Origin of the sequence: Streptomyces sp. WAC04114, assembly GCF_019733245.1 — a bacterium.
GTDB classification, from domain to species: domain Bacteria; phylum Actinomycetota; class Actinomycetes; order Streptomycetales; family Streptomycetaceae; genus Streptomyces; species Streptomyces massasporeus_A.
Window position 1 is genome coordinate 1 of record NZ_JAIGQA010000035.1, and the last position, 53,011, is coordinate 53,011.

Genomic DNA, 53,011 nt, shown 5'->3' on the forward strand with positions numbered 1-53,011 from the left:
GGCCCGCCCGCCCCACCCGCCACCGTCGACCGCCGGCGCATCCGGCTCGCCCTGGGCATCTCCCTCGGCGCCGGGCTGCTCCAGTACGCCGCTCAGGATCTGCGCCCGCTCTCGCTGCTGCCCGGCGCCCTCGGCGTGGCCCTGCTCGTGCCGGCCGTGCTCGGGCTGCTCCCGCGCGGCACCTACCGGGCCGCGCGCGGGCTGCCGTCGGTCGTGCTGCTGCGCGGTGTCGCCGCCGGGTCCTTCATCGCCGCGGAGTCGTTCGTGCCGCTGATGCTCGTCACGCAGCGCGGGCTCAGTCCGACGCTGGCCGGGTTCTCGCTCGCCGCGGGCGGGGTCACGTGGGCCCTGGGTTCGTGGGTGCAGTCGCGGTCGCGGATGGAGCCGTACCGGGAGCGGCTGACCACGGTCGGGATGCTGCTGGTGGCCGCGGCCGTCGCTGCCGCGCCGAGCGTGCTGATCGAGTCCGTGCCCGTCTGGACCCTGGCCGTCGCCTGGGCCTTCGGCTGCTTCGGGATGGGACTCGTGATCTCCTCCACGAGCGTGCTCCTGCTCAAGCTCTCCGCTCCCGAGGAGGCCGGCACCAACTCCGCCGCCCTGCAGATCTCCGACGGCCTCTCCAACGTCGTCCTGCTGTCCGTCGGCGGCGCCGCCTTCGCCGCGCTGGGCGGCGGCGCGGTGTCCCACACGGCCACGCACGCCTCCGGCTCCCACCCGGCCGCCTTCACCGCGGTGTTCCTGCCGATGGCGGCGGTGGCCCTCGTCGGTGCCTGGGTGTCGACCCGGCTGCGGGAACACCGGCCGTAGCGCGGCGGAGCAGCTCGCCGTCGCGCCCCGGACTGCTGTGACGTCGGTCCCACCCACCGGTGACCCGGCCCGGTCCGCGCGTCGACTCGCTCGGGGCGCCGGTAGGGTGGCCCGGTTGTCATACGTAGCCGAGCCGTCAGGCTCCCTCGCACGAGCCGCCCGACCCCCAACGGAGACCGTGACTACCACCGCCGGCACCAGTTCCGCCTCGCACCACCTGTCCCCGGCGTTCCCCGGCCGCGCCCCCTGGGGTACCGCAAGCAAGCTGCGTGCCTGGCAGCAGGGCGCGATGGAGAAGTACATCCAGGAACAGCCGCGGGACTTCCTCGCGGTCGCCACCCCCGGCGCCGGCAAGACCACCTTCGCGCTGACGCTGGCCTCCTGGATGCTGCACCACCACGTCGTGCAGCAGGTGACCGTCGTCGCCCCGACCGAGCACCTGAAGAAGCAGTGGGCCGAAGCGGCCGCGCGGATAGGGATCAAGCTCGACCCGGAGTACAGCGCCGGGCCGCTCAGCCGGGAGTACCACGGAGTCGCCGTGACGTACGCCGGTGTCGGCGTCCGGCCGATGCTGCACCGCAACCGTGTCGAGCAGCGCAAGACGCTCGTCATCCTCGACGAGATCCACCACGCCGGTGACAGCAAGTCCTGGGGTGAGGCCTGCCTCGAGGCCTTCGAGCCCGCGACCCGGCGGCTCGCCCTGACCGGTACGCCCTTCCGGTCCGACACCAATCCCATCCCCTTCGTGACGTACGAGGAGGGGAACGACGGGATCCGGCGGTCCGCCGCCGACTACACCTACGGCTACGGCAATGCCCTCGCCGACAACGTCGTGCGGCCGGTCATCTTCCTCTCCTACAGCGGCAACATGCGCTGGCGCACCAAGGCCGGTGACGAGATCGCCGCCCGGCTCGGCGAGCCCATGACCAAGGACGCCATCAGCCAGGCCTGGCGGACCGCGCTGGACCCGCGCGGCGAGTGGATGCCGTCCGTGCTGCGGGCCGCCGACCAGCGGCTGACCGAGGTGCGCAAGGCCATCCCGGACGCGGGTGCGCTCGTCATCGCCGCGGACCAGGACTCCGCCCGCGCCTACGCCAAGCTGATCCGCGAGATCACCGGCAGCAAGGCCACCCTCGTGCTGTCCGACGACGCCGGCGCGTCCAAGAACATCGACGAGTTCAGCGGCAACAACGACCGCTGGATGGTCGCGGTGCGGATGGTGTCCGAGGGCGTCGACGTGCCGCGGCTGGCCGTCGGGGTGTACGCCACCACCATCTCGACGCCCCTGTTCTTCGCGCAGGCCGTCGGGCGTTTCGTGCGGTCCCGGCGGCGCGGCGAGACCGCCTCCGTGTTCCTGCCGACCGTGCCCGACCTGCTCTCCTTCGCCAACGAGATGGAGCGCGAGCGCGACCACGTCCTCGACAAGCCCAAGAAGCAGGGTGAGGAGGACCCGTACGCCGAGTCCGAGAAGGAGATGGACGAGGCGAACCGGGAGCAGGACGAGGACACCGGCGAGCAGGAGCAGTTCTCCTTCGAGGCGCTGGAGTCCGACGCCGTCTTCGACCGGGTCATGTACAACGGCGCCGAGTTCGGCATGCAGGCCCACCCGGGCAGCGAGGAGGAGCAGGACTACCTCGGCATCCCGGGGCTGCTCGAACCCGACCAGGTGCAGCTGCTGCTCCAGAAGCGGCAGGCCCGCCAGATCGCGCACAGCCGCAAGAAGCCGGACGAGGAAGCCGACCTGCTCGAAGTGCCCGCCGAGCGGCGGCCGGTGGTCTCCCACAAGGAGATGATGGAGCTGCGGCGGCAGCTCAACACGATGGTCGGCGCCTACGTCCACCAGAGCGGCAAGCCGCACGGGGTGATCCACACGGAGCTGCGGCGGGTGTGCGGGGGGCCTGCGGCGGCGGAGGCGACGGCGGGGCAGTTGCGGCAGAGGATCACCAAGGTGCAGGAGTGGGCTACGCGGATGAAGTGAACTCCCGTGGTCTATCGGCTGCGGCTTGTGTGTGGCTGGTCGCGCAGTTCCCCGCGCCCCTATGGGGGACGCTCATACCGCCGCAAATTCGAGCAGTACACCCCGCTCCCTGCCCGGATTCTGGACGGAGCCTTCCGCTCAGCGAACCTGCTTCGCTACTGTCCGGCTACGCACACGCCCCGTGGCAGCGCCGCCGCGGAGCGCAGCCGTGAAGCGACGCGGTCCGGACAGGCCGGGCCGCCGACCGATCGGCGGCCTCTGAAGCGCGTTGCCGACGGGACTCGGTGACGCATCCGCCGACCGAGGGGCCGCCGACCTCACCACTAAGGAGTGGGCGTCGTGACCGCGGAGACCTCTCAGACGCTCGACCGGGGACTGCGTGTCCTCAAGCTGCTCGCCGACACGGACCACGGGCTGACCGTGACCGAACTGTCCGTCCGGCTGGGCGTGAACCGGACCGTCGTGTACCGGTTGCTCGCCACGCTGGAACAGCACGCCCTCATACGCCGTGACCTCGGCGGACGTGCCCGCGTCGGGCTCGGGGTGCTGCGGCTGGGACGGCAGGTCCACCCGCTCGTACGGGAGGCCGCGATGCCGGCGCTTCGGTCACTGGCCGAGGACATCGGCGCGACGGCGCACCTGACCCTGGTCGACGGGGCGGACGCGCTGGCCGTGGCCGTCGTGGAGCCGACCTGGACGGACTATCACGTCGCCTACCGCGCCGGGTTCCGCCATCCCCTGGACCGCGGCGCCGCCGGCAAGGCGATCCTCGCGGCCCGGCAGCACCCGATGACCGACCCCGGCTACATGCTGACGCACGGCGAGCTGGAGGCCGGCGCCTGGGGAGCGGCGGCGCCGCTGCTGGGCGTGACGGGCGTCGAGGGCAGCGTGGGTGTGGTGATGCTGGCGGAGGCGGTACCGGAACGGGTCGGCCCGCGGGTCGTCGACGCGGCCCGGGAGGTCGCGGAGGCGCTGCGCTGAGGGCCGGCGGGCTCCGGGCAGGGGCCCCGGACGCCCTGGTCCCGGCCGTGCCCTCCGCCCGCGTTAGATTGATCCCGTGTTCTCTCGCCTCACGTGCCCCCAGGCCATCGCCGTCTGCGCCCTGCCCGTCGCGGCCCTGCTCGCGACGGCGGTGCTGGCGCCGCTGCCGTTCTCGGTGGCGCAGCCGGGGCTGACGGCGAACGTGCTCGGCGAGAACAAGGGCACGCCGGTGATCACCATCTCGGGTGCGCCGGTCCGGGACACGCGGGGTCAGCTGCGGATGACCACCATCGAGGCGACCTCCCCGGACACCCGGGTCTCGCTCCCCGACGTCATCGACAGCTGGTTCCGGACCGACCAGGCGGTCATGCCGCGCGACTCCGTCTACCCGAGCGGGGACAACGTCAAGGAGATCGAGCGGCACAACGAGGAGCAGATGAAGGAGTCCCAGGACGCGGCGACGCAGGCCGCGCTGGGGTACCTCGACCTGGACGACAAGAACATCAAGGTCAGTCTGAAGCTCGCGGACGTGGGCGGGCCCAGTGCGGGGCTGCTCTTCTCCCTCGGGATCATCGACAAGCTCGACGGCGACGGCACCGGCGGGGACCTCACCGGCGGCCGGGTCATCGCCGGCACGGGCACGATCGACGCGGCCGGCCGGGTCGGTGCGGTGGGAGGCGTCGCCCTCAAGACCCAGGCCGCGAAGCGGGACGGCGCGACGGTGTTCCTGGTCCCCAAGGCGGAGTGCGGCGACGCCCGCGCCGAGCTGCCGAAGGGCCTGCGGCTCATTCCGGTGACCACGCTGAAGAGCACGGTGAGTTCACTGGTGGCCCTGGAGACGGGGAAGGGCTCCGTGCCGAGCTGTTAGTGGGCCGTTGCCGTTCCGGGCCGGGCTGCGAGTCTTAAACCCACTTCCACGAGGGCCCATCCCAGACGCGTACGGAGGTCGGGACGGCACGCCGGACGGGGGCCGGCCTCGGCGCGGAGTTCGGCGGCTCGGGCGTGATGCAGGGCGAGGTGGATGTCCGGGTGCATGGGTGATGGCCTTTCACGGCGTCGTCTGGCTGGGGAAGACGTGCGTGTGGACGCGTACGGTCTCGGCGTCCGGGGCGCCCTCGGCCAGCGGACGGTAGCTCTGGACGAGGTCGTGCATCCTGGCGACCAGCTCACGGGCGAGTTCGGGAGTGAGTCGCAGGGTGAAGTCACTGAGGTCCGTGGCACCGTCCCATTCCTCGCCCCACTCACTCGTGTTGCCGAGCCAGGTCGCGACTTCCCGGGTGTGCACGTTGGCGAGCTCGTACCGGAAGAGGGCGACGGCTCCCCGCACGGCCGGGTCCGGGTCCTTGATCAGGGTCTCGTCGAGTTGCACACCTTGGTCCACCGCCTTCCACCAGCGCTCCCGTCCCTTGCCTCGTTCCGGGTCGTCGGCGACGAAGCCGTGCGCGGCGAGTTGCCGTAGGTGGTAGCTGGTCGCACCGCTCGACTCGCCCAGTTTCTCGGCCAGTCGGGAAGCGGTCGCGGGCCCGCCGCGGCGCAGGGCGATCAGCAGCTGCATCCGCAGGGGATGGGCCAGGCCGCGCAGGGAGCGGGCGTCGAGAAGGCGGGGTGCCGGTTCGTCGGGCATGCATGCAAAGGTAGCGTTGCAAAGCTTCCTTTGCAACGCCTTCTTTGTAACTCACTCCTTGACGAACCCCTCCTGCACCAGCCAGTCCAGCGCCACCTGGTGGGGATCCTCGCCGTCGACGTCCACCTTCGCGTTCAGCGTCTGCGCCACGGAGTTGTTCAGCTTCGCCGTCACCGGGTTCAGGACCTCCGCGATCGCCGGCCACTCCTTGAGGGACTTCGCGTTGATCATCGGCGCGACGTTGTAGTTGGGGAAGAACTTCTTGTCGTCGTCCATCACCACCAGGTTCATCGACTTGATGCGCCCGTCGGTGGTGAACACCTCCCCGTACGTGCAGTTGCCCTTCGCGGTCTGCGTGTAGATGATCCCGGTGTCCATCTGCGTGATGTTCCGCGCCGGCACGTTCATGCCGTAGGCCTTCTGCATGCCCGGCAGCCCGTCCGCCCGGTTCGCGAACTCGACCTCCACGCACAGCTTCACGGCCCCCGGGTCGGACTTCGCCAGCTTCGCCACGTCCGACATGGTCTTCGTGCCGTACTTCTTCGCGTTCTCCTGGTTCATCGCCAGCGCGTACGTGTTGTCGAGCGTCGACGGCGGCAGCCAGACCAGCCCGTTGCCCGCGTCCTCCTTCTTCACCGCCTCCCACTGCTCCTGCGGATCGGTGATCGGCTTGCTGTGCCCGAGGTACGTGATCCAGGCCGTGCCCGTGTACTCGTAGCCGGCGTCCGCGTCGCCCTTGCGGACCGCCTCGCGGCTGCCGATGGAACCCTGGATGCCCGTGCGGTCGATGACGTCCGCCCCGGCCGCCTCGAAGGCGATGCCCATGATCGAGCCGAGGATCAGCTGCTCGGTGAACGACTTCGACGTCACCGTCAGCTGCGCGCCCTTCAGCGGCTCACCCTGGCCGATGGACCCCGGCTCCACGTCGTCTGTCAGTGGAGAGCCGCTGGTCAGGCCGCAGCCGGCCGCCGCGACCAGCAGGCCCGCCACCACCAGGCACCCACAGCGTCTCATTGCTGCAACCCCCGCGGCCGCAGCAGCAGTTCGGCGAGCGACGCCAGCCAGTCCACCAGCAGCGCCAGCACCACCGTGAGGACCGACCCCAGCACCAGCACCGGCATCCGCTGGTTGGTGATGCCGGTCGTGATCAGCACGCCGAGGCCGCCGCCCCCGCCGAACACCGCCAGGGTCGCCGTACCCACGTTCAGGACGAGGGCGGTGCGCACGCCCGCCAGGATCAGCGGGACCGCGAGCGGGAGTTCGACCCGGGTCAGCACCCCCCTGGGGGACATGCCGATGCCGCGGGCCGCCTCCAGCAGGGTCGGGTCGTTCGCCTTCAGGCCCGTGATCGTGTTGGAGAGCACCGGCAGGATGGCGTAGATGATGATGCCGATCAGGGCGGCCCTGCGGCCGATGCCCAGCCAGATCACCAGAAGGGCGAGCAGACCGATCGCCGGGGTCGCCTGACCCATGTTGGCGAACGCCATCGCCACCGGGGTGGCCCGGCTCATCACCCCGCGGGTCAGCAGGATGCCCAGCGGGATCGCGATGATCAGCACGAAGAACGTGGAGATCGCGGTCAGCTGGATGTGCTGCCACAGCGCCTTGGTGACCTGGCCGCCCGACAGCGCGTTGCGGGTGAGCGCGTCCAGGTCGGCCTGCGCGAACCAGAGCCAGGTGACGAACAGCACGACGATCAGGGCCACCGGCAGGAACGTCAGCTTCTGCCAGGTGAGGCGGGACGGCCGGGGCTCGGGTGGGGGCGCCTCGGTCTCCTCCGCGGGCTCGGAGGTCTCCTCGACCTCTGTGGCCGTCACCGTTCTCCTCCCGGGCCGTGCACGCCTGCCGGGCCTGAGGCCCCCTCCTGCTCCGCGTGCGTCTGCGAGGCGCGCAGCGAGTCCAGTTCGTGCTGGTGCTCCATCGCGTCGAGCCGGTCGGCCTCCAGCAGTTCGTGCACGGAGTTGATGAGCGTCTCCATGTCGACGACGCCCGTGTACTCGCCGCGCCGTCCGGTCACCGCCACCCGCCCCGCGTTGTCGGTGAGCACCGCCTCCAGCGCGTCCCGCAGGGTGGCGTCCCGGCTGACCGTGGCCTGCACCAGGGTCCCGGCGCGGGCCAGTGAGCCCCGGGCCCGCATCAGATCGCCGCGCCGCAGCCACTTGTAGGGGCGGCGGCGCCGGTCGAGCAGCAGGATCTCGTTGCTGCCGCTGGTCCGCAGCAGGTTGAAGATCTGCTGCAGCGGGTCGTCGACCGTGGCCGTCGGATAGTCGGTGATCTCCACGTCCCGTACCCGGGTCAGGTTCAGCCGCTTCAGCGCCGCACCGGCGCCCACGAAACCGGACACGAAGTCGTCCGCCGGGTTCGTCAGGATCGCCTCGGGGGTGTCGAACTGCGCGATGTGCGACCGCTCGCGCAGCACGGCGATCCGGTCGCCGATCTTGATCGCCTCGTCGAAGTCATGGGTGACGAAGACGATCGTCTTGTGCAGCTCGTACTGCAACCGGATCAGCTCGTCCTGGAGGTGGTCCCGGGTGATCGGGTCCACCGCGCCGAACGGCTCGTCCATCAGCAGCACCGGGGGATCGGCGGCCAGGGCCCGGGCCACGCCCACCCGCTGCTGCTGCCCGCCGGAGAGCTGGCGCGGGTAGCGGCCCCCGAACTCCGCGGGGTCGAGGCCGACCAGGTCGAGGAGCTCCTCGGTGCGCTCCCGGATCCGCGGCTTCGACCAGCCGATCATCTTCGGGACGATCCCGATGTTCTGCGCGACCGTCATGTGCGGGAAGAGCCCGGCGGACTGGATGGCGTAGCCGACCTTGCGGCGCAGCTTGACCGGGTCCATGTCGGTGACGTCCTCGCCGCCGATGCGGATGCGGCCGCCGGTCGGCTCGATCAGGCGGTTGATCATCTTCAGCAGGGTCGACTTCCCGCAGCCCGAGGGGCCGACGAGGACGACGACCTCGCCCGCCTTGATCTCCAAGCTCACGTTGTCCACGGCCGGCTGCGGACTGCCGGGGTAGTGCTTGGTCAGGTTCTCCAGCTCGATGGAGGCGCCGTGGTCGCCGGTCTCAGGCACGGATCCCCCTGGGGATGGTCAGCCGTCCGATCAGGACGTACGCGGCGTCGAACAGCAGGGCCAGGACGATGATGCCGAGCGTGCCCGCGAGGACCTGGTTGAGCGCGTTGGCACTGCCCAGCGAGGCGAGGCCGCGGAAGATGACGTTGCCGAGACCGGGGCCGGAGGCGTAGGCGGCGATGGCCGCGATGCCCATCAGCATCTGGGTGGAGACCCGGATCCCGGTCAGGATCGGCGGCCAGGCCAGCGGCAGCTCGACCCGCAGCAGTCGGGCCGGCCGGGACATCCCGATGCCCGTGGCCGCGTCCACCAGCGTCGGGTCGACCCCGCGCAGCCCGACGATCGCGTTGCGCACGACCGGCAGCAGCCCGTACAGCGTCAGCGCGACCACCGTGGGCGGCACGCCGAGGCCCACGAGGGGGATGAGCAGACCGATCAGGGCGAGCGCCGGCACGGTCAGGATCGTGGCGGTGGTGGTGGTCGCGAGGTTCCCGGCCCACTCGCTGCGGTAGCTGGCGACGGCGATCAGCACCCCGAGCACGGTCGCCACGACCATGCACTGAAAGACGGCGCTCGCGTGCTGGTAGGCGTCCGTGAGCAGTTGCTGGTGCCGGTTGACCAGGTACTCCCAGAAGTTCACACGCGCTCACCCCTACACGTCAGGTCTCCTCCGCGGCCTGCTCCACGAGCGGGATGATCCGCAGTGGAACGGGGTTTTCCATGACGATCGCCGTCGAGGCCCGGACGATGCCATCAAAACCGACGACCCGGTCGATCACACGCTGGAGATCGGCGTTGGAGCGGGCCACGAGCCGGCACATCATGTCTCCGCTGCCGGTGGTGGTGTGCAGCTCCAGCACCTCCGGCACGGTCGCCAAGTGAGCGCGGACGTCGGGCCCTTGACCCTGCCGGATCTGCAGCGTGGCGAACGCCGTGACGGGGTAGCCGAGCGCGGCCGGATCGACTTCGGGGCCGAATCCGCGGATGACTCCGTTCGACTGAAGCCGGTCCAGCCGGGCCTGCGCGGTGCCCCGGGCCACCCCGAGCCGCCGGGACATCTCCAGCACCCCGATCCGCGGCTCCCTCGCGAGCAGCAGGATGATCCGGCCGTCCAGATGATCGATCGCCACGGCAGCCTCCCGGCATGGTCATCATGTACAGAAAGGCCGATGATACGGCCGTATTGCTGAACAGATTGCCCAGTCGAAACAGAAACTATTGCGCACCTTGCCGAGCGGGGAGACCCTGCGGCTATGACGCAGACCACACACCACACTCCCGACACCGCCCGGCAGGCCGACCCCTTCCCGGTCAAGGGAATGGACGCGGTCGTCTTCGCCGTGGGCAACGCCAAGCAGGCGGCGCACTACTACTCCACCGCCTTCGGCATGAAGCTGGTCGCCTACTCCGGACCGGAGAACGGCAGCCGCGAGACCGCTGCGTACGTCCTGGAGAACGGCTCCGCCCGCTTCGTCCTCACCTCGGTCATCAAACCCACGAGCGACTGGGGCCACTTCCTCGCCAAGCACGTGGCCGAGCACGGCGACGGCGTCGTCGACCTCGCCATCGAGGTCCCGGACGCGCGCGCCGCCTACGCCTACGCCCTGGAGCACGGCGCCCGCTCGGTCGCCGAGCCGTACGAGCAGAAGGACGAGCACGGCACGGTCGTGCTGGCCGCCATCGCCACGTACGGCGAGACCCGCCACACCCTCGTCGAGCGCTCCGGCTACGACGGCCCGTACCTGCCCGGCTTCGTCGCGGCCAAGCCCATGGTCGAGCCGCCCGCGCAGCGCACCTTCCAGGCGATCGACCACTGCGTCGGCAACGTCGAGCTCGGCAGGATGAACGAGTGGGTCGGCTTCTACAACAAGGTCATGGGCTTCACGAACATGAAGGAGTTCGTGGGCGACGACATCGCCACCGAGTACAGCGCGCTGATGTCCAAGGTCGTCGCCGACGGCACGCTCAAGGTCAAGTTCCCGATCAACGAGCCGGCCATCGCCAAGAAGAAGTCCCAGATCGACGAGTACCTGGAGTTCTACGGCGGCGCGGGCGTGCAGCACATCGCGCTCAACACGAACGACATCGTGCAGACGGTCCGTACGATGCGGGCGGCCGGCGTCGAGTTCCTCAACACGCCCGACTCGTACTACGACACCCTGGGGGAGTGGGTCGGTGAGACCCGCGTCCCGATCGACACCCTGCGCGAACTGAAGATCCTCGCCGACCGCGACGAGGACGGCTACCTGCTGCAGATCTTCACCAAGCCGGTCCAGGACCGCCCGACCGTCTTCTTCGAGATCATCGAACGCCACGGCTCGATGGGCTTCGGCAAGGGCAACTTCAAGGCCCTGTTCGAGGCGATCGAACGCGAGCAGGAGCGCCGCGGCAACCTGTAGCCGCCGACGATCGCGGGCGTGCGGGTGTCACGGGGCACCTGCACGCCCGGGGCGCCGCCCCACGCGGGCCCGTGCCTCGCCGGGCGGGCGGACCGGTCGCGACGGTATGCCCCGGCCGTACCCGGCTACCCCGCCCCGTCGTCCATCACCGGCACCCCCTCGTCCGGCGGCTCGCCCAGCGCGTCGAGCGCCGCCCGTGCCGCTGGTGCGTGCAGGGGGGAGAAGTGGGGGTTGATGCGCAGGGCCTCCGTCAGGTGCCGGCGGGCCGCGCCGTAGCGCTTCAGGGATCGCTCGATCATGCCCCGGTGGTACATGGACGCCGCGTCGAGCGCCCCGCCCCCGGGCTCGGTGGCCGTCGCCGTCAGCGCGAAGCGCAGGGCCTGCGCCGGTTCCCCGGCCCGGTACAGGGCCCAGCCCAGCGCGTCGGCGACCGCCGTGCCCGGCTGGCGTTTCCACTCCGCCCGCAACCGGCGCACCGCCGCCTTCGGATCGCCGTGGTCGGCCTCGAAACGGCCCAGCACCAACTCCTCGTCGGCCCCGCCCGCGGCAGCGCGCCGCACCCGCTCCCGCAGCACGCCGTACCGCACCCGGGCCGCTTCCGGCATGCCCAGCGATTCGTACAACTCGCCCAGCTCCAAGGCGTACTGCGGGCACGGCTGCGCGGCGAGAGCCGCCCGGTAGGCGTTGAGGGCCTGCGTCGTCCGGCCGAGGGCCGCCAGGGTCCGGCCCTGCCCGGCCCGCGCGGCCCACTGGTCGGGGTCGAGGCGGACCGCTTCCCGGAAGTGCCGCAGCGCGACGTCCGGATCCCCGCGTTCGAACGCCAGTTGCCCGGCCCGCTCCAGATAGGCGGCCCGCTCGACGGGGACCCGCGCGCCCGCCGCCGCGTCCGCCAGCGAGGCCGCCGCGTCCTCCCGCCAACCCCGGTCCCGGTACACGGCCGCGGCCCGCGCCAGCACGGCGGGCCCGGAGCGCAGCCCGGTCAGCCGGTCCAGCGTCCGCTTGGCCGCCTTGTACTCGCCGAGCCCGCTGTAGGCGTCGATGAGCAGCGGATACGTCGTCCACCGCCGCGGCTCCAGCTTCAGCGCCGCCTCACCCCACCGGCGCGCCGCCCGGAAGTCCCGGCGGGCGTTCGCCAGCGCGGCGAGCCCCGCCAGGGCCGGGGTGTTGCGCTCCGGCCGCACCGACAGCGACGTGCGCAGCGCCTTCTCCGCCCGCGGGTAGGACGCCGGGTCGGACAGACGCCGCCCCCGCTCCACGTAGGCCGCCCCGAGCACCGCCCAGGACGTCGCGTCCCGCGGGCGCGTCCGCACGGCCTCCCGCCGCTCCTCGATCAGCTCCTCCAGACCGGGCAGCGCGGCCGGCACCCCGCCGCCGACCGCCTCCCTCGCCGGCGCCCCCGGCGACGGCGGAGCCGGCCCGGCGGACCGCGGCAGCAGCACCAGCACCCCGCCCAGCACGGCACACCCCGCGACGGAGGCGATCAGCACCCGGCGGCGTCCCAGGCTTCTCTCCCGCCGCACCGGACCTTCCTGCTTGTTCTCCATGGCGCTCACTGTGCGTCAGCACGACGACCCCACCCGGGCAGGCGAAGGCTGCCGCCGACGGGGTTCACACCGATGGCCCCGGGTGCGAACCTGTGATCATGAGCCGTATCGAAGCGCCCAGCTCCGAGGACACCGCAGCGACCGGCGACCTCGTGGACCTGCTGCTCAGCGGCCTCCCGGCCGAAGCGGTCCTCACCGACCCCGACGTCACGGCCTCCTACGCCAACGACATGGCGAGCTTCTGCCCGGCCGGCACCCCGGCCGTCGTCGTGCTGCCCCGCACGACCGAACAGGTCCAGCACGTGATGCGCACCGCCACCGCCCTGCGCGTCCCCGTCGTCCCCCAGGGCGCCCGCACCGGACTGTCCGGCGCCGCCAACGCCTCCGAGGGCTGCATCGTGCTGTCCCTGACGAAGATGGACCGGATCCTGGAGATCAACCCGGTCGACCGCATCGCCGTCTGCGAACCAGGTGTGATCAACGCCGCCCTGTCCCGGGCCGTCGGCGAGCACGGCCTGTACTACCCGCCGGATCCCTCCAGTTGGGAGATGTGCACCATCGGCGGCAACATCGGCACGGCCTCCGGCGGCCTGTGCTGCGTGAAGTACGGGGTCACCGCCGAGTACGTGCTCGGACTGGACGTGGTGCTCGCCGACGGGCGGCTGATGTCCACCGGCCGCCGCACCGCCAAGGGCGTCGCCGGCTACGACCTGACCCGGCTGTTCGTCGGCTCCGAGGGCTCGCTCGGCATCGTCGTACGGGCCGTCCTCGGACTGCGTCCCAAGCCGCCCGAGCAGCTGGTGCTGGCCGCCGAGTTCGCCTCCGCCGCCGCGGCCTGCGACGCCGTCTGCCGGATCATGGAGGGCGGCCATGTGCCGTCACTCCTCGAACTCATGGACCGTACGACGGTCAAGGCCGTCAACGACATGGCGCAGATGGGCCTCCCCGAGAGCACCGAGGCGCTGCTCCTGGCCGCGTTCGACACCACCGCCCCCACTGCCGACCTCGCTGCCGTCGGCGCCCTGTGCGAGGCGGCCGGGGCCACCCAGGTCGTCCCCGCCGACGATGCTACGGAGTCCGAACTGCTCCTCCAGGCGCGGCGGTTGTCGCTCACCGCGCTGGAGGCGGTCAAGGGCGTGACGATGATCGACGACGTGTGCGTGCCCCGCTCCCGGCTCGCCCAGATGCTCGACGGGGTCGACCGGATCGCCGAGAAGTACCAGCTCACCATCGGTGTCGTCGCCCATGCGGGCGACGGCAACACCCACCCGACGGTCTGTTTCGACCCGGCGGACCCCGACGAGTCCCGGCGCGCCCGCGAGTCCTTCGACGAGATCATGGCCCTCGGCCTGGAACTCGGCGGCACCATCACCGGCGAGCACGGCGTCGGCGTCCTGAAGAAGGAGTGGCTGGCGCGCGAGATCGGCCCCGTGGGCATGGAGATGCAGCGGGCCGTCAAGCAGGCCTTCGACCCGCTGAACATCCTGAACCCGGGCAAGCTCTTCTGAGTCCCGGGCCCTCACTGGGCGAGCAACTGGGCCAGTTCGTCGTCGAGGCCCAGCTGTTCGTCCTCCGTCCCCGGCGGCACCACCCGCAGCGTCCGCTCCAGCCAGGCCGACAGCGCCGCCGCCGGGGCCTCCAGCAGGGCGTCCCCGTCGGGTGAACTCAGCGCCATCAGCACCACGCAGCGCCCCTCGCTCTTCGTCGGCCACACCCGCACGTCCCCCTGCCCGCACGGCCGGAACACGCCCTCCACCAGCAGGTCCCGGGCGAACGTCCAGTACACGGGGTGCTCGGTGTCGATGTGGAAGGTGACGTGGACGGCGTAGGGGTCGTCGGTGAGGTACCCGAGCCGGGCCGGCACCGGGACCCTGCGCTCCGGCGACAGGACGAGTTTCAGCTCCAGTTCCCGCTCCACCACGGTGTGCATGGCGGTGTTCCCTTCTCCAGACGGCTGCCCGCGAGGGCCGGTCGAAGGAGAGAGCGGGCCGCGGCCGGGGCATTACGCGGCTTGCCGGAAGTTTCTTCGCAGGGGACCCCCGGAGCGGCACGGTGCGTAGCACATCGGTGCTCGAAAGGGGCGGGTCCGGTGGGAGCGGCGGTGGGGCTTGCGCTCGTCTGATAGATGTGGAGGCCCCCATTTGGCCCCCGAGCAGATACGGGACGACGGACATGAGCGCCCCAACCCCGGCCCCCGGTGACGACAGGCCCCGCGAAGGGTATTACCCGGACCCGTCCATTCCTGGATATGTCCGGTACTGGAACGGATCCTCCTGGGTGCCGGGCACCAGCCGTCCGGCGCCCAAGGACGGCGAGTCGCTCGCACCGCCGCCCGGAGCGGGGGCGGGGCAGTCCGGCGCCGCCGCCTCGGTCGAGGAGACCGGCCCGCACTTCTTCGACGAAGACCCGGTCGAGGAGCCGTCCGCCGCCGACGCGCAGCACGGCAGCCGTCCCGAACCGGCCTCCGCCTGGGGCGCCGACCGCTCCCGCCAGTCCGGCTTCGGCGGCGACCAGGACCGCCGGGTCTCGTGGGGCGCGCCGCAGGGTGCGCCGGGCGGCGACCCGAGGGTGGCGCGCGCCGACCAGCGGCCCGAGGGAGAGTCCGCCCGTACCGACGGCACGGCGAACACCCCACCGGCCGGCCGGGAGGCGAACTCCGCGGCGGGGGGCGGCACGTTCGTGTTCCGCCGTCCGACGGGGCAGGCCGGGGGAGGGGCCGCCGCCGAGGCTCCCGACGACGGCACGATGACGTTCCGCGCTGTGTCCTCGCGCACGGGCCCGGGCGGCGGTGGTTCGAAACCGGCCGGGGGACAGGACGGTCCGGGCCGTGGGGCGGCGGGCCCGGGCGGCGTCTCCGTTGGCTCCGGCGGCAACGCCGACGGGTCCGGCTTCGGGCCGGCGGGCTCGAGCGGCCCGGCGGCCTCCGGTTTCGGCGTGCAGGGCGCGCAAGGCGTGCAGGGTGTGCAGGGCGTACAGGGCGCGCAAAGTCTTCAGGGCATGCAAGGCCCGCAGGGCGGTCAAGGTGCTCAAGCCGGGGCCGCGGGCGCCGGTTTCGGACCGGCAGGGTCCGGCGGCGACCAAGCGGCGTCCCCCTTCGGCGGGCAAGGCGGTGCGGCCGGCGCCGGTTCCGGCTTCGGGCCGGCGGGCTCGGGCAGCGGTGCGGCGGCGTCCGCCTTCGGCCCGGCCGCGTCGGGACCCGCCTTCGGCCCGCAGGCCGGGCCGACCGGTTCCGGAAGCGGCTCCTCGGGACCCGGCTTCGGCGCAGGGAAGGCCGCCGCCGCCCGGGCCTCCGCCGCGCAGGTGGGAGCCGGGAGCGCCGCCGCACAGGCCTCCGGCGCCGCCCCGGGCGCGCTGTCCGGCCCCCAGGCGGCCCCCACCGTCCCACCGCAGTCCGCGGGACCCGGCAGCGCCCAGCCCGGTGCCGCCGCCTCCTCCGGTACTCCCCTCAGCGCGGGCCCGGGCGGCGGTCAGTCCTCCTGGGCGCAGCAGGTGCACCGGCTCGCCGGAGCCGGTGGAGGAGACGAGCAGCCCGTAGCGCCCTGGAAGCCGCCGGTCGAGGACGTGTTCCAGGCGGCCGCCCGGCGCCAGGCCGAGGCCCGCCCCGCGGGACTGGGCAAGCGGCTGGCCGCCCGGCTGCTGGACACCGTCGTCCTCGCCGCCCTCACCGCCGCGGCCGCCGTGCCGCTCGGCACCAAGGCGATCGACCACGTCAACGAGAAGATCGACGCGGCCAAGCTCTCCGGCGAGACCGTCACGGTCTGGCTGCTCGACGGCACGACCTCGATCTACCTCGGCATCATCCTGGCCGTCCTGCTGCTCGCCGGGATCCTGTGCGAGGTGTTGCCCACCGCCAAGTGGGGCCGCACCCTCGGCAAGAAGCTGATGGGTCTGGAGGTGCGCGACATCGAGGCCCACGACTCACCGGAGTTCGGCGCGGCCCTGCGCCGCTGGTTGGTGTACAGCGTGCCCGGGCTCCTCGTCGTCGGGATCGTCGGCGTCGCCTGGTGCCTCTTCGACCGGCCGTGGCGCCAGTGCTGGCACGACAAGGCGGCCCACACCTTCGTCGCGGGCTGAACGGGCTGAACGGGCGGACGGGCTGAGCGGGCTGACGGGCTGAACGGGCTGACGGGCTGAGCCGACTGAGCGGGCCGGGCTCCCTCGGACGGCTGTCCGCCGGGTGCGGAGACCGGTGGTTCGCGGTCGACTCGGGCCATGAGCAGTGAACCGCCCCCCGGCTCCGGTCAGCAGCCACCGGACGACGACCCGTTCCGGAAGCGCCCCCCGGACGAGCCGCCCGCTGAGGGCACGGGCCCGCCCCCCGGCAGCGAGCCCCCGCCGTACGGGGGCGGCGGCGCGGGTGGTCCGGGCGGTCCGGGCGGTCCGAGCGGCCCGGGCGGTCCCGGCGGTGGCCCCTACGGCGGTGACCCGTACGGCGGCGGCCCCTACCCCACCGACCCGCTCGCCGGTATGCCCCCGCTCGGCGACAGCGCCATGCGCACGCTCGCGCGCATCATCGACATGATCCTGGTGGGTGCCGTCGTCTGGCTGATCACGTGGGGCTTCGGCGTCAACGAGTACGACGTGGACAGCGACCGCATCGAGATCAGCAAGTCGTTCTGGCAGGCGGCGGTCGCCGCCGTCCTCTACATCGCCTACGACACCGTCCTGACCGCGCGGACCGGCCAGACCCTCGGCAAGAAGCTGCTGCACATGCGGGTGGCCAACCTGGACAACGGGGCGACGCCCTCCGTGCAGAACGCGCTGGCACGCGCCGCGGTGCTGTGGATCCCGTTCGCCTTCTGCTGCGCCTGTGTCTGGACCGCGATCTGCGGCGGCTGGAGCTACTTCGACCGGCCCTACAAGCAGGGCCTGCACGACAAGGCGGCGAAAACGGTGGTGGTCAGCACGAAGCAGTGAGGCGCGGAAGAATCGACTGGAGCGCGACGGGCGGTCAGGAGGCCGCCCGTTCGCGTACCGGCTCCGGGGCCGGTGCCGGGACCGAGGCCCGCAGCGGCGCCTGGGGCGCGGGCTGTTCCACCGTGGCCGGGCGCTTCCCGGGCAGCGGCACCGTCATGGCGACCAGCAGTCCGAGGGCGAGCGCCGCGACGCAGATGACCGCGATCCCCGCACCCGAACTCGTCTGAGACAGCAGCAGCATGGCGAGGGTCGAGAAGATCACGGTGCACGAACCGTAGGCGAGCTGTGCGGCAGTCGGACGGGGCATGGCCATCATGTCCTCGAAAGTGGGGGTCCACGGGGGGTGTCGGCCCGGCTTCACGCCGGCTTCCGGGCGTTCCGCCAACCGACATTCTCACCGCCAGGGTGCCCGACCGGAACCGGCGGTAAGCGTGACCTAATCAACAAGGGCGGTGCACAGGGGGCGCACGGAGTCATGACGTCCACCTAGTGGACATGTGCACGCGCCCGCACGGCCGGCGGGGAGGGCCGGGAGACAACTGTTTGGTTGTCCGTAAAACGAACATTGCCTCCGCATAGTGCACTTGACTTGTGCAAGTCAAGGTCTGTCTTTTCTTCTAAACCTCTAGTCAAATGACGTCACTTGACTACACGCGTTGATCACGCGCGCGCGGATTTCCATGACCGGGACCCTGCCTGCCGCGCGCCCGAACGCGGGGGAGGATCTCAAGTGACCAGTAGACCCTGGACGTTCAGAGCGGCCGCCATAAGCGTGGCGCTCGCGGCGGCCACCACCACCGCAACGACGTACGCGGTGGCCGACGACGCCTCGGCCCCCCGGTCCACCACCGTGGACCGGCATGACCCGGCGGACCGTCACCACGACGAGCACGATCTCGAAGGCCCGCTGAGCAAGACGCAGGACGCTCAGCGCCAGGAAGCCCTCAAGCAGGTCATATCGGGCAAGAGCAAGGTCAAGAACCGCGACGGCTCGAAGGTCGTCCAGCTCAAGAGCAAGAAGGGCGACGCCAAGTACGTCGAGCTAGGCCGCGAGAAGACCGACAAGATCTTCACGATCCTGGTCGAGTTCGGGGACAAGGTCGACAGTCGCTACGGCGGCACCCCCGGCCCCCTGCACAACACCATAGCCAAGCCGGACCGCAAGAAGGACAACTCCACGGCGTGGAGGGCGGACTACGACCGGGAGTACTTCCAGGACCTGTACTTCGGTCACGGCAAGGGCGTCGACTCGGTCAAGACCTACTACGAGAAGCAGTCCTCGGGCCGCTACTCCGTCGACGGCGAGGTCTCCGACTGGGTCAAGGTCCCCTACAACGAGGCCCGTTACGGCAACAACGCCTGCGGTGACACCAACTGCTCCAGCGTGTGGAACGTCGTCAGCGACGGTCTGAACGCCTGGGTCGCGCAGCAGAAGGCGGCCGGCCGCACCGACGCGCAGATCAAGGCGGACGTCGCCCGCTTCGACGAGTGGGACCGCTACGACTTCGACGGCGACGGCGACTTCAACGAGCCCGACGGCTACATAGACCACTTCCAGATCGTGCACGCCGGCGAGGACGAGTCCGCGGGCGGCGGCGCCCAGGGCACCGACGCGATCTGGGCCCACCGCTGGTACGCCTTCGGCACCGACGCCGGCGCCAGCGGCCCCGAGCAGAACAAGCTCGGCGGCGCGCAGATCGGCTCCACCGGCATCTGGGTCGGCGACTACACCGTCCAGCCGGAGAACGGCGGACTCGGCGTCTACGCCCACGAGTACGGCCACGACCTCGGCCTGCCGGACCACTACGACACCTCCGGCGGCGAGAACTCCACCGGATTCTGGACCCTGATGTCCTCCGGCTCCTGGCTCGGCAAGGGCAAGAACGAGATCGGCGACCTGCCCGGCGACATGACCGCCTGGGACAAGATGCAGCTCGGCTGGCTGAACTTCGACAAGGCCAAGGCCGGCGTCAGCTCCTGGCACAAGCTGGGCCTCGCCGAGTACAACACCAAGCACAAGCAGGCTCTGGTCGTCGACCTCCCCAAGAAGGCGGTCACCACCGAGGTCGTCACCCCCGCCGAGGGCAAGACCCAGTGGTGGAGCGGCAGCGGTGACAACCTCAAGAACACCCTGACCCGTTCGGTCGACCTGACCGGCAAGTCGAAGGCGCAGCTGACCCTCGACGGCTGGTACGACATCGAGGCCAACTACGACTTCCTCTACACCGAGGTCTCGACCGACGGCGGCGCCAACTGGACCGCTGTCGACGGCACGGTGGACGGCCAGCCGATCCAGCGCGACGCCGGCGACAAGCCGGTCCTGACCGGCACGGTCGACGGCTACAAGAAGCTCGCCTTCCCGCTGGACGCCTACGCCGGCAAGAAGATCGACCTCCGCTTCCGCTACCAGACCGACGGCGGCGTGGCCCAGAAGGGCTTCGCGGCCGACGCGATCACGGTGACGGCCGACGGCGCGACCGTCTTCTCCGACAACGCCGAGACCGCGGACGAGGCGTGGAAGAAGAACGGCTTCTCCCGCATCGGCGCGTCCTTCACCAAGGACTACGCGCAGTACTACATCGCCGAGAACCGGCAGTACGTGTCGTACGACAAGACGCTGAAGACCGGCCCGTACAACTTCGGCTTCACCGCGCGCCCGGACTGGGTGGAGCACTACGCGTACCAGAACGGCCTGTTGATCTGGAAGTGGGACACCTCCCAGGTCGACAACAACACCAGCCAGCACAAGGGCACCGGTCTGGTCCTGCCGATCGACTCGCACCCGGACGCGCTGAAGTGGGCCGACGGAACCCTGATGCGCAACCGCATCCAGTCCTACGACTCGCCGTTCAGCCTCTACCGCACCGACGGCATGACGCTGCACAAGGCGGACGTGGCGAAGTACATCCCGGGCTCGAAGGGCGTCTCGGTCTTCAACGACCGGAGGAACGACTACTACGACGAGTCGAACCCGACCGCGGGTGTCAAGATCACTGACACCAACACGAAGATCAAGATCCTCAAGGAGGCCAAGGACGGCTCGACGATCGAGCTGGAGGTCGGCGCCGCGGGTAGGTAATCCGCATCCTTGCAGGTCAGAGTGTGTTCGGCGGTGACCCACTGGCGGGTCGCCGCCGATCCGTGTTTAGGTGCGTCCTGTGGCTCTCTTATTGACACCGACCGACACGGGGGGATGAGCGCATGGCCGCAGGAGGCTTCTGCAAGCTGCCGAACGGCACGGTGGTGGTGGCACTGAACCTGCCCAGCCCCGCCGTCGACGGCCCCGGCGCCGTCCGCGTCCTCGTCCACTCCGTGAACCGCGCCCGGGCCCTGACCAGGCTCCGCAACCTCGGTCTGCGGTCGGTCTACCTGCGCGGCAACGCGGCCCCGCCGACCCCGGACGAGATCACCGCGGTCCTGCACCACCCCGACGGCCTGATATGGCGCACCGCCCCTGACAACGGTGTCGCGTCCAGCCCGGAGCTGGTCCAGGAGCTGTGGCGCCCGATCCGGGCCCTCCTCAGGCGCCCGACGGCCCAGACCTGACGCGCGATGCGCGCCGGGAGCCGCTCGGCTACTGCACGACCGGCTTGCCCGACAGCTCCACGCCCGCCTCGCGCAGCTCCTCCAGGGCCCGCTCGGTGCTCTCCTGGGCCACCCCGGCCGTCAGGTCCAGCAGGACCTGCGTACGGAAACCCTCCCGGGCGGCGTCCAGCGCCGTGGCGCGTACGCAGTGGTCCGTGGCGATGCCCACCACGTCGACCTCGGTGACGTCGCGGGAGCGCAGCCAGTCGGCCAGCGGCGTGCCGTTCTCGTCCGCACCCTCGAATCCGCTGTACGCCGCCGAGTACGCCCCCTTGTCGAAGACGGCGTCGACCGAGCCGGAGGCGACGGCCGGGGCGAAGTTCGGGTGGAAGCCGACGCCCTCGGTGCCGGCCACGCAGTGCGCGGGCCAGGAGCGGGCGTAGTCCGGGTTCGTGGAGAAGTGGCCGCCGGGGGCGATGTGGTGGTCGCGGGTGGCCACGACGTGCTGGTAGCCGGACCCGGCCGCCTGTCCGATCAGCTCGGTGACGGCGGCGGCCACATCGGCACCGCCGGACACCGCGAGGCTGCCCCCCTCGCAGAAGTCGTTCTGCACATCGACGACGATCAAGGCGCGGCGCATGGTCGGTGTCCTTCGGCTAAGAGGTCGGCAAGCCCGGCCGGTGAACCACCGAGCCTATTGACAAGGGGGAGCGGACGGGAGGGGGATCGGGTCGGCGCATCACGGCACACCCCCTAGCTACCCGAGCTCTCGTGCAGGTACTCCGTGGGAAGGACGGGCTCCCCGCGTGAGAGCTGCGTGGCCGACATCGGGAGACCCGCGCGCGCCTTCGTGTGCCGCTCGCGCGCCGCGTCCAGGGGCTCACGTGCCACCACCTCGCCTCCCTTGACCAGCTCCACCAGCAGCTGCCGGTCCGCGAGCGCGGCCGGCACCGGCCCGGTGCCGAGCACCTCGGCCTCGGCGACCCCGTAGGAGTCCAGCCGCCGCGCGGCCCACTTGCGTCCCCCCACCGACGTCTTGCCGCCGGTGGACTTCTTCGCCACCGGCACCAGCGGTGCCTTCGGGTCGGTGGACTCGGCCCGCGCGACCAGCTTGTAGACCATGGAGGAGGTCGGGTGGCCGGAGCCGGTCACCAGCTGCGTACCCACGCCGTACGCGTCCACCGGTGCCGCCGCCAGCGAGGCGATCGCGTACTCGTCCAGGTCCGAGGTCACGACGATCTTCGTGTCTCTCGCGCCCAGCTCGTCGAGCTGCTGGCGTACCCGGTGCGCCACCAGCAGCAGGTCGCCGGAGTCGATCCGCACCGCGCCCAGCTCGGTCCCCGCGACCTCGACGGCCGTGCGGACCGCCTCGGCGACGTCGTAGGTGTCCACCAGCAGGGTGGTGCCCCGGCCCAGCGTGTTCACCTGGGCCTGGAAGGCGTCCCGCTCGCTGTCGTGCAGCAGGGTGAAGGCGTGCGCGGAGGTGCCGACGGTCGGGATGCCGTAGCGGAAGCCCGCCGCCAGGTCGGAGGTGGTGGCGAACCCGCCGACGTACGCGGCCCGGGAAGCCGCCACCGCCGCCAGCTCGTGGGTGCGCCGGGCGCCCATCTCGATCAGCGGCCGGTCACCGGCGGCCGCCGACATGCGCGAGGCGGCCGCGGCGATCGCGGAGTCGTGGTTGAGGATCGACAGGATCACGGTCTCCAGCAGCACGCACTCGGCGAAGGTGCCCTCCACCCGCATGATCGGCGAGCCCGGGAAGTACACCTCGCCCTCGGGGTAGCCCCAGATGTCGCCGCGGAACCGGTAGCCGGCCAGCCACTCCAGGGTCTCCTCGTCGACGATCTCCCGCTCGCGCAGGAAGCTCAGCACCGCCGGGTCGAAGCGGAAGTTCTCCACCGCGTCCAGCACCCGTCCGGTGCCGCCCACGACGCCGTAGCGGCGCCCGTTCGGCAGCCGCCGGGTGAAGACCTCGAACACGCTCCGCCGCTCGGCCGTGCCCGCCTCCAGAGCGGCCCGCAGCATCGTCAGCTCGTACTGGTCCGTGAAGAGCGCGGTCGACGGAACATCCACCGGCAGCCCAAGGTCCGCTGTGTTCATGGTGAGGAGCGTACCCCCATTTCGTCAATCTGACGATTGCGGTCCCGCGTGACGCGATCGCCTTGCGGCCAGGCCCGTTTGTGCGACCACCCCCCTCGGGTGGCAGCATGGGCAGTGTGACGTCACCCGCGCCCCTGGAGATCGAACGCACCGAGTCGGCGGAGGAGGTCTTCGCCGTACCCGAGCCGGATGTCCCGTGGGTCACCATCGTCCACAACGACCCGGTCAACCTCATGAGCTATGTGACGTACGTCTTCCAGTCGTACTTCGGCTACTCCAAGGACAAGGCCACCAAGCTCATGCTCGACGTCCACCACAAGGGCCGGGCGGTCGTCTCCAGCGGCAGCCGCGAGGAGATGGAACGCGACGTGCAGGCCATGCACGGCTACGGCCTGTGGGCCACCCTCCAGCAGGACCGCAAGTAGCCAGCTCCCCGCCCAGCAGTGAAAAGGCGTTCATGCCCGGAACCTTCGAACCGCTCCCCGGCGGCGGCGCGGCCGTCGCCCTCGACGACGTCGAGATCTCCATCATCCGGTCGCTGGCCGTCCAGCTCCTGGAGCTCATCGGCCCCGGCCCCGCCGAGGACACCCCCGACGACCCGCTCGCCGAGCTGTTCGCGGAGGGCCCGAGCGAGCCGCCCACCGACCCGGTGCTGCGGCGGCTCTTCCCGGACGCCTACAGCGACCCCGAGCAGCCCGCCTCGCCCCGGGACGCCGAGGAGCAGCGGGCGCACTCCGCGGAGTTCCGGCGGTACACGGAGAACGACCTGCGGGCCGGCAAGCGGGACAGCGCCCTCGCGGTGATCCGCTCCCTCGACGCGCTCTCCTCGTCCGCTGCCGGCGAGGGCGGCGCGGTGCTGAAGCTGTCGCCCGCGGAGTCGCAGCAGTGGCTGGGCGCGCTGAACGACCTGCGGCTCGCGATCGGCTCGCGGCTGGAGATCACCGAGGACGAGGACACCGACCTCCTCTACCGGCTCCCGGACGACGACCCCCGCAAGCCGATGGTGATGGCCTACCTCTGGCTGGGTGGACTCCAGGAGACGCTGGTCGGAACCCTTATGGCCTGATCAGTGCAGGTTTTGTGACCGGTGGGTGACCGATCGGTGTTCGCTCAGAGGACACTCAAATCCGGATAACGATCACGTCACCGCACCCGTCTTCTATGGCCCCCTCGAAAGCGTTTTGTCCGCTTCTTCCTGTGCGGTGTGCCACATCCTCCCCCCGTGATCAGTGTTGCGGCCGTGATAAATCTTCACGACCGCCCGGCAGAACACCACCCGAATGTTCCGCCGGGTGCGCCACCGAGCCGGCAACCGCCGGCCAGGCACGAGCGGGCTTGCGGGCCCGCTCAGCTCCATCATTCCGGGGGGATCGAGACCCGATCCGAGGCCGACGAAGGCCCGGGTCGGCATGGAGAAAGGCGCACCACACATGACCTCTGCGCAGGTCGAATCGGAAAACGTGTCCGAAGAGGGGTACGAGCGCGGACTCGGCAGCCGCCAGGTCCAGATGATCGCGATCGGCGGCGCCATCGGCGTCGGCCTGTTCATGGGCGCCGGTGCGAACATCGCCAAGGCCGGCCCCAGCATCATCCTCATGTACGCCCTCGCGGGCGTCGTGATCTTCTTCATCATGCGGGCGCTGGGCGAGCTGCTCCTCTACCGGCCCGTCTCCGGCTCCTTCGCCGAGTACGCCCGCGAGTTCCTCGGCCCGTTCTTCGGGTTCGTCACGGGCTGGACGTACTGGCTCATGTGGGTGGTGACCGGCATGGCCGAGCTCACCGCCGCCGCGATCTACATCCATTTCTGGTTCCCCGAGATCCCGCAGTGGGTCAGCGCCCTGGTCTTCCTGGTGGTGCTCTTCGGTGTGAACCTGATCTCCGTCAAGATCTTCGGCGAGGTCGAGTTCTGGTTCTCGATGATCAAGGTCACGGCCATCATCGGCATGATCGTCATCGGTCTCGGCGTGCTCACCCTCGGCTTCTCCGACGCCGGTGACACCGCCGCCGTCTCCAACCTCTGGGCGCACGACGGCTTCTTCCCGAACGGCATCGGCTCCAGCCTGATGACGCTCCAGGGCGTCATGTTCGCCTACCTCGCCGTCGAGCTCGTCGGCGTCACCGCGGGCGAGTCCGAGAACCCCGAGAAGACCCTGCCCAAGGCCATCAACACCCTGCCCTGGCGCATCATCGTCTTCTACGTCGGCGCCCTGCTGGTCATCCTGTCCGTCGTGAAGTGGACCGAGTTCTCCGCGGGCGAGAGCCCCTTCGTCCACGCCTTCGGCAAGATCGGCATCCCGCTCGCCGCGGGCATCGTCAACTTCGTGGTGCTCACCGCGGCCCTGTCGTCCTGCAACTCGGGCATGTACTCCACCGGCCGCATGCTGCGCGACCTGGCCGCCAACAGCGAGGCCCCGCAGGCGTTCGGCAAGCTGAATTCCCGCAAGACGCCCGCCGTCGGCATCACGGTCTCCGTCGCGCTCATGGGCATCGGCGTCGTCCTGAACTACGTCGTCCCGGAGAAGGCGTTCCTCTACGTCACCTCCGTCGCCACCGCGGCCGGCATCTGGACCTGGATGATGATCCTCGTCAGCCACATCCGCTACCGCGCCGCGGTCGACGCGGGCCGGCTGCGCGCGTCGTCCTTCCCTGCTCCGGGCGGTGCGCTCTTCAGCTGGGTTGCGCTCCTCTTCCTCATCGGCGTGACCTGCATGATCGCGTACGACAAGGACGCGCGGGTCTGCCTGTACGTCGCGGCCGGCTGGGCTGTCGCCCTCGGCGTCGGCTGGAGGGTCCTCAAGAGCCGCAACCCGCAGATCACCGAGCGCCGCGGCGACGCGGAGTTCGAGAAGGTCGGCTAGACGCTTCGCTGGAAGGACCTGTGAGGCGGGTGCCGGGGAAGGCCGGCGGCTGACCGCGGCATCGTCGTGGCTGGTCGCGCCCCGCGGCTGAGCCGCAGATCGACACCGCCCCGCGCCCCTGGCGGCACTGCCGACAGCCTCTCCCAGGACGCCCAGCGGCGGGGAGTACTCGTGGCACTCCCCGCCGCTGCCGCTCAGGGCGTCCGGCATCTGGGCCGTTCCGTACCATTCCTCGGTACGGAACGGCCCTTCTGCTTATCCTTGCCGGCATGCTGACCATCACCCAGGCCCTCGTCGACCAGATCGTCGCCCACGCGCGCAAGGACCACCCCGACGAGGCGTGCGGCGTCGTCGCCGGACCGGCGGGCTCGGACCGTCCCGAGCGCTTCATCCCGATGCTCAACGCGGCCATGTCGCCCACGTTCTACGAGTTCGACTCCGGCGACCTGCTCAAGCTCTACCGCGAGATGGACGACCGCGACGAGGAGCCGGTGGTCATCTACCACTCCCACACCGCGACCGAGGCCTACCCCTCGCGCACCGACATCTCCTACGCCAATGAACCCGGCGCGCACTACGTCCTCGTCTCCACCGCCGACACCGACGGAGCCGGCGAGTTCCAGTTCCGCTCCTTCCGGATCGTCGAGGGTGAGGTCACGGAGGAGGAGGTCCGGGTCGTCGAGGCCCACTGAGGACGTCTGAGCAGGGAGGTCTCACTCTCCGGCCCGAAAGCGTCCGCAATGTGGGATCACATTCCAGGACCCGGACCGGGAATCGATACGATGAGCCCATGGTTTTCCATGACGTGAGCGAAAAGACGCCGGGCGATCTGCTCGTGGCGCGGCTGCACGTCGACCTGTGCAGGCTCGCCAGCGCCATCTGTTGACGCCGTCCCTGCCGCCGAACGGCCGTGAGCCGCGGCGCTGCACACACGCACCACCCGCTGTTCCTGCGCTGCCGCGCGCCCCGACCGACTACTCCCGACAGGAGCCCTGAAGCCATGGCCATCGAGGTCCGCATCCCGACCATCCTCCGCACCTACACCGACGGTCAGAAGGCAGTGGAGGGCAAGGGAGACACCCTCGCCGAGCTCTTCACCGACCTCGAGACCCGGCACCCCGGCATCCAGGCCCGCATCGTGGACGGCGACAGCCTGCGCCGCTTCGTCAACGTCTACCTGAACGACGAGGACGTCCGCTTCCTCGACGGCATCAACACCAAGCTGTCGGACGGCGACAACGTCACGATCCTGCCGGCCGTGGCCGGCGGCATGGTCTGATCAACCATGCGCTACGACTCCCCCCTGGCCGCGGTCGGCAACACCCCCCTGGTGCGCCTGCCGCGGCTGTCGCCGTCCGCCGACGTCCGCATCTGGGCGAAGCTGGAGGACCGCAACCCGACGGGATCGGTCAAGGACCGTCCGGCCCTGCACATGATCGAGCAGGCGGAGAAGGACGGCCGGCTGACCCCGGGCTGCACCATCCTCGAGCCGACGTCGGGCAACACCGGCATCTCCCTGGCGATGGCGGCGAAGCTCAAGGGCTACCGCATCGTCTGCGTGATGCCCGAGAACACCTCGCAGGAACGCCGGGACCTGCTGGGCATGTGGGGTGCGGAGATCATCTCCTCCCCGGCGGCGGGCGGCTCCAACACGGCCGTGCGCGTCGCCAAGGAGCTCTCGGCCGAGCACCCCGACTGGGTGATGCTCTACCAGTACGGCAACCCGGACAACGCGGGCGCCCACTACGCGACGACAGGCCCCGAGATCCTCGCCGACCTGCCCTCCGTCACCCACTTCGTGGCGGGCCTCGGCACCACCGGCACCCTCATGGGCGTCGGCCGCTTCCTGCGCGAGCACAAGCCGGACGTCCAGATCGTCGCCGCCGAGCCGCGCTACGACGACCTGGTCTACGGCCTGCGCAACCTGGACGAGGGCTTCGTCCCCGAGCTGTACGACGCGTCCGTCCTCACCACCCGCTTCTCGGTCGGCTCGGCGGACGCGGTCACCCGCACCCGCGAGCTGCTCCAGCAGGAGGGCATCTTCGCCGGCGTCTCCACGGGCGCCGCGCTGCACGCCGCGATCGGCGTCGGCAAGAAGGCCGTCAAGGCCGGGGAGCCCGCCGACATCGTCTTCGTCGTCGCCGACGGCGGCTGGAAGTACCTCTCGACGGGCGTCTACACGGCGGCCACCACGGAGGAGGCCATCGACACGCTCCAGGGCCAGCTCTGGGCGTAGCCGACGCGGACCAGCGACACGCCGAAGGGCCGGAGTCACCACGACTCCGGCCCTTTGTGCGCAGTCACGACCTCGATCCTTCGGCCCGCTCAGCCCGCCAGGTACCGCACCCGGTTCCACAGTGCCGGGTCCACCACGCCCACCCGTCGCCGGAAGCCCCACACCGGGACCTCTCGCAGTTCGTCCGTCTCCAGGAAGCTCGCGCGGCCCTGGGCGTCGCCGACCGAGCCCGGGGGCAGCGGGATCACCCCGGACCGCTCGTCGCGGAACCGGGTGGTGATCTTCGCGACCGTCGCCCGCTCGCCGCGTACCGCCAGCACCAGGCAGGGGCGGTCCTTCGTACGGGCCTCGTCCTCGTAGGGCACGTCGGCCCACCAGATCTCCGCCGGCTGCGGCCGGCTCTCCAGGGTCGCGGCCGGTGCCGCGGTCCGCAGCCGCCGGGCCGACGGCCGACGCCCCCGGCCCCAGCCGTCGACGAGCGTGGCGATGAGCGCGAGCAGTACCACCGCGGCGAGCGCCAGCCACCAGGACGTGTCCATACTGAGACGTTACCGGCGCGGCCCTCGCCACGCGCCCCCCTCACGAGGATCACCACCCGGCTCTGCCAGCCGAACCGGTGACACCACAGGTGAGTTCGCCCACAACAGGCCTTGGCGGAGGAGCTACCGGGGGTTTTGCGCCTTACGCTCGACGGACCGCACGACCCCCGACGCCCCTCTCAGACATTCCCGCCAGCGGAGGTTTCTGCTTCATGAAGCTCACCGTCGTCGGCTGCTCGGGGTCGTTCCCTTCCGCGGAATCGGCCTGCTCGAGCTACCTCGTCGAGGCCGACGGCTTCCGGCTGCTTCTCGACATGGGCAACGGTGCCCTCGGCGAGCTGCAGCGCCACTGCGGTCTCTACGACCTCGACGCGATCTTCCTCAGCCATCTGCACGCCGACCACTGCATCGACATGTGCGCGTACTTCGTCGCGCGCTACTACCGCCACGACGGCGGCCGCTGCGATCCACTCCCCGTCTTCGGCCCCGAAGGCACGGAACACCGGCTGACCACCGCCTACGCGGACACCCCCTCCGCCTCCTCCATGAGCGAGGTCTTCGACTTCCACACGGTCAAGCCGTCCACGTTCGAGATCGGCCCGTTCACGGTGCACACCGAGCGGGTGGCCCACCCTGTGGAGGCCTACGGCATCCGCATCGAGCACGGCGGCAAGGTCCTGACGTACTCCGGCGACACCGGAGTGAGCCCCGCACTGGACGAACTCGCCCGGGACAGCGACCTGTTCCTGTGCGAGGCCGCGTTCACGCACGGCAAGGAGAACATCCCCGACCTGCACCTCAACGGCCGCGAGGCGGGTGAGACGGCGGCCCGGGCCGGTGCCCGCCGCCTGGTCCTCACCCACGTCCCGCCGTGGACGGACCCCCAGGTCAACCTCGCCGACGCCCGCGAGGTGTACGACGGTCCGGTGGACCTCGCCGCCCCCCGGCAGACGTACGAGATCTGAGCGCCCGGCACACGCGAAGGCCCCGGAACCCAGCGGTTCCGGGGCCTTCGGCGTCAGCGGACGCCGGCGGACTACTTCGCCTCCGCCTTCTGCAGCTCGGCGAGTTCCTCGTCGGACTCCCGGCCCGGCGTCGGCAGGTTGAACTTGGTGATCGCGAAGCGGAACACCGCGTAGTAGACCGCCGCGAAGCACAGACCGACCAGGGCCAGACCCCACGGGTTGGTCGCGATGCCCAGGTTCAGGAAGAAGTCCACCGCGCCGGCCGAGAAGCCGAAGCCGTCCTTCATCCCCAGCGCCCAGGTCAGCGCCATCGAGACACCGGTCAGCACCGCGTGGATCGCGTACAGCACCGGGGCGATGAACATGAAGGTGAACTCGATCGGCTCGGTGACACCGGTGACGAACGAGGTCAGCGCGAGGGAGAACATCATGCCGCCGACGACCTTGCGGCGCTCGGGCCGGGCGCAGTGCACGATCGCGAGGCAGGCGGCCGGCAGGGCGAACATCATGATCGGGAAGAAGCCGGTCATGAACTGCCCGGCGCTCGGGTCACCGGCCAGGAACCGGGCGATGTCACCGCTCTTGCCCTCGTAGGTGCCGGCCTGGAACCAGGGGAAGGAGTTCAGCAGGTGGTGCATGCCGATCGGGATCAGCGCACGGTTGGCGACACCGAAGATGCCCGCGCCGACCGCCCCGGAGCCGACCAGCCACTCGCCGAAGTTGTGCAGCGCCGTGCCGAGGACCGGCCAGATGTAACCGAAGACGATGCCGATGACCAGACCGGCGAAGGCCGACAGGATCGGAACCAGGCGGCGGCCGCCGAAGAAGCCCGCCCAGTCCGGCAGCTTGGTCCGGTAGAACTTCTGGTAGAGCAGCGCCACGACTATGCCCATGACCACGCCGCCGAGGACCTTGGCGTCCACGGGAGCGTCCACCATGACGACCTTGCCGTCGACGGCCGTGGCGACCTTCGGCAGGTTCTTGTCGGTGAACGTGGCCAGCACGTTCTTGAAGACCAGGTAACCGACCACGGCCGCAAGCGCCGTTGAGCCGTCCGACTTCTTGGCGAAGCCGATCGCGATGCCCACCGCGAACAGCAGCGCCATGTTGTCGAGGATCGCGTTGCCGCCGGCCGCCATGAAGCCCGCGATCTTGGTGATGAACGCGGGGAACGACTCGCGACCGAGCATGTCGGTGTTGCCGAGGCGGACCAGCAGGGCGGCGGCGGGCAGCACGGCGACGGGCAGCATCAGGCTGCGGCCGATGCGCTGCATGACGGCCATCACGGCCGACCCCTTCTTCGGGCTCGCGGGCGCGGCTGTGGCTGTGGACATGAGCTTCCTCCAGGGGGCACGGCGCCGCCCAGGGAGAATTCAGCGGGGGACGGCGGCGTCTCAAAGAAAGGGGAACGCGGACGTCACCGCGCGACCTCCACCAGTGAGTGGTGTAGACCAGTTGTAGCACGGTAGGCCGAACGAGTGGAACCCGCCAATTCCGCCCCACCGAGACGATCACGCCTTCGCGCTGTCCTCGACCTCCTCGGCCGGCTCCCGCCCCGGAGTCCCCAGATCGAACTTCGTGATCGCGAACCGGAAGATCACGTAGTAGACGAGCGCGAACCCCAGACCGATCGGGATCATCAGCCACGGCTTCGTCGCCAGATTCCAGTTGATGACGTAGTCGATCAGCCCCGCCGAGAAGCTGAACCCGTCATGCACCCCCAGCCCCCACGTCACCGCCATCGACACCCCCGTCAGCACCGCGTGCACCCCGTACAGCACCGGCGCGACGAACAGGAACGAGTACTCGATCGGCTCGGTGATGCCGGTGACGAACGACGTCAGCGCCACCGACAGCATCAGGCCACCGACCTCCTTGCGCCGCTCCGGCCGCGCACAGTGCGTGATCGCCAGCGCCGCCGCCGGCAGCGCGAACATCATGATCGGGAAGAACCCCGAGGTGAACTGACCGGCATCCGGATCCCCCGCCAGGAACATGTTGATGTCACCGTGCACCACCGTCCCGTCCGGCTTCGTGTACGAGCCGAACTGGAACCAGATGGGCACGTTCAGGAACTGGTGCAGCCCCACCACCAGCAACGCCCGGTTCGCCACCCCGAACACACCCGCGCCCCACGCGTCCAGACCGTCCATCCAGTCGCTGAAGCTCTCCAGCGCGCCACCCACCGGCGGCCACACCCACAGACACAGCGCGGCGAACAGGATCGCCACGAAGGCCATGATGATCGGCACCAGCCGCCGCCCGTTGAAGAACCCCAACCAGTCCACCAGCCGCGTGCGATGGAACCGCGCCCAGAAGAACGCCGTCAGCAGCCCCATCACGATCCCCCCGAACACCCCCGGGTTCTGGTACGTGAACGACGTCACCGCCCGCTCCCCGTCGGTCACCTGGCACCCCACGTTCGGCACCGCCACCGACCCCTCCGGGCAGCCCTCCGGAAACTGCCGCAACACCGTGAAGTAGACGAGGAACCCGGTCACCGCCGCCAGCGCCGTCGACCCGTCCGCCTTCTTCGCCAGCCCGATCGCAACGCCCACGCAGAACAGCAGCGGCAGCCCCAGCGAACCGTCCAGCAGCGCACCGCCCGCCCCCACCATCACCTTCGAGACGTTCGTCCAGCCCAGCCCCTCGTCCCCGAACACGTCCGGCTGCCCCAGCCGGTTGAGGATCCCCGCCGCCGGCAGCACCGCGATCGGCAGCTGCAGACTCCGGCCCATCTTCTGCAGCCCCTGGAACAGCCGGTGCAGGCGAGCCCGCCCGGGGCTCACGGCCGGCGCGGCGCCGGCGGGACTGTCGGCACTCATCCCGGCCCCTTTCGCCAGAGACTTTGTCGAGAGGCAGGCTTGTGGTGTAGACCAGTCGTTCGACGGTCGCACGAACGTGTCGCCATCCTTCGGCACACACAACAGGGCCGCTCGCGAAGATGGGCCAACTGTGGGTTACTGCGACAAAGCGGTTCGGATCAGGGAGAACGAACATGGCCACCAAGGCTGAGAAGATCGTTGCCGGGCTCGGCGGCATCGACAACATCGAAGAGGTCGAAGGCTGCATCACCCGCCTGCGCACCGAGGTCGTGGACCCCGCCAAGGTCGACGAAGCCGCCCTGAAGGCCGCCGGAGCCCACGGCGTCGTCAAGATGGGCACCGCCATCCAGGTCGTCATCGGCACCGACGCCGACCCCATCGCGGCGGACATCGAAGACATGATGTGAAGGTCCGGGATCGTCCCGGGCTTCACCCCCTGACACACCCCTGAGATCACCTGCGCGCACGGCCCCTCCCCACCGGGAGGGGCCGCTTCCGCACGTACGGATAGGCTCAGCCGCATGTCTCGAATCGACGGCCGCACCCCCCAGCAGCTCCGCCCCATCACCATCGAGCGCGGCTGGAGCAAGCACGCCGAGGGCTCCGTCCTCGTCTCCTTCGGCGACACCAAGGTCTTCTGCACCGCCTCCGTCACCGAAGGCGTCCCGCGCTGGCGCAAGGGCAGCGGCGAAGGCTGGGTCACCGCCGAATACTCCATGCTGCCCCGCTCCACCAACACCCGCGGCGACCGCGAGTCCGTCAGGGGCCGCATCGGCGGCCGCACCCACGAGATCAGCCGCCTCATCGGCCGCTCCCTGCGCGCCGTCATCGACTACAAGGCCCTCGGCGAGAACACCATCGTCCTCGACTGCGACGTCCTCCAGGCCGACGGCGGCACCCGCACCGCGGCCATCACCGGCGCCTACGTCGCACTCGCCGACGCCATCGCCTGGGCCCAGGGCAGGAAGCTCATCAAGGCCGGCCGCAAGCCCCTCACCGGCACCGTCTCCGCCGTCTCCGTCGGCATCGTCGACGGCGTCCCCCTCCTCGACCTCTGCTACGAGGAGGACGTCAAGGCCGACACCGACATGAACGTCGTCTGCACCGGCGACGGCCGCTTCGTCGAGGTCCAGGGCACCGCCGAAGCCGAGCCCTTCGCCCGCGACGAACTCAACGCCCTGCTCGACCTCGCCGTCGCCGGCTGCGACGAACTCGCCGCCCACCAGCGCGCCGCGCTCGACGCGGTCCTCGAAAGGTAAAAGGCACACCAAGACAGGTGCACGGCGCGGGCAACCGAGCCGAGCACACTCGCGTCTGAAGGAGTACGGGCGCACGGCTCATCCCTGTGCGCCCGGCCAGCCGCGCGGGCCCGACCGGCCCCGCCGAACGAGAGGGACCGCTCCATGGCCGCGAGCCGCCGACGCCGCACCGCAGCCGTCGCCGCCACCCTGGCGGCCGTCGCGCTGACCGCCGGACTCACCACCGGCTGCGCCGCCGTCGACAAGGCGCTGGACTGCGTCCAGACCGCCGACGCCATCGCCGACAGCGTCACGGAACTCCAGCAGGCGGTCGACAGCGCGGCCAATGACCCGACGCAGCTCGACAAGTCCCTCGACTCCATCGACCAGAACCTCGGCGAGATCGGCGACAAGACCGACAACGCGGACGTCAGCAAGGCCGTCGACGACCTGAACAAGGCCGTCGACAACGTCCGCACCTCGATCAAGAACGGCGACGAGACGCCCGACATCCGCCCGGTGACGGACGCGGCCGGCGAACTGACGAAGGTGTGCACGCCGTAGCGCTGCCGCTGGCCGGGCCGGGCTTCTCGTGTGCCGGGCTCTTGGCGGTGGGCGTTTCGGGTCCGTGGAGGGCTGATCGCGCAGTTCCCCGCGCCCGTGACGGGCGCGAACCGGGCCCCCGTAATACTTGGGGCCATGAGTCGCCTGATCCTCGCCACCCGTAACGCCGGGAAAATCACCGAACTTCGCGCGATCCTCGCCGAAGCCGGGCTGCCCCACGAACTCGTCGGCGCCGACGCCTACCCGGACATCCCCGATGTCAAGGAAACGGGCGTCACCTTCGCCGAGAACGCGCTCCTCAAGGCCCATGCCCTGGCCCGGGCGACGGGCCTCCCGGCCGTCGCCGACGACTCCGGCCTCTGTGTCGACGTCCTGGGCGGCGCGCCCGGCATCTTCTCCGCCCGCTGGTCCGGCCACCACGGCGACGACAAGGCCAACCTGGACCTCCTCCTCGCCCAGCTCTCCGACATCGCCGACGAACACCGGGGCGCCCACTTCGCCTGCGCGGCGGCACTCGCCCTGCCCGACGGCACGGAGCGGGTGGTGGAGGGACAGTTGCGAGGAGTGCTGCGCCACGAGCCGTCCGGCACGGGCGGCTTCGGCTACGACCCGATCCTCCAGCCGGAGGGGAAGTCGCGGACCTGCGCGGAGTTGACCCCCCAGGAGAAGAACGCGATCAGCCACCGGGGGAAGGCGTTCCGGGCACTGGTGCCCGTCGTGCGCGAGCTGCTCGGCTGAGGGACTGTCAGCCGCGTACGTCGAGGGGCGCGGCACCGTGAAGGTGCTGCGCCCCTGTGTTGTGGGCCCGGTGGGACTCGAACCCACGACACACCGGACCTAAACCGGCGCCCTCTTGCCAGCTGGGGTACGGACCCATCGCGGTTACTGTACTGGGCCGAGAGCGGTGACGGAGCGGCGAGGCCATGAGTGGGTCTTCGTCTGACTGTGACAAGACGGGCAGAGGTATCGCAGGATCTCGTAGGGGTGCTGCCCCGGCCGCGCAGGCAGGTTCATGCGAGGTCGAAGGCGCGGCGGGCGCGTTCCACCTCGGGCATGTGTGTCGCGGCCCACTCCAGGAGCACCTCGACCGGCTGGCGCATGGTCTTGCCCAGGGGGGTGATCCGGTACTCGACGGCGACGGGGCGGGAGCTGAGGAGCACGCGCTCCACGATGCCGTTGCGTTCGAGCCGGCGCAGCGTGGCGGTGAGGGGCTTCTGGGTCACGGCGGGGATCGCGCGGCGCAGGTCGTTGAAGCGACAGGGGCGTTCGCAGAGTTCGTTGAGGACGCTCAGCGACCACTTGTCGAGCACTTGGTCGAGGAACTCCCGGTGGGGGTGCTCGATCCTGAGCTCGCCGTCGTGGCTGTGCGTAGTAGCCGGCACGATACCTGGTCTCCTTGAAGTGTCCTTCGTCTACCAGGTAGCAAAGGTATACCGAGTTTGGTTGATGTGAGGAGACCTCTATGTCAGTCCGTCGTTTCACGCCCGAAGGCATGATGCAGCCCACCCCGTACGAGCATGTGGCCGTGGGCACCGGAAGGCGCCACGTGCATGTCAGCGGCCAGGTCGCCCGGTCGGCGGACGGGTCTCCCCTCGCCCCGGGAGACCTCGCCGGACAGGTCGCCCACGCGCTGCGGAACACCGGGAAGGGCCTCGCGGGGGCGGGTGCGTCGTTCGACGACGTCCTGAGGCTCACGTTCTACGTCACGGACTGGGCGCCCGAGAAGATCGACGCCTTCATGGAAGGGGTCGGGCAGGTGGCGGAGGAGATCGGGTTGACGGTGCCGCTTCCGCCCTCCTCGCTGATCGGGGTCGACTACCTGTTCGAGCCCGACGTCCTGGTCGAGGTGGAGGCGACCGCGATCCTCGATTGAGTCGGCCGGGTCAGGAGGGATGGATGATCAACGAGGCCCCCGAGCAGCATGGTTGAGACGTCGGACGTCTCGATCAACTGCGCGGGGGCCTCGCTCGTTGCCCTTGGCGGGCCTCCTCACCTGATCGAGGCCCGGCTCGAGGAAGCTCAGCGGGGGCTCAGACCCCCAGATCCTTGATGATCTTGGCCACGTGGCCCGTCGCCTTGACGTTGTACAGGGCGCGTTCGACCTTGCCCTCCTCGTCCACGACGACCGTGGAGCGGATGACGCCGACCACCGTCTTGCCGTAGAGCTTCTTCTCGCCGAAGGCGCCGTAGGACTCCAGGACCTGCTTGTCCGGGTCGGCGAGCAGGGTGACCTTCAGGGACTCCTTCTCGCGGAACTTGGCCAGCTTCTCCGGCTTGTCGGGGGAGATGCCGATGACGTCGTAGCCCGCGCCCGCGAGCAGCTCCAGGTTGTCCGTGAAGTCGCAGGCCTGCTTGGTGCAGCCGGGCGTGAGGGCGGCCGGGTAGAAGTACACGATGACCTTGCGGCCCTTGTGGTCCGACAGGGACACCTCGGTGCCGTCGGCGTCGGTCAGGGTGAAGGCGGGGGCCACGTCCCCCGGCTGGAGTCGCTCGCTCATCTGGCCAGGGTAACCGGGGGTGGGGGCAGTGCGATGAGCCGTGGAGCTGACAGACTGTCCGGCACAGGCTTCACACCGACTTCGAAAGGCGACACGGTGGCGGACACGGCGGACACCAGGACCCCGGCGCAGATCGAGGCGGACATCAGGCGCCGCCGCGCGACCCTGGCCGAGACCCTCGACGAGATCGGGGTGCGGGTGCACCCGAAGACGATCGTCGGGGATGCCAAGGCCAGGGTCGCTTCCAACATCGACCACACCCTCGGGCGGGCCTACGTGGAGGTCAACCGGGCCGTCACCGATGTGCGCGCCCGTTTCGTGGACGAGGACGGCGCGCCCCGGCTGGAGCGGGTCGTGCCCGTCGCGCTCGTCGTCGTGGGCATGGTCGGGCTGCTCGCGTTCGGCACGCGGCGCCGCAAGGGCTGACCCGACTGCGTGCGTTTATGGGGAAGACAGGTAGGTTTCAGGGCGTGAGCGCCAAGAGAAACGAGCACAGCACCCACCCGGACAAGCTGCCCATCCGGATGCTGCACGATCGCGTACTCGTGCGGCAGGACACCAGCGAGGGCGAGCGGCGTTCCGGCGGCGGCATTCTGATCCCCGCCACGGCCGCGGTCGGCCGGCGCCTGGCGTGGGCCGAGGTCGTCGCGGTGGGGCAGAACGTGCGGACCGTGGAGACCGGTGACCGGGTGCTGTACGACCCGGAGGACCGTGCCGAGGTCGAGGTGCGGGGAGTCGCGTACGTGCTCATGCGCGAGCGTGATCTGCACGCCGTCGCCGCGGACCGGTTCGAGGGCGCCGAGGACTCGACGGGCCTCTACCTCTAGGACGGGCGGCAGGAGTGTGAAAGGGGCTGGTGACCCTGGTCACCGGCCCCTTCGCCGTGCCGTGCGGCTTTGCTACGTTGGAGAGACCCCCGACGAGACGCGCCGTACCGGGATCAAGGCAAAGACGACGCACCGACATCGTCAGCCCGTTTCCCGGAGGTGCCCGTCATGGCCTGGGTTCTGCTCGTCGTCGCCGGTCTGCTCGAGGTCGGGTGGTCCATCGGCATGAAGTACACCGACGGCTTCACCCGCCCCCTGCCCAGTGTGCTCACGGGCGCCGGGATCGTCGCCAGCATGCTGCTGTTGTCGCAGGCCGCCAAGACGCTGCCCATCGGTACCGCCTACGGCGTGTGGGTGGGGATCGGCGCGGCCGGGGCGGCGGTGTTCGGCATGGCGGTGCTGGGTGAGCCGGCGACCGCCGCCCGGATCTTCTTCGTGTGCCTGCTGCTGGTCGCCGTGGTGGGGCTGAAGGCGACCAGCGGCCACTGAGCCGTCACGGTGCCGAAGGTGCCCGGGCCGTCACGGTGCCGAAGGCGCCCACCGGCCGCTGACGCCGCCGGGCACGGCCTTCGCGCTACTCGCGGCGGGCGCCCTGCGGGACCACGCCCCAGCCGGGGCCGGTCGGGCCGCCGGTCTGGCCGCCGTCGCTCGCGTCGCCGCCGCCACCGCCCTCCGTGGCGCCGCCGTCGGCCGTGCCGCCGTCCGTCGTGCCACCGTCGCCCGTGCCGCCGTCCGCGGTGCCGCCGGTGGGGGACTCGCCGCCGGTGGTGCCGTCGGTGGTGCCGCCGTCGGTCTGGCCCTCGATCTGCCCCTCGGGGGCGCTGGGGCTCTGCTCGGGCGTCTCGGTGGCCGTGTCCTCGCCGCCGGTGGTCGTGCCGCCGTCAGTGGTGCCGGTGGTCGGGTCGGCGGAGGCCTCGCTGCTGGGGGCCTGCGAGACGTCGGCGCCGGGCTGGAGCCTGAGGTCGAACTCCTTGACCGGCTTGTTCTTGAGTGCGTCCTGGGTGAACTGCGTCCAGATCTCGGCGGGCGCGCCGCCGCCGTTGATGCGCGGCAGGCCCATGGCGCCGTACAGCGACTTGTGGGCGGCGGTGACGGGGTCCTGACCCATGACGGCGACGACGGTGGCGAGGTCGGGCGTGTAGCCCGCGAACCAGGCAGCCGTGTCCTCCTCGGCGGTGCCGGTCTTGCCGGCGACGGGGCGTCCCGCGCCCTGCGCGGCGGAGGCCGTGCCGTTCTGGACGACGCTCCGCAGCATGGAGGTGGTGGTGTCGGCGGCCTCGCGGCTCACGGCCTGGCGGGTGCGCCGCTCGGGCAGGTCGATGGGCGTGCCCTGCTTGGTGACCTTCTCGACCATCGTGTACGTGCCGTGCCGGCCGTGGTTGGCGAGGGTGGCGTAGGCCTCCGCCATGTCGAGGACGCTGGCCGTGGCGGTGCCGAGCGCGATGGCGGGGCCGTCGGCGAGGTCGGGGGTGGTCTCGGGGACACCGAGGTCGATCGCGGTCTGCTTGACCTTCGCGGGGCCGACGTCGGCGGCCATCTGCGCGTACACCGAGTTCACGGAGCTGTCGGTGGCCTCGGTGACGGTGATGTCGCCGTAGGAGCGCTGGTCCTCGTTCTCGGGGGCGTAGGGGTCGCCGGTCCAGCCCTGCACGGAGCGCTTGTTGGTGCCGTCGTAGATGGTGTTCGGGGTGATGACCCGGCCGTCCTGGGTCTCCGAGTGGTTCTCGACGGCCGAGGTGAACACGAACGGCTTGAAGGTGGAGCCGACCTGGAAGTCCCTGCGGGTGGCGTTCGGGGTGTACTGCTTGACGTAGTCGATGCCGTTGTACATCGCCACGACCTTGCCGGTCCTGGGGTCGACGGAGGCGCCGCCGGCGCGGACGTAGGTGTCGACCTTGTTGTTCTTCTTGTCGAGCTTGGACATCAGCTTGTCGTTGACGGCCTTCACGAACGCTTCCTGCTTGCCCTTCTGCAGGGTCGTCGTGATGCGGTAGCCGCCGGCGTCGAGCTTGCTCTCGTCGATGATCTTGTTGTCGGTGAGGTAGTCCTTGACGATCCGGACGATGTAGCCGCGCTGCCCGGACATGCCGGTGGAGAGGGTGGACTCCTTCGGCATGGGGAACTTCATGCCGGTGCGCTTCGACTCGTCGAGCCAGCCCTTCTTGACCATGCCGTCCAGCACGTAGTTCCAGCGGGACTCGGCGGCCTTGCGGTTCTCCGGGTGGGCGACCACGTCGTACTGGCTGGGCGCGTTGACGAGCGCGGCGAGGTAGGCGGCGCGGCCCGCGTCGAGGTCCTTGGCGTCCTTGCCGTAGTAGGCCTGGGCGGCGGCCTGGATGCCGTAGGCGTTGCGGCCGAAGTAGCTGGTGTTGAGGTAGCCCTCGAGGATGTGGTCCTTGCTGACCTCACGGTCCAGCTTGATCGCGATGAAGAACTCCTTGGCCTTGCGCGTGACGGTCTGTTCCTGGCGCAGGTAGTAGTTCTTCACGTACTGCTGGGTGATCGTGGAGCCGGACTGCTTGCCCTTGCCGAGGGCGGTGTTCCAGGCGGCGCGGACCATGGCCTTGGGGTCGACGGCGGACTCGGTGTAGAAGTCGCGGTCCTCGGCGGCCAGGATGGCGTGCTGGGCGTCCTTCGAGATCTGCGGGAGCGTGACGTTCTCGCGGTTGACCTCGCCGTCGCGGGCGATCACGGAGCCGTCCGCGTAGAGGTAGACGTTGGCCTGCTTGGTGGCGAGCGCGTTGGCCGGGGGGATCTTCACCAGCGAGTAGCCCAGGAAGAAACCGCCGGCCAGCAGCAGGACGACGATGAGGAAGGCGCCGAGCGTCATGCGCCAGGTCGGGATGATCCGGCGCCAGCCGGTCCGCTTCGGTTTCCCGGCAGCCTGGGCCCCGGGCGTGCCCGGGTCGCCGTCGGCGTGCGCCTGCGGCTCTCTCGATGCCCAGCCCGGATTCGGCTGCTGCGGCTGAGGCTCGTCACTCATGTCGTGCACGGACTCCTGTTTCGCGTCGTACGTCGTTCCCGTACGTCTCTGCTCGCTCTTGCGCCCCTGTGATGAAGACTGTCCCATCCGTTGATCAGTTCCCTGATCGCGGGCCGGGTCGTGAGCCGTGTGGTGAGGCGGGCCGCATGTGAGTGGGTGCGCGGGCGGCACGGGGTCAAACGCGCTGTTGCGTACGCCTGCCCGAACCGTGATCTCGCCTGCGCGACATTCGCCCGAAGGGGGACACGGCCGTGGATCGCGACGGCGCCTGCGCTCCGCCCGGCCGGCACCGCCGCCACGCTGCTCGCCCTGGCCACGGGCGCCTGGGCCCACGCGGACGCAACGGATCGTACCGTCTGGGCCGGTCCGCACCCGCCCGGCGGCGCCCTCGCGGCTCCCCGAAATTGCGTGGCACGTCCGTTCGCCGGGCCACTAGGCTCCTGCGCTTCGGTGTCCGGCGGCGGGAAGGGCGGCGAGGAGGGCGGTGGATGTGGGTTCGGGACGGTTGTACGCGGCCGTCGCGGCGGGTGGCTTCCGGCGGTACGCGACGTATCGGGCGGCCACGGTGGCCGGGGTGTTCACCAATACGGTCTTCGGCGTCATCCTCGTCCACACGTATCTGGCGCTGTGGGACGAGAAGCCCCATCTCGGGGGGTACGACCAGGCGCAGGCGGTGACCTATGTGTGGCTGGGGCAGTGCCTCTACGCGACGCTGGCGATCCAGGGCGGCGGCGCAGAGAAGGATCTGATGGAGCGCATCCGCACCGGTGAGATCGCCGTCGACCTGTACCGCCCGGCCGATCTTCAACTGTGGTGGCTGGCGGGCGACGTGGGGCGGGCGCTGTTCCAGATGCTGGGGCGGGGCGTGGTCCCGTTCGTGTTCGGCGCGGTCTTCTTCCCGATGGCGCTGCCGACGGAGGGCGGTCGCTGGGCGGCGTTCGTGGTCACGCTGCTGCTGGCGACGCTCGTGAGCTTCGCGATCCGCTACCTGGCGGCCCTGAGCGTGTTCTGGCTGATGGACGGCATGGGGGTGAACCAGGTCCTGGTGGTCACGGGCATCTTCTTCTCGGGCATGGTGCTGCCGCTGAACGCCTTCCCGGGGGTCTTCGGGGAGATCGTGCGGGTGCTGCCGTGGGCGGCGCAGATCCAGATGCCGGCGGACGTGCTGATGGGGGAGACGGATCCGCTGCGGGCGTTCGCCTTCCAGGCGGCGTGGGCCGTGGCCCTGCTGGCGGTGGGGCGGTTGATGCAGTCGGCCGCGACGCGGCGGGTGGTGGTGCAGGGTGGCTGAGCGCAGTGCCCTGCTGGAGGGGCTGCGGGCCTACCGGATGATCGCCGGGATGTGGGTGCGATCCAGCATGACCTACCGGACCTCCTTCGTCGTCACGGTGTTCGGCAATCTGACGGTGACCGGCCTGGACTTCGTGGCGATCCTGCTGATGTTCTCGCAGGTGGACTCGCTGGGCGGCTGGTCGCTGCCCGAAGTCGCCTTCCTCTACGGGCTGTCGGCGACGGCGTTCGGGATCGCCGACCTGGTGCTCGGCTCGATGGACGTGCTGGGTGCCCGGATGCGCGACGGCTCCTTCGACACGCTGCTGGTGCGTCCGGCGCCGGTGCTCGCGCAGGTCGGAGCCGACCGGTTCGCGCTGCGCCGCCTGGGCCGGATCACCCAGGGCGCGGTGGTGCTGGGCTGGGCGCTGGTGTCGGTGGACGTCGACTGGAGCGCGCCGAAGGTGCTGCTGGTGCCGGTGATGGTGGTCAGCGGTGCGGCGATCTTCTCGGCGGTGTTCGTGGCGGGCGCGGCCTTCCAGATCTACGCGCAGGACGCGGCCGAGGTGCAGAACGCCTTCACCTACGGCGGCACGACGCTGTTGCAGTATCCGCCGTCGGTCTTCGGCAAGGACCTGGTGCGGGGCGTGACCTTCATGCTGCCGCTGGCCTTCGTCAACTGGGTGCCCGCCGCCTACGTACTGGGGCGGACGTATCCGGTCGGGCTGCCCGGGTGGACGGCCTTCGCCTCGCCGCTGGTGGCGGTGGCCTGTTGCGTTCTGGCCGGGCTGGCGTGGCGGACGGGGCTTCGTTCATACCGGAGTACAGGGAGTTGAGTTGACCGGGCCGCAGAGCGGGTTCACCGAGTCGGAGTGCGGGTTCATCGAACTCGACGGTGTGGAGAAGGTCTTCGAGGTGCGCAAGAAGACCGGCTTCATGAAGCGGGAGCGGCGGCAGGTGCGGGCCGTCGACTCGATCTCCTTCCGGGTGGAGCGCGGCGAGATGGTGGGCTACATCGGCCCCAACGGCGCCGGGAAGTCCACCACGATCAAGATGCTGACCGGCATCCTCACCCCCAGCGCGGGCCGGCTGCGGGTGGCGGGCATCGACCCCTCCCGGGAACGGACCCGGCTCGCCCACCGCATCGGCGTGGTGTTCGGGCAGCGCACGACGCTGTGGTGGGACCTGCCGCTGCTGGACTCCTACCGGCTGATGCACCGCATGTACCGCATCCCGGACGCCCGTTACCGGGAGAACCTCGACCGTCTGGTGGAACTCCTGGACCTGGGCGACCTGCTGGACGTGCCGGTACGGCAACTCTCCCTCGGCCAGCGGATGCGCGGCGACATCGCGGCGGCCCTGCTGCACGACCCGGAGGTGCTGTACCTGGACGAGCCGTCCATCGGGCTGGACGTCGTCTCCAAGTCCAAGGTGCGGGAGTTCCTGCGGGAGTTGAACACCGAGCGCGGCACCACGGTGCTGCTGACCACGCACGACCTCCAGGACATCGAGCAGCTGTGCAAGCGGGTGATGGTCATCGACCACGGCCGTCTGGTGTACGACGGTCCGCTCGCCGGGCTGCACGAGGTCGGGGAGAGCGAGCGGACCCTGGTGGTGGACCTGGAGCGGGAACTGCCGCCGATCGACGCTCCGGCGCCCGCGCGGGTCGTCCGCGTGGAGGGCCCGCGCCAGTGGCTGGCGTTCCCGGCGGGGGAGTCGGCGGCGCCCCTCGTGGCGCGGATCGCGGCCGAGTACCCGCTGGTGGACCTGTCGGTGCGGGAGCCGGACATCGAGGCGGTCATCGCCACCATGTACGGGGAACAGGCCGAGCGGGCGATCTCGTAGCCCCCGGCGGGGTGAACTCGTAGGCTGCTGTGTATGACCGACGACGCCGTCCCGGACCTCCGAGCCTCCGACGCCGACCGTGAACAGGTCGCCGGCATCCTGCGGGACGCCCTCGCCGAGGGGCGCCTCGACATGGAGGAGTTCGAGGAGCGGCTCGACGCGACGTACAAGGCCCGGACGTACGGGGAACTGGCGCCGATCACCCGGGACCTGCCGGCCGCGGGCGTGACGGTCCCGGCGGTGTCCCTGACGAAGGACCCGGCTGCCGGTGCGGACTGGTCCGGGCGGATCACCGGCGGCGAGGGGACCTCCACCTGGGCCGTCGCCGTGATGTCCGGCTTCCAGCGCAAGGGGCACTGGACGATGCCCCGGCGCTTCACCTGCTTCGCCTTCTGGGGCGGCGGCGAGATCGACCTGCGCGAGGCGAACTTCGCGGACCGCGAGGTCGAGATCAACGCCATCGCCATCATGGGCGGGGTGGATGTGATCGTGCCGCCCGGCGTCGAGGTCGTCGTCCGCGGCATCGGCATCATGGGCGGCTTCGACCAGCGCGAGGAGGGCGTGCCGGGGGAGCCGGGCGCGCCGCGGGTGATCGTGACCGGGTTCGCGCTGTGGGGCGGCGTCGGGGTCCAGCGGAAGCTGACCCGGGCGGAGAAGCTGCGCGTCCGCGAGGAGCGGCGCCAGGAGAAGCTGGAGCGCAGGGCGGGGCGGCGGGAGCTGGACGGGGAGCGCTGAGCTCCGCGGAGGCTGGCCGCACCGAGCCCCGACAGCCGTGTGCCCGCCGCCTGTGTCAGGCGACGGGCACGGGGTGAGACGGTGCGGAACGGGTTACAGCTTCGCCGGAGCCGACCCTTTCAGCGTCTCCAGGTCGAACGACTCCGCCATCCGCGCGTACCCCTTGTCGCTGGGGTGCAGGTGGTCGCCCGAGTCGTAGTCGGACCGCAGCCGCCGCGGGTCGTACGGGTCGCGCAGCGCCTGGTCGAAGTCGGCCACGGCGTCGTACACCCGCCCGGCGCGGATCTGCGCGTTGATTTCCTGGCGTACCGCCTCACGCGCCTCCGTGTACCCCCGGTGCCCGTAGAACGGCATCAGCGTCGCCCCGACCACCTTCACGCCGCGCGCGTGGGCCTGTCCCACCATCGTGCGCAGCCCGGCGATGATCGCGTTCGGGTCGGCGAGCCGGGGGTTGCGCAGGATGTCGTTGACGCCGAGGTCGATGACGACGACCTTGACGTTCGTCCGCTCCAGCACGTCCCGCCCGAAGCGGTTGAGCCCGCTGGGGTTGTCCGCGGGGCGGCCGAGCCCGTCGACTAGGACCTGGTTGCCGCTGATGCCCTGGTTGACGACGCTGTAGCGGGGCAGGTCCCGGCCGGCCGCGATCTCCGCGCGCAGCCGGTCCGAGAGCACGTCGGTCCAGCGGCTGTTGGTGTCCGGCGTGGAGGTGATGCCGTCCGTCAGCGAGTCGCCGAGGACGACGACCGTGCCGTCGGACTCGTTGCTCAGCAGGTCCAGCGCGGTCAGATACCGCCAGGACCCGGTCCGCTCGGTGTACGGCGTGCCCGTGGTGTCCTGCGCGACGTCGCCCTGGGCGACGTAGGAGGTCTGGCGGGCGTGCCGGTGGTAGGTGACCGGGCCGGAGGTGGTCGGCGTGTAGGTGGTGATCAGGACGTCGGAGTCGTGCGGGACGACGATCCGGACGGCGTCGCTCATCACCTGCCGGCCGGGCGGGATGACGACCGTGGGGCCCCCGCCGAAGGTGAGCTGCCGCATGGTGTCCGCGAGTGCCGCCGCCGTGCCGCTGCCCGCGGAGACGGCGATCGTCGCCCGCGTGATGCTCAGCGGCGACTGGCCGTAGAGATTGGACAGCGTCACGCGGGCATTCGTACCGCCGACACTGGTGTGGACGACGTTGCGGACCGAACGGTCCGCCATGCCCGTGGCCTCGGTGCCGGGTTCGGCGGCGGAAGGGGACGTGGACCAGGTGCCGACCCAGGTGCCGGTGGAGGCGGGTGCGGCGGAGTTGTGAGGGGCGCGACCGTCGCCGAGGGCGTTCCGGTTGCGCAGGCCGTCGTCGGTACCCACGCCGACGTATATGGCGGTGGAAAGGGCCACGATCGCTGCGACGACCACGGCCAGGAGGGCGTAACCACGTCCTCGGGTCATGCTGTTCAGTTCTCCTCGGGCGATGGGAGCCCAAGGCTCCGATCTGATGTGCCCATGATGCGGCATGGACCGGGGGAAGCTCACAGCACCCCATGGCAGTACCCCCTTCCGACAGACGCCGGGAACTCCTGTTCCGTTCCAGGAGTCGGTCAGGAAGGGACAATGTGTGCGGGATCACCGAGCGGGTGGAGCGGATGGAACGGACGAAAGCAGCAGAAAAGGGTGCCGGTGTCGGTGGGCAGCATGCCCGCCCCGGCGGCGCCGTGAACCGCGCGATGACCACGTTCAGCCCGGCGGACGAGGAGAAACAGCGCGGCGTACGCCGGATGAAGCTCACCGCCACCGGACTTCTGGTGTTCGTGGCGCTGGTCTACGTCCTGTCCACATGGGCGCACAACTCCGGCGCGGGGACCTGGGCGGCCTACGTCGCCGCCGCCTCCGAGGCGGGCATGGTCGGCGCGCTCGCGGACTGGTTCGCCGTCACCGCCCTCTTCCGGCACCCCCTCGGCATCCCCATCCCGCACACCGCGATCATCCCCACCAAGAAGGACCAGCTGGGCGTCTCCCTGGGCGAGTTCGTCGGGGAGAACTTCCTCTCCGAGGACGTCGTACGGCAGCGGCTGCGCGCCGTCGGCATCGGCAGCCGCCTCGGCGCCTGGCTCGCGGTCCCCGAACACGCCGACCGGGTCACCGCCGAGCTGTCCACGGCCCTGCGCGGCGCCCTGACGGTCCTGCGCGACTCCGACGTCCAGGCGGTGGTCGGCGAGGCCATCACCCGCCGCGCCAACGCCCAGGAGATCGGTCCCGGCGTCGGCAAGATGCTGGAGAAGGTCGTCGCCGACGGTGGCCACAAGCGGGTCGTCGACCTCGTCGTCACCCGCGCCCACGACTGGCTCGTGCTGCACGGCGACTCCGTGATGGACGCCGTGCAGGGCGGTGCCCCCGGCTGGACCCCGAAGTTCGTCGACAAGAAGGTCGGCGAGCGCGTCTACAAGGAACTGCTGCGGTTCGTCACCGAGATGCGCGACATGCCCGGCCATCCCGCGCGCGGCGCCCTCGACCGGTTCCTGACCGACTTCGCCTCCGACCTCCAGTCCGACACCGACACCCGCGCCCGTGTCGAACGGCTCAAGGGCGAGGTGCTGGGCCGCGACGAGGTGCAGGACCTCATCGCCAGCGCCTGGACGGCCGTACGGTCCATGATCGTCGCGGCGGCGGAGGACGAGCGCAGCGAGCTGCGGCTGCGGGTGCGGGCGTCCCTGCTGTCGCTGGGCTCGCGGATGGCGGCCGAGCGCAAGGTCCAGGACAAGGTCGACAAGTGGGTGGAGGACGCGGCCGTCTACGTCGTCACCACCTACCGCAAGGAGATCACCTCCCTGATCACGGACACGGTGGCGAGCTGGGACGCCGAGCACACCACGCGGAAGATCGAGGCCAACATCGGCCGCGACCTGCAGTTCATCCGCATCAACGGCACGGTCGTCGGCTCCCTGGCCGGTCTGCTGATCTACACGGTGTCGCACGCGCTGGGCGCATAAAGCTTCGGGCGTAAGAGAAACCGGTCAGGGCACCCGATCCGGGTTCCGCTCGAAGAGAGAGGGGGCCCATGACCACCGCCCAGGCCGACACCGGCCGCACCATCACCACCGACATCCCCGCCCGCCTCGACCGCCTTCCGTGGTCGCGCTGGCACTGGACGATCGTCATCGGCCTCGGCACCGTGTGGATCCTCGACGGTCTCGAAGTCACCGTCGTGGGAAACATCGCCAGCCGCCTGTCGGAGCCCGGCAGCGGCCTGCCCATCACGTCCGGCGAGGTCACCGGCATGGCGGCGGCCCTGTACGTGGCGGGCGCCTGTCTGGGCGCCCTCTTCTGGGGCCGCCTGACCGACAAATGGGGGCGCAAAAAGCTCTTCATGATCACCCTGGCGGTCTATCTGGCCGCCACGGCCCTCACCGCGATCTCCTTCGACACCTGGTGGTTCTTCCTCTTCCGGTTCCTCACCGGCTTCGGCATCGGCGGCGAGTACGCGGCCATCAACTCCGCGATCGACGAGCTGATCCCCAAGGAGTACCGCGGCCGCACCGACCTGATGATCAACGGCAGCTTCTGGCTGGGCGCGGTCTTCGGCTCGCTGCTGTCGATCGTCGCCCTGGACACGGACATCTTCGCGGCGAACGTCGGCTGGCGCCTCACCTTCGCGCTCGGCGCGGTCCTCGCCCTGGTGATCCTCCTGGTCCGCCGGCACGTCCCCGAAAGTCCGCGATGGATGCTGATCCACGGCCGTGACGACGAAGCGGAACGCATCGTCTCCTCCATCGAACGCCAGATCGAGGAGGAGCGGGGTGAGCCGCTGCCGCGCGCCGAGGGCGAGATCACCATCCACCAGCGCCGCAGCGTCTCCTTCCTGGAGATCGGCCGCACGGTCTTCTCCGACTACCGCAGGCGCGCCATCCTCGGCTTCTCCCTCTTCATCGGCCAGGCGTTCCTCTACAACGCGATCACCTTCGGCTTCGGCGCGATCCTGACGACGTTCTTCGACGTCCCGAGCGGCAACACCGGCTACTACTTCGCCGTCATCGCCATCGGCAACTTCTGCGGCCCGCTGCTCCTCGGCAAGCTCTTCGACACGGTCGGCCGCCGCATCATGATCTCCGGCACGTACATCGTGTCCGGCCTGCTCCTCTTCGGCACAGCCTGGCTCTTCGACCAGGGCTCGCTGAGCGCTGCCACCATGACGGCCTGCTGGTGCGCGGTCCTCTTCTTCGCCTCGGCCGGCGCCTCCAGCGCCTACCTGACCGTCTCCGAGGTCTTCCCGATGGAGACCAGGGCCATGTCCATCGCCTTCTTCTACGCCATCGGCACGGCGGCCGGCGGCATCAGCGGCCCGCTGCTGTTCGCCAAGCTCACGGAATCCGGCGTCGTCGGCGACACGGTCCTCGCCTTCTCGATCGGCGCGACGCTGATGTGCCTGGCCGGCCTGGTCGCGGCCCTCCTGGCGGTGAAGGCGGAACGCCGCTCCCTGGAGGACATCGCCAAGCCGCTGACGGCGGCGGACAGCGAGCGCAGCGCGGCCGGCGCGGCCAGGGGAGGGGGCGAGGGCTGACGGCTGGGTAACAGAAACTGCGCTATAGTTGATCTGCGTCCAGTCGCCGGAACTCCGGTCGGCGGACAGTGCGTTGGTGGTCCAAGGAAAGACGCCCCACTTCCTGTGGGGAGATGCAGGTGCAAGGCCTGCCCGGCGCTCCGATCAAGAACCCGGCCCTGGGATTCAGGGCCGGGTTCTTTGCTGTGTCGGCGTCCTTGTGATGCCGACCGAGGTGAGTCGGCCGGCTCCGCCGACTCACCGAGACCAGCCGATCAGCCGATGCCGATCAGCCGCGCCGGTCCGCGACCACCCACGACGCCAGTCCCACGGCCCCTGCCACTCCGAACACGGCAGGCCAGGCACCCACCTTCTTCGCCAGCGGATGCGACCCGGCGAAGGCGGCGACGTACGCGGCCGACAACGCCCCCGCGGCCACCCCACCGGCCTGCTCCCGCCACTGCCGCGCGGCCGCCACCCCGGCCACGGCGAGCACGACCCCGCCGAGCGGCCGCTGCCTGGTCCAGCGGGCCACGCCGTACCCGCCCACGAGCCCGCTCGCGGCGACCACCGCACTGGGAACCTTCGCCATGTCTGCCTCCTGCGTCCTACGCCCTGCTCGGGATCTTGAGGCTAGCCCGCAGCCCTCGGAAACCCGAACCTGAGCCCGGGCTTGTCAACTTTCCTCCTCCGAGCTATATAAGAAGACGCAGACCGTAGGGCATCGCACCCACTGCGTCCGAAGAGAGGAGTGACCAGTGATGCTCATGCGCACGGACCCCTTCCGTGAGCTCGACCGACTGACCCAGCAGGTGTTCGGCCCCGCCACCAGTCGCCCGTCGGCGATGGCGATGGACGCCTACCGTTCCGGGGACGACTTCTTCGTCCACTTCGACCTCCCCGGCATCGACCCGGAGACGATCGAGCTGGACGTGGAGCGCAACGTCCTGAACGTCCGGGCCGAGCGCAGGTCCCCCGCCCCCGAAGGCGCGGAACCCCTCGTCGCCGAGCGCCCCACCGGCACCTTCACCCGCCAGCTGTTCCTCGGCGACACGCTGGACACGGAGCGCATCGACGCCTCCTACGAGTCCGGCGTCCTGACCCTGCGCATCCCGGTGGCCGAGCAGGCCAAGCCCCGTCGCATCCAGATCACGGGCGGCGACACGCGCAGGCAGCTCAGCGGCTGACCTCGCCACACCGCCCACACCACCCACACCGTGTCGCGCCGCCGGTACGAGTTCGAGTTCCCGGCGGCGCGGCGCGGGACGATCGCGCGCAGCCCACAATCGCGCGCACCCCACAATCGCACGCACCCCATCGCACGCACCGGAGGAAAGCCCCGCACATGAGCACGGCGACAGTGCCACGTGTGACCACGACGTCAAGCGCCCAGGCCGACGACGTCACCTGGCCCCAACTGATCGAAGCCGTCAGGCAGTCGGGCCGCTACGCCACCCTGCCGGAGGCCGAGCGGGTCACCCGTACCGTCCTCTCCGCTCTCGGCACCCACATCACCGGCGACGAACGGGTCGACCTCGCCCGCGTCCTGCCCGCGGAGGCCGCCCGGCTGATCGCGGCCCAGATCCCGGCCACCCAGCGGCTGACGGCCGCGCGCTTCGTCGACGCGGTCGCCTCCCGCACCCCCGGAGCCACATCCGCCACCGCCCGCTGGGACGTCAGCTCGGTGCTCAGCGCGCTGCCGCCCCTGATCGGCGACGACCTGACCACCCGCATCCTGGCCCAACTCCCCCCGGGCTACGCCCTCCTGTTCGGCCGGGCGGAGCTGGCCCCGGCGTCGTAGGCTCCTGCCCTCGACATCGTGGACCCCTGACCTCGGCGTCGAGGCTCCTGAACCCGCCGCGCACGACGGCCACCCCGCCCGCACGAGGGGTGGCCGTGTGGCGCAAAGGCAGCCAAGTGCGGCCAAGCCCACGATCGAGCCAGCTCCTTGACCTCAAGTTTGATTGAGGTCCTACGTTGACCGCATGAGCGAAGTCGAGCCCGAGCGTTCCGACCTTGCGGTTACGGGAAAGGGATGCCACGGCTCGTGAGGGCGTACCACACGCATGCCCGTCCCGCGCCGTTGCTGTGGACGACCTGCTCATGCTGGATGGCTGGCATCTGGGTTCGCTCCCGTGCTCCCCCCTTCGGCAGGGGACGGAGGCGACCTTAAGTCAGACATGCACACGCACTACGTAACATGTTGGCAACTAGCAGGATTACCCTCTATCTCAGCTTTTCTGATGGGTAGCCATGATGCGAGCGATCTGCGGTGGGGGCCGTAAGACGCTTCGACCCGGGGGGCCGCATGATTCTGTCGGGCTACAGCATCAGCAACCACAAGATCGGCCAGGGAGGGTTCGGCGAAGTACGCCTGGGCGTTCATCTGCGCACGGGCGAGAGGGTGGCAGTCAAACTCCTCCTCAACCGCTGGAAGGAGCACCGGCACCACGCCGTGCACGAGGCGCGTTTCGCCCGTGAGGGGAACATCCTCGGAAAACTCATGGCCGACCCCAACATCGTGAGCGTGCTGGATGACGGCGTCATCCCCGTGAACGACGGTTTCGTGCCGGTGCTGATCATGGAGCTGTGCAAGGGCAGCAGCCTCGATCATGTGCGCAAGACCCGCACGCCACTGCCCTGGACGATCGTCGCTGACATCGGTCGGCAGATCTCGTCCGCGCTGGTCAGCGCGCACACCGCCGGGATCGTGCACCGCGACATCAAGCCGCCCAACGTCATGTACGACCAGTCCAGCGGCCTGGTCACGTTGCTGGATTTCGGCATTGCACGCTTCATGGAGGCTGCCACCGTCCTGACCCACCCGCCGACCGTCGTCACGACGACCAGCGTGGTTCCGCCGCTCACGATTTACTACGCGTCTCCGGAGCAACTGCGTTACGCCAACGACCTTGACGGACGCAGCGACCTCTTCTCCGTCGGCGCGGTGCTGTTCGAACTGCTGACGGCACAGCTGGCATACACCAGTCACCGGCGGGACGAGTTGCCGGCCTTTACCGACGGCGACAGCACGCCGGAAGCGCTGTGCGCCCTGGTGCACCAGCTGTTGGCCGTCGATCTCGATGAGCGCCCGCAGAGCGCCCACGAGGTATACCGACGGCTCACGGACATCCGTGTCGGAGGCGCCGAACCTCGTATGCCGCAGGGCCTGCACCACTATCCGCCCGCAGTCGAACTCCAGGCGGAGCTCGCCGAGATGATCGGTGTGGTCGAGCTCAAGGAGGGGCCAATGCACAAAGAATGCCTTGACCTGCGACACTGCCACGCAAAGGCGGCCGAGCGGGCAAGTGACCCCCGGGCGGCCGAGCTCGCGGAATTGGTGAGGCGGGACCGCGAACGCGTCCGCGCAGGCGCGCGCCACCGCACCCTTCGGCAGGGTCCGCACCCGGGAGAGGAGCAGCGGGTGCCTGAGGGGCGGAGCCGCCCCGCACCGACACCTGACGAGAGCGAGTTCTACCGACTGATCCCTCCACCAATGGTCTAGCACTCCAGCAGGATTACGCTGTCTGACCTGATCATTTCGTCAATTGGCGGGAGTGAGCCTTCAATCGTGCGGGGGTGGTCTCACGAAGACCACCCCTCGATCGTGCGAGACGCCGCAGGTAGTAACAGCGGCAGGGCAGCCTCCGAGGGTGATCACCGTGTCTGCCGCCGCACAGAGGGACCTCGAACGGCTGGACGGTGGCAGCGCTCTCATGCTCGGCATGGCCCACCGGCAGGTCCTATGCGGCACGTCGCTGCCGGGCAATAGGCCCGGCAAAAGGGAGCAGGCCCACCTGCTCCTGGCGCTGCATACGGCCCAACCCCACGGCGGGCCGCAGAGCGAGCCTCCTCGCCCGGCAGTCCGCGGGTGCTCGCAACCGGCTGAAAGGCCTCCGCTCCGGCCGGAGGGCGTGCCTGGGGTGCGGGCCTGCGTGAGAAGGCCCGAGAGCTCGGGCAGCGCATGCCTCGCTGACCAGGGAAACCGCGACCAACCGATCGCTGGCCCACCGATGCAGTCACCAACAGAAACGGTGTCTTAGAGGTCGTTTTCTCCCGATGTTTCATCCCGGAATGGGTGTTTGATCCTGTGGTGTCGGGTCGCGCCAGGAGATGGTGGCTTCGTCGGTGAGGCGGCGGGCCATCAGATCGGTCATGGCCAGCTGGA

The 53,011-nt window shown here is 70.3% G+C and carries 53 protein-coding genes, 1 tRNA gene, 2 pseudogenes and 1 riboswitch; of the genes and pseudogenes, 35 read left to right on the plus strand and 21 right to left on the minus strand.

Annotated elements, in window-relative coordinates; translation table 11 throughout:
- The 4 genes and pseudogenes from K4G64_RS12480 to K4G64_RS12495 form a co-directional block, all read left to right on the plus strand.
- A pseudogene (locus K4G64_RS12480) lies at positions 1 to 807 on the plus strand (MFS transporter); the annotation flags it as partial.
- A 178-nt stretch (positions 808 to 985) separates the two neighbouring features.
- Complete coding sequence (locus K4G64_RS12485; RefSeq protein ID WP_221756095.1) at positions 986 to 2,785, plus strand: DEAD/DEAH box helicase; 1,800 nt, start codon at positions 986 to 988, stop codon at positions 2,783 to 2,785.
- Positions 2,786 to 3,124: 339 nt separating this feature from the next.
- Positions 3,125 to 3,766: an IclR family transcriptional regulator gene (locus K4G64_RS12490; protein WP_189588625.1), complete on the plus strand. Its 642-nt coding sequence runs from the start codon at positions 3,125 to 3,127 to the stop codon at positions 3,764 to 3,766.
- A 76-nt stretch (positions 3,767 to 3,842) separates the two neighbouring features.
- Positions 3,843 to 4,634, plus strand: coding sequence for a S16 family serine protease (locus K4G64_RS12495; RefSeq protein WP_221756096.1), 792 nt, complete (start codon positions 3,843 to 3,845; stop codon positions 4,632 to 4,634).
- Between the two features lie 180 nt (positions 4,635 to 4,814).
- On the opposite strand, the gene K4G64_RS12500 is transcribed toward K4G64_RS12495, so the two are convergent.
- From K4G64_RS12500 to K4G64_RS12525, 6 genes are read right to left on the minus strand one after another with little or no spacing between them, the layout of a single operon-like run.
- Positions 4,815 to 5,390, minus strand: a complete 576-nt coding sequence (locus tag K4G64_RS12500; protein WP_221756097.1) for a transcriptional regulator — start codon at positions 5,388 to 5,390, stop codon at positions 4,815 to 4,817.
- Positions 5,391 to 5,441: 51 nt separating this feature from the next.
- A complete protein-coding gene (locus K4G64_RS12505) occupies positions 5,442 to 6,404 on the minus strand; it encodes a glycine betaine ABC transporter substrate-binding protein (protein ID WP_221756098.1) in 963 nt (320 codons plus the stop codon).
- Positions 6,401 to 7,207, minus strand: coding sequence for an ABC transporter permease (locus tag K4G64_RS12510; protein WP_221756099.1), 807 nt, complete (start codon positions 7,205 to 7,207; stop codon positions 6,401 to 6,403). Before K4G64_RS12510 ends, K4G64_RS12505 begins: the two co-directional genes overlap by 4 nt.
- Positions 7,204 to 8,463, minus strand: coding sequence for a betaine/proline/choline family ABC transporter ATP-binding protein (locus tag K4G64_RS12515; protein WP_221756100.1), 1,260 nt, complete (start codon positions 8,461 to 8,463; stop codon positions 7,204 to 7,206). The genes K4G64_RS12510 and K4G64_RS12515 overlap by 4 nt, the downstream gene beginning before the upstream one ends.
- On the minus strand, positions 8,456 to 9,103 hold the full coding sequence (locus tag K4G64_RS12520; protein ID WP_221756101.1) for an ABC transporter permease: 648 nt from the start codon (positions 9,101 to 9,103) through the stop codon (positions 8,456 to 8,458). Before K4G64_RS12520 ends, K4G64_RS12515 begins: the two co-directional genes overlap by 8 nt.
- A 19-nt stretch (positions 9,104 to 9,122) precedes the next feature.
- Positions 9,123 to 9,593, minus strand: coding sequence for an Lrp/AsnC family transcriptional regulator (locus K4G64_RS12525; RefSeq protein ID WP_221756102.1), 471 nt, complete (start codon positions 9,591 to 9,593; stop codon positions 9,123 to 9,125).
- A 123-nt stretch (positions 9,594 to 9,716) separates the two neighbouring features.
- Between K4G64_RS12525 and hppD the strand changes: the two genes are divergently transcribed.
- The gene (gene hppD, locus K4G64_RS12530) at positions 9,717 to 10,862 is read left to right on the plus strand and encodes a 4-hydroxyphenylpyruvate dioxygenase (protein WP_221756103.1); all 1,146 of its coding nucleotides are present in this window, start codon (positions 9,717 to 9,719) and stop codon (positions 10,860 to 10,862) included.
- Between the two features lie 125 nt (positions 10,863 to 10,987).
- Here the strand turns inward: hppD and K4G64_RS12535 are convergent, their stop codons facing one another.
- Positions 10,988 to 12,406: a tetratricopeptide repeat protein gene (locus tag K4G64_RS12535; protein WP_221756104.1), complete on the minus strand. Its 1,419-nt coding sequence runs from the start codon at positions 12,404 to 12,406 to the stop codon at positions 10,988 to 10,990.
- Positions 12,407 to 12,498: 92 nt separating this feature from the next.
- On the opposite strand from K4G64_RS12535, the gene K4G64_RS12540 reads away from it, so the two are divergent.
- A complete protein-coding gene (locus K4G64_RS12540) occupies positions 12,499 to 13,914 on the plus strand; it encodes an FAD-binding oxidoreductase (RefSeq protein ID WP_221756105.1) in 1,416 nt (471 codons plus the stop codon).
- Positions 13,915 to 13,925: 11 nt separating this feature from the next.
- Here K4G64_RS12540 and K4G64_RS12545 read toward each other — a convergent pair whose 3' ends face one another.
- Positions 13,926 to 14,336, minus strand: coding sequence for an SsgA family sporulation/cell division regulator (locus K4G64_RS12545; protein WP_221756106.1), 411 nt, complete (start codon positions 14,334 to 14,336; stop codon positions 13,926 to 13,928).
- Positions 14,337 to 14,578: 242 nt separating this feature from the next.
- Here K4G64_RS12545 and K4G64_RS12550 point away from each other — a divergent pair, with 242 nt between their 5' ends.
- Together K4G64_RS12550 and K4G64_RS12555 are read left to right on the plus strand one after the other, a co-directional pair.
- Positions 14,579 to 16,480 (plus strand): RDD family protein, encoded by a 1,902-nt coding sequence (locus tag K4G64_RS12550; protein ID WP_221756107.1) that lies wholly within the window; start codon positions 14,579 to 14,581, stop codon positions 16,478 to 16,480.
- Positions 16,481 to 16,618: 138 nt separating this feature from the next.
- The gene (locus K4G64_RS12555) at positions 16,619 to 17,323 is read left to right on the plus strand and encodes an RDD family protein (protein ID WP_221756108.1); all 705 of its coding nucleotides are present in this window, start codon (positions 16,619 to 16,621) and stop codon (positions 17,321 to 17,323) included.
- 34 nt (positions 17,324 to 17,357) lie between these two features.
- Here K4G64_RS12555 and K4G64_RS12560 read toward each other — a convergent pair whose 3' ends face one another.
- Positions 17,358 to 17,636, minus strand: coding sequence for a hypothetical protein (locus K4G64_RS12560; protein WP_221756138.1), 279 nt, complete (start codon positions 17,634 to 17,636; stop codon positions 17,358 to 17,360).
- A 417-nt stretch (positions 17,637 to 18,053) separates the two neighbouring features.
- Here K4G64_RS12560 and K4G64_RS12565 point away from each other — a divergent pair, with 417 nt between their 5' ends.
- Together K4G64_RS12565 and K4G64_RS12570 are read left to right on the plus strand one after the other, a co-directional pair.
- A complete protein-coding gene (locus K4G64_RS12565) occupies positions 18,054 to 20,402 on the plus strand; it encodes an immune inhibitor A domain-containing protein (protein ID WP_221756109.1) in 2,349 nt (782 codons plus the stop codon).
- A 122-nt stretch (positions 20,403 to 20,524) separates the two neighbouring features.
- Complete coding sequence (locus tag K4G64_RS12570; RefSeq protein WP_189588638.1) at positions 20,525 to 20,869, plus strand: hypothetical protein; 345 nt, start codon at positions 20,525 to 20,527, stop codon at positions 20,867 to 20,869.
- Positions 20,870 to 20,897: 28 nt separating this feature from the next.
- Here K4G64_RS12570 and K4G64_RS12575 read toward each other — a convergent pair whose 3' ends face one another.
- Positions 20,898 to 21,488: a nicotinamidase gene (locus tag K4G64_RS12575; protein WP_221756110.1), complete on the minus strand. Its 591-nt coding sequence runs from the start codon at positions 21,486 to 21,488 to the stop codon at positions 20,898 to 20,900.
- Positions 21,489 to 21,601: 113 nt separating this feature from the next.
- Positions 21,602 to 22,948 (minus strand): nicotinate phosphoribosyltransferase, encoded by a 1,347-nt coding sequence (locus K4G64_RS12580; protein ID WP_221756111.1) that lies wholly within the window; start codon positions 22,946 to 22,948, stop codon positions 21,602 to 21,604.
- 107 nt (positions 22,949 to 23,055) lie between these two features.
- On the opposite strand from K4G64_RS12580, the gene clpS reads away from it, so the two are divergent.
- The 7 genes from clpS to K4G64_RS12610 all read left to right on the plus strand — a co-directional run bounded on the left by clpS (position 23,056) and on the right by K4G64_RS12610 (position 28,042).
- Positions 23,056 to 23,373, plus strand: coding sequence for an ATP-dependent Clp protease adapter ClpS (gene clpS, locus K4G64_RS12585; RefSeq protein WP_031102986.1), 318 nt, complete (start codon positions 23,056 to 23,058; stop codon positions 23,371 to 23,373).
- A gap of 32 nt (positions 23,374 to 23,405) precedes the next feature.
- A complete protein-coding gene (locus K4G64_RS12590; RefSeq protein WP_221756112.1) occupies positions 23,406 to 24,014 on the plus strand; it encodes a DUF2017 domain-containing protein in 609 nt (202 codons plus the stop codon).
- A 364-nt stretch (positions 24,015 to 24,378) separates the two neighbouring features.
- Positions 24,379 to 25,806, plus strand: a complete 1,428-nt coding sequence (locus K4G64_RS12595; RefSeq protein ID WP_221756113.1) for an amino acid permease — start codon at positions 24,379 to 24,381, stop codon at positions 25,804 to 25,806.
- A 269-nt stretch (positions 25,807 to 26,075) separates the two neighbouring features.
- A complete protein-coding gene (locus K4G64_RS12600; RefSeq protein WP_221756114.1) occupies positions 26,076 to 26,498 on the plus strand; it encodes a Mov34/MPN/PAD-1 family protein in 423 nt (140 codons plus the stop codon).
- A 98-nt stretch (positions 26,499 to 26,596) separates the two neighbouring features.
- Positions 26,597 to 26,692, plus strand: coding sequence for a putative leader peptide (locus K4G64_RS41385; protein WP_311688247.1), 96 nt, complete (start codon positions 26,597 to 26,599; stop codon positions 26,690 to 26,692).
- A gap of 114 nt (positions 26,693 to 26,806) precedes the next feature.
- Positions 26,807 to 27,085: a MoaD/ThiS family protein gene (locus K4G64_RS12605; protein WP_185014371.1), complete on the plus strand. Its 279-nt coding sequence runs from the start codon at positions 26,807 to 26,809 to the stop codon at positions 27,083 to 27,085.
- A 6-nt stretch (positions 27,086 to 27,091) separates the two neighbouring features.
- Positions 27,092 to 28,042 (plus strand): PLP-dependent cysteine synthase family protein, encoded by a 951-nt coding sequence (locus K4G64_RS12610; RefSeq protein WP_221756115.1) that lies wholly within the window; start codon positions 27,092 to 27,094, stop codon positions 28,040 to 28,042.
- Between the two features lie 89 nt (positions 28,043 to 28,131).
- On the opposite strand, the gene K4G64_RS12615 is transcribed toward K4G64_RS12610, so the two are convergent.
- A complete protein-coding gene (locus tag K4G64_RS12615) occupies positions 28,132 to 28,581 on the minus strand; it encodes a type II toxin-antitoxin system PemK/MazF family toxin (RefSeq protein WP_221756116.1) in 450 nt (149 codons plus the stop codon).
- Between the two features lie 212 nt (positions 28,582 to 28,793).
- Between K4G64_RS12615 and K4G64_RS12620 the strand changes: the two genes are divergently transcribed.
- Entirely contained in the window at positions 28,794 to 29,546 is a 753-nt protein-coding gene (locus tag K4G64_RS12620; protein WP_221756117.1) for an MBL fold metallo-hydrolase, read from the plus strand.
- Between the two features lie 71 nt (positions 29,547 to 29,617).
- On the opposite strand, the gene K4G64_RS12625 is transcribed toward K4G64_RS12620, so the two are convergent.
- Complete coding sequence (locus K4G64_RS12625; RefSeq protein ID WP_221756118.1) at positions 29,618 to 30,880, minus strand: PTS transporter subunit EIIC; 1,263 nt, start codon at positions 30,878 to 30,880, stop codon at positions 29,618 to 29,620.
- A gap of 177 nt (positions 30,881 to 31,057) precedes the next feature.
- A complete protein-coding gene (locus K4G64_RS12630) occupies positions 31,058 to 32,371 on the minus strand; it encodes a PTS transporter subunit EIIC (protein ID WP_221756119.1) in 1,314 nt (437 codons plus the stop codon).
- Between the two features lie 173 nt (positions 32,372 to 32,544).
- Between K4G64_RS12630 and K4G64_RS12635 the strand changes: the two genes are divergently transcribed.
- The 4 genes from K4G64_RS12635 to rdgB all read left to right on the plus strand — a co-directional run bounded on the left by K4G64_RS12635 (position 32,545) and on the right by rdgB (position 34,911).
- The gene (locus tag K4G64_RS12635) at positions 32,545 to 32,778 is read left to right on the plus strand and encodes a glucose PTS transporter subunit EIIB (RefSeq protein ID WP_221756120.1); all 234 of its coding nucleotides are present in this window, start codon (positions 32,545 to 32,547) and stop codon (positions 32,776 to 32,778) included.
- Positions 32,779 to 32,892: 114 nt separating this feature from the next.
- Positions 32,893 to 33,630 carry a ribonuclease PH gene (gene rph / locus K4G64_RS12640; RefSeq protein ID WP_221756121.1) on the plus strand — a complete coding sequence of 246 codons (738 nt, stop codon included), beginning with the start codon at positions 32,893 to 32,895 and terminating at the stop codon, positions 33,628 to 33,630.
- Between the two features lie 144 nt (positions 33,631 to 33,774).
- Positions 33,775 to 34,173 (plus strand): hypothetical protein, encoded by a 399-nt coding sequence (locus K4G64_RS12645; RefSeq protein WP_221756122.1) that lies wholly within the window; start codon positions 33,775 to 33,777, stop codon positions 34,171 to 34,173.
- A 135-nt stretch (positions 34,174 to 34,308) separates the two neighbouring features.
- Positions 34,309 to 34,911: an RdgB/HAM1 family non-canonical purine NTP pyrophosphatase gene (gene rdgB / locus K4G64_RS12650; protein WP_221756123.1), complete on the plus strand. Its 603-nt coding sequence runs from the start codon at positions 34,309 to 34,311 to the stop codon at positions 34,909 to 34,911.
- A 62-nt stretch (positions 34,912 to 34,973) separates the two neighbouring features.
- Here the strand turns inward: rdgB and K4G64_RS12655 are convergent.
- Together K4G64_RS12655 and K4G64_RS12660 are read right to left on the minus strand one after the other, a co-directional pair.
- Positions 34,974 to 35,048 (minus strand) — tRNA-Leu (locus K4G64_RS12655).
- Between the two features lie 135 nt (positions 35,049 to 35,183).
- Positions 35,184 to 35,555 carry a helix-turn-helix domain-containing protein gene (locus K4G64_RS12660; RefSeq protein WP_221756124.1) on the minus strand — a complete coding sequence of 124 codons (372 nt, stop codon included), beginning with the start codon at positions 35,553 to 35,555 and terminating at the stop codon, positions 35,184 to 35,186.
- 80 nt (positions 35,556 to 35,635) lie between these two features.
- Here K4G64_RS12660 and K4G64_RS12665 point away from each other — a divergent pair, with 80 nt between their 5' ends.
- Positions 35,636 to 36,046, plus strand: coding sequence for a RidA family protein (locus K4G64_RS12665; RefSeq protein ID WP_221756125.1), 411 nt, complete (start codon positions 35,636 to 35,638; stop codon positions 36,044 to 36,046).
- A 157-nt stretch (positions 36,047 to 36,203) separates the two neighbouring features.
- Here K4G64_RS12665 and bcp read toward each other — a convergent pair whose 3' ends face one another.
- A complete protein-coding gene (gene bcp, locus K4G64_RS12670; RefSeq protein ID WP_221756126.1) occupies positions 36,204 to 36,671 on the minus strand; it encodes a thioredoxin-dependent thiol peroxidase in 468 nt (155 codons plus the stop codon).
- A 96-nt stretch (positions 36,672 to 36,767) separates the two neighbouring features.
- Here bcp and K4G64_RS12675 point away from each other — a divergent pair, with 96 nt between their 5' ends.
- The 3 genes from K4G64_RS12675 (at position 36,768) to K4G64_RS12685 (ending at position 37,987) form a co-directional block, all read left to right on the plus strand.
- Entirely contained in the window at positions 36,768 to 37,097 is a 330-nt protein-coding gene (locus K4G64_RS12675; RefSeq protein ID WP_221756127.1) for a DUF3618 domain-containing protein, read from the plus strand.
- 44 nt (positions 37,098 to 37,141) lie between these two features.
- Positions 37,142 to 37,498, plus strand: a complete 357-nt coding sequence (locus K4G64_RS12680) for a co-chaperone GroES (protein ID WP_097216896.1) — start codon at positions 37,142 to 37,144, stop codon at positions 37,496 to 37,498.
- A gap of 62 nt (positions 37,499 to 37,560) precedes the next feature.
- A riboswitch (guanidine-III (ykkC-III) riboswitch) is annotated at positions 37,561 to 37,632 on the plus strand.
- 34 nt (positions 37,633 to 37,666) lie between these two features.
- Positions 37,667 to 37,987 (plus strand): multidrug efflux SMR transporter, encoded by a 321-nt coding sequence (locus K4G64_RS12685; protein WP_185014382.1) that lies wholly within the window; start codon positions 37,667 to 37,669, stop codon positions 37,985 to 37,987.
- An 85-nt stretch (positions 37,988 to 38,072) separates the two neighbouring features.
- Here K4G64_RS12685 and K4G64_RS12690 read toward each other — a convergent pair whose 3' ends face one another.
- Complete coding sequence (locus tag K4G64_RS12690; protein ID WP_221756128.1) at positions 38,073 to 40,481, minus strand: transglycosylase domain-containing protein; 2,409 nt, start codon at positions 40,479 to 40,481, stop codon at positions 38,073 to 38,075.
- A 490-nt stretch (positions 40,482 to 40,971) separates the two neighbouring features.
- Here K4G64_RS12690 and K4G64_RS12695 point away from each other — a divergent pair, with 490 nt between their 5' ends.
- Genes K4G64_RS12695 through K4G64_RS12710 form a run of 4 tightly spaced genes read left to right on the plus strand, consistent with a single transcriptional unit; the run spans position 40,972 to position 44,330 of the window.
- Positions 40,972 to 41,772: an ABC-2 family transporter protein gene (locus tag K4G64_RS12695; RefSeq protein WP_221756139.1), complete on the plus strand. Its 801-nt coding sequence runs from the start codon at positions 40,972 to 40,974 to the stop codon at positions 41,770 to 41,772.
- Positions 41,765 to 42,586: an ABC transporter permease gene (locus K4G64_RS12700; RefSeq protein ID WP_221756129.1), complete on the plus strand. Its 822-nt coding sequence runs from the start codon at positions 41,765 to 41,767 to the stop codon at positions 42,584 to 42,586. Before K4G64_RS12695 ends, K4G64_RS12700 begins: the two co-directional genes overlap by 8 nt.
- Before the next feature lies 1 nt (position 42,587).
- Complete coding sequence (locus K4G64_RS12705) at positions 42,588 to 43,595, plus strand: ATP-binding cassette domain-containing protein (RefSeq protein WP_221756130.1); 1,008 nt, start codon at positions 42,588 to 42,590, stop codon at positions 43,593 to 43,595.
- A 33-nt stretch (positions 43,596 to 43,628) separates the two neighbouring features.
- Positions 43,629 to 44,330, plus strand: a complete 702-nt coding sequence (locus tag K4G64_RS12710; RefSeq protein ID WP_221756131.1) for a DUF1707 domain-containing protein — start codon at positions 43,629 to 43,631, stop codon at positions 44,328 to 44,330.
- A 93-nt stretch (positions 44,331 to 44,423) separates the two neighbouring features.
- Here K4G64_RS12710 and K4G64_RS12715 read toward each other — a convergent pair whose 3' ends face one another.
- Positions 44,424 to 45,758 carry an SGNH/GDSL hydrolase family protein gene (locus tag K4G64_RS12715; protein ID WP_221756132.1) on the minus strand — a complete coding sequence of 445 codons (1,335 nt, stop codon included), beginning with the start codon at positions 45,756 to 45,758 and terminating at the stop codon, positions 44,424 to 44,426.
- A 194-nt stretch (positions 45,759 to 45,952) separates the two neighbouring features.
- On the opposite strand from K4G64_RS12715, the gene K4G64_RS12720 reads away from it, so the two are divergent.
- A complete protein-coding gene (locus K4G64_RS12720; RefSeq protein ID WP_260460388.1) occupies positions 45,953 to 47,296 on the plus strand; it encodes a DUF445 domain-containing protein in 1,344 nt (447 codons plus the stop codon).
- Between the two features lie 68 nt (positions 47,297 to 47,364).
- Positions 47,365 to 48,864 (plus strand): MFS transporter, encoded by a 1,500-nt coding sequence (locus K4G64_RS12725; RefSeq protein WP_221756134.1) that lies wholly within the window; start codon positions 47,365 to 47,367, stop codon positions 48,862 to 48,864.
- Between the two features lie 268 nt (positions 48,865 to 49,132).
- On the opposite strand, the gene K4G64_RS12730 is transcribed toward K4G64_RS12725, so the two are convergent.
- Positions 49,133 to 49,435: a hypothetical protein gene (locus K4G64_RS12730; protein ID WP_221756135.1), complete on the minus strand. Its 303-nt coding sequence runs from the start codon at positions 49,433 to 49,435 to the stop codon at positions 49,133 to 49,135.
- 169 nt (positions 49,436 to 49,604) lie between these two features.
- Between K4G64_RS12730 and K4G64_RS12735 the strand changes: the two genes are divergently transcribed.
- The 3 genes from K4G64_RS12735 (at position 49,605) to K4G64_RS12745 (ending at position 52,348) form a co-directional block, all read left to right on the plus strand.
- Positions 49,605 to 50,030, plus strand: coding sequence for an Hsp20/alpha crystallin family protein (locus tag K4G64_RS12735; protein ID WP_190899250.1), 426 nt, complete (start codon positions 49,605 to 49,607; stop codon positions 50,028 to 50,030).
- Between the two features lie 158 nt (positions 50,031 to 50,188).
- Positions 50,189 to 50,644, plus strand: a complete 456-nt coding sequence (locus K4G64_RS12740) for a DUF2267 domain-containing protein (RefSeq protein ID WP_221756136.1) — start codon at positions 50,189 to 50,191, stop codon at positions 50,642 to 50,644.
- A 507-nt stretch (positions 50,645 to 51,151) separates the two neighbouring features.
- Positions 51,152 to 52,348, plus strand: a complete 1,197-nt coding sequence (locus tag K4G64_RS12745) for a serine/threonine-protein kinase (RefSeq protein ID WP_221756137.1) — start codon at positions 51,152 to 51,154, stop codon at positions 52,346 to 52,348.
- Between the two features lie 559 nt (positions 52,349 to 52,907).
- Here the strand turns inward: K4G64_RS12745 and K4G64_RS41040 are convergent.
- A pseudogene (locus tag K4G64_RS41040) lies at positions 52,908 to 53,011 on the minus strand (IS5/IS1182 family transposase); the annotation flags it as partial.

What these genes read in the sequence shown, in the direction of transcription:
- K4G64_RS12500 (WP_221756097.1), bottom strand. Translation starts at nt 5,390, where the DNA reads ATGCCCGACGAACCGGCACCCCGCCTTCTCGACGCCCGCTCCCTGCGC.
- K4G64_RS12505 (WP_221756098.1), bottom strand. Translation starts at nt 6,404, where the DNA reads ATGAGACGCTGTGGGTGCCTGGTGGTGGCGGGCCTGCTGGTCGCGGCG.
- hppD (WP_221756103.1), top strand. Translation starts at nt 9,717, where the DNA reads ATGACGCAGACCACACACCACACTCCCGACACCGCCCGGCAGGCCGAC.
- K4G64_RS12535 (WP_221756104.1), bottom strand. Translation starts at nt 12,406, where the DNA reads ATGGAGAACAAGCAGGAAGGTCCGGTGCGGCGGGAGAGAAGCCTGGGA.
- K4G64_RS12545 (WP_221756106.1), bottom strand. Translation starts at nt 14,336, where the DNA reads ATGCACACCGTGGTGGAGCGGGAACTGGAGCTGAAACTCGTCCTGTCG.
- K4G64_RS12550 (WP_221756107.1), top strand. Translation starts at nt 14,579, where the DNA reads ATGAGCGCCCCAACCCCGGCCCCCGGTGACGACAGGCCCCGCGAAGGG.
- K4G64_RS12555 (WP_221756108.1), top strand. Translation starts at nt 16,619, where the DNA reads ATGAGCAGTGAACCGCCCCCCGGCTCCGGTCAGCAGCCACCGGACGAC.
- K4G64_RS12560 (WP_221756138.1), bottom strand. Translation starts at nt 17,636, where the DNA reads ATGGCCATGCCCCGTCCGACTGCCGCACAGCTCGCCTACGGTTCGTGC.
- K4G64_RS12570 (WP_189588638.1), top strand. Translation starts at nt 20,525, where the DNA reads ATGGCCGCAGGAGGCTTCTGCAAGCTGCCGAACGGCACGGTGGTGGTG.
- K4G64_RS12575 (WP_221756110.1), bottom strand. Translation starts at nt 21,488, where the DNA reads ATGCGCCGCGCCTTGATCGTCGTCGATGTGCAGAACGACTTCTGCGAG.
- K4G64_RS12580 (WP_221756111.1), bottom strand. Translation starts at nt 22,948, where the DNA reads ATGAACACAGCGGACCTTGGGCTGCCGGTGGATGTTCCGTCGACCGCG.
- clpS (WP_031102986.1), top strand. Translation starts at nt 23,056, where the DNA reads ATGGGCAGTGTGACGTCACCCGCGCCCCTGGAGATCGAACGCACCGAG.
- K4G64_RS12590 (WP_221756112.1), top strand. Translation starts at nt 23,406, where the DNA reads ATGCCCGGAACCTTCGAACCGCTCCCCGGCGGCGGCGCGGCCGTCGCC.
- K4G64_RS12595 (WP_221756113.1), top strand. Translation starts at nt 24,379, where the DNA reads ATGACCTCTGCGCAGGTCGAATCGGAAAACGTGTCCGAAGAGGGGTAC.
- K4G64_RS12600 (WP_221756114.1), top strand. Translation starts at nt 26,076, where the DNA reads ATGCTGACCATCACCCAGGCCCTCGTCGACCAGATCGTCGCCCACGCG.
- K4G64_RS41385 (WP_311688247.1), top strand. Translation starts at nt 26,597, where the DNA reads ATGGTTTTCCATGACGTGAGCGAAAAGACGCCGGGCGATCTGCTCGTG.
- K4G64_RS12605 (WP_185014371.1), top strand. Translation starts at nt 26,807, where the DNA reads ATGGCCATCGAGGTCCGCATCCCGACCATCCTCCGCACCTACACCGAC.
- K4G64_RS12610 (WP_221756115.1), top strand. Translation starts at nt 27,092, where the DNA reads ATGCGCTACGACTCCCCCCTGGCCGCGGTCGGCAACACCCCCCTGGTG.
- K4G64_RS12615 (WP_221756116.1), bottom strand. Translation starts at nt 28,581, where the DNA reads ATGGACACGTCCTGGTGGCTGGCGCTCGCCGCGGTGGTACTGCTCGCG.
- K4G64_RS12620 (WP_221756117.1), top strand. Translation starts at nt 28,794, where the DNA reads ATGAAGCTCACCGTCGTCGGCTGCTCGGGGTCGTTCCCTTCCGCGGAA.
- K4G64_RS12625 (WP_221756118.1), bottom strand. Translation starts at nt 30,880, where the DNA reads ATGTCCACAGCCACAGCCGCGCCCGCGAGCCCGAAGAAGGGGTCGGCC.
- K4G64_RS12630 (WP_221756119.1), bottom strand. Translation starts at nt 32,371, where the DNA reads ATGAGTGCCGACAGTCCCGCCGGCGCCGCGCCGGCCGTGAGCCCCGGG.
- K4G64_RS12635 (WP_221756120.1), top strand. Translation starts at nt 32,545, where the DNA reads ATGGCCACCAAGGCTGAGAAGATCGTTGCCGGGCTCGGCGGCATCGAC.
- rph (WP_221756121.1), top strand. Translation starts at nt 32,893, where the DNA reads ATGTCTCGAATCGACGGCCGCACCCCCCAGCAGCTCCGCCCCATCACC.
- K4G64_RS12645 (WP_221756122.1), top strand. Translation starts at nt 33,775, where the DNA reads ATGGCCGCGAGCCGCCGACGCCGCACCGCAGCCGTCGCCGCCACCCTG.
- rdgB (WP_221756123.1), top strand. Translation starts at nt 34,309, where the DNA reads ATGAGTCGCCTGATCCTCGCCACCCGTAACGCCGGGAAAATCACCGAA.
- K4G64_RS12665 (WP_221756125.1), top strand. Translation starts at nt 35,636, where the DNA reads ATGTCAGTCCGTCGTTTCACGCCCGAAGGCATGATGCAGCCCACCCCG.
- bcp (WP_221756126.1), bottom strand. Translation starts at nt 36,671, where the DNA reads ATGAGCGAGCGACTCCAGCCGGGGGACGTGGCCCCCGCCTTCACCCTG.
- K4G64_RS12685 (WP_185014382.1), top strand. Translation starts at nt 37,667, where the DNA reads ATGGCCTGGGTTCTGCTCGTCGTCGCCGGTCTGCTCGAGGTCGGGTGG.
- K4G64_RS12690 (WP_221756128.1), bottom strand. Translation starts at nt 40,481, where the DNA reads ATGAGTGACGAGCCTCAGCCGCAGCAGCCGAATCCGGGCTGGGCATCG.
- K4G64_RS12710 (WP_221756131.1), top strand. Translation starts at nt 43,629, where the DNA reads ATGACCGACGACGCCGTCCCGGACCTCCGAGCCTCCGACGCCGACCGT.
- K4G64_RS12715 (WP_221756132.1), bottom strand. Translation starts at nt 45,758, where the DNA reads ATGACCCGAGGACGTGGTTACGCCCTCCTGGCCGTGGTCGTCGCAGCG.
- K4G64_RS12720 (WP_260460388.1), top strand. Translation starts at nt 45,953, where the DNA reads ATGGAACGGACGAAAGCAGCAGAAAAGGGTGCCGGTGTCGGTGGGCAG.
- K4G64_RS12725 (WP_221756134.1), top strand. Translation starts at nt 47,365, where the DNA reads ATGACCACCGCCCAGGCCGACACCGGCCGCACCATCACCACCGACATC.
- K4G64_RS12730 (WP_221756135.1), bottom strand. Translation starts at nt 49,435, where the DNA reads ATGGCGAAGGTTCCCAGTGCGGTGGTCGCCGCGAGCGGGCTCGTGGGC.
- K4G64_RS12735 (WP_190899250.1), top strand. Translation starts at nt 49,605, where the DNA reads ATGCTCATGCGCACGGACCCCTTCCGTGAGCTCGACCGACTGACCCAG.
- K4G64_RS12740 (WP_221756136.1), top strand. Translation starts at nt 50,189, where the DNA reads ATGAGCACGGCGACAGTGCCACGTGTGACCACGACGTCAAGCGCCCAG.
- K4G64_RS12745 (WP_221756137.1), top strand. Translation starts at nt 51,152, where the DNA reads ATGATTCTGTCGGGCTACAGCATCAGCAACCACAAGATCGGCCAGGGA.